Consider the following 56594-nt stretch of genomic DNA (forward strand, 5'->3'; position numbering starts at 1 on the left):
AGCCAATTTGAGAGCCACACCGAACCCTGATGGTGGGCAGCCGAACGAGAGAGCACCCCCACCGGGCACCTGGACCGGATCCTGGCCGGGACCCGATCGTGATACCAGTTTCTAACTAGCCGACGAGGTAGCGGGACACCACCTATCAGGACGAGCACACGGGCTTACAGCGCCTTGGTGAGCAGGTATTCGGTCGCCCCCGGCGGGTAGTCTCGAATCTCACCAGCGATGCGATAACCGCGGCGCAGGTAGAACTCGGGGGCCTGGAAGTCCCAGGTTTCGGTGCGCGAGTGCGCACAGCCGCGCTCCCGCCCGATACGCTCGGCCTCCGCGAGCAGGCGAGCTCCGTGGCCCTGCCCTCGGCGCCGCTCGTCCACCCACAGGAGTTCGATGCGCAACCACTCCGCCCACGTTGAGCCGGCAATGCCGCCCAAGACGGTACCCTCGGCGACAAGATACGCCTGCACCGGTTCCTCCCCCTGGTCCGGCAACTGCTGCATCCGTCGAATCACGGCATTGTGGGCACGGTTGAACTCGTCGAGTCGATCCTCGAGAAGGGCCACCCGCTCGTCACTCGCCGCTGTGTCCAACACCGCCTCGACCACGGCTCGCGAATCCTGCGTCATACCCTCATCATGATCACCGCTGGTTTCCGGCGCTACCAATTTTCCGCAGGTTGGTTGTGGTTGGCTGCGACGTCCATAGCGCCCGCGGCGCAGGTCGTTAAATCGTTTGACCGCCTCTCAACCGAGGGAGGAGGGGGCGAATGATGCCGCTTATCGCGCTGACTGAGCCGGCCAGCGCGGGGCAGCCAAAGATCAAGTGGTCGTGCCGATCCAGGGTTGGCGGAGTGGGGATTTATCTGGTTGTGTTGTGCGGATGCGTATCTCAGGGGGTTTCCGGAAGAATTCAGCCCGTTCGTTGCCGCGCTGGTTGGGTGCGGCCAAGCGGTGGATGTATCGAGATGGTCGGCCGAACAGGGTGATGCGAGTGCTCAACTGGGTCTCGGGCCTGCAGTACTCGGCTGGGTTTCTGTCGCCGCGCTATGCGATGACCTTGGAGGTGCGCGGTCGGCGCTCTGGTCGGCCGGTGACGGTGCCGATTGCGGTAGCTGAGCTCGACGGCCATCGGTATCTGGTGTCGATGCTCGGCCCGGAGGCCGATTGGGTTCGGAACGTCCGCGCGAGTGGGGGACGAGCTGTGTTGCACCGGTGTGGGAGTGAAATGGTGCGGTTGGAGGAGGTCGCGGCCGATGCCCGGGCTCCCATTCTGCGCCGCTATCTTGCCATCGCGCCTGGTGCCCGCCCGCACTTCCCGGTCGACCGCCACGCGCCGTTGGCCGAATTCGAAAAGATCACCGAGCGCTATCCGGTGTTCGAAGTCACCTCGGCGATCGAAAGCGGGTAGGAGGCAGTGTGATTCGCATGCTGATGAGAGTTTTCAGGGGCTTGCGGGGAGTTGTGCTCGCCGGGGTTGTGGTGGTCGTTCTCGTTGGCTGCTCCTCGCTGATGGTCGATTGGCGTGCCGAAGTCGACAAGCTCGATGCGGAGATTTCGGCTATGCCGGGGGTACAGCGCGTCGAGGTCTCCTATGCCGATGACTTCTTCAAGGGGGACAGCTTGTTTCGGCTCGATGTGCACCTGCCCGAGGCGACCGAGTCGCAGATCAGGGACGTGCTCGGTCGGCTGGGCGAGCGGATGGGCAGGTTCAAGGGGTTCAGGGAACAGGAGATCGGGTTCGTGGTGGGGGACAGGGCGAAAGTCGGTACCACCAAGAAGCTCGAGGTCGATTCGTTTCTCGAGGCGGTTCGCAACGTTCGCCGGTATTCGGTGGAGGTGCCCGAGGGGAGCATCTCTTGGGATGTGCGCCCTACGCCGGAAATTTCCGTCTCGGATACGCAGAACGGCGGGGCCGCATCGCTCGCTGCGATCCGAGCGATGATCGGCGACACGAGCGCGGCCGAGGTGTCGATCTCGACGGCCGGGTATGCGTCGTGGAGTATCGACCTACCATTGTCCGCCGAGCGGGAAGCGGAGTTTCGCCGTCGGCTGTCGGAAATCCCCTTGGCGATCGGGTCGGTCGAGATCGAAGGCGGTCACATCGTCGGGCTGTCGGTGCGCAACACGGTGGTGTCGACCTTCGAACCCGACCTCGTCTACGGCCAACTGGCCGACACGGTAAGGAAATTGGGCGTGACCACCGGCCAACCCCTGCGCTTGCGGTGGAGCTGGCTGTTCTATTACACCGACGGAAAACGTAACGAGGGCGCCGTGCACGTCGGCGGGTGTGATTATCACTCCCTCCTCACCGTCAGCGACGACACGCTCAGCGTCCCGGCCCTCGAGGTCCAGCGCAGGATGCGCGAGGAGTTCGACGCCTGCTAGAGCCTGCGGAGGAGTTCGGTCTTCTTACGCTGGAACTCGTCCTCGGAAAGCACGCCCGCGTCGCGTAGTTCGCCGAGGCTGCGGAGGGTGGCGAGGACGTTTTCGGCGCTGACCAATGGCTCCTCGGGGACGGCCGGTGCGGCGGGGAGAGGCTTCGGGGTGGGCTTGGTGGTGCGGAGTTCGGCCAGGGCGACGCGGACGGCGGCCGCGAAGGGCAGGGTGGTGTCGATGTCCTGGGACCATTCGCCGAAAACCATTGTGGCCGGTTTGGAGTCGCGCAGGCGCACCCGTAGGGAGCTGGTGCCCCAGTCGGAGAAGATCCAGTCGACGCCTTCCACGTCGGCCAGGTCGAAGGTCCGATCGCGCTTGCCGCTCTGGCCCCGGCTGAATGTGATCGCCTTGCCGTCGAAGGAGGCGTAGCCGCCTTCGCCCTCGAACGTCAGCGGGGGCGGTGGGCCGAATACGAGGTATTCGGGGGAAGGGCGGTCGGCGTCCGGGTTGAGGGCGATCCGGTCGCGCAGGTAACCGGCGTAGTACTCGGCCAGCTCCTGTTTGTCGCCGGTGACGACCAGGCGGTACGGCTCGGCCTTCTCCGGCAGCTGTCCGGCGGCGGCCTCGGTCAGCGGGCACGCCCCGGGGCGGACCTCGAGGCGCAGCACGCCCTCCTTGCGGCCGCCGGTGAATGTCACCCCGGCCAACGCCCGCTCCGGCACCACCAGCTCGCCGAGGCGACGAAGCAGCTTGTGCGCGGGGCGTTTCGGGAGATACCGAATCCGGATCGCATCGGCACCGAACGCCCATGTCCCGTTCGTTCCGGCCAGCTCCAGGTCCACGTGATCCCCTACCCGTACCAATGCCTTCCGGCCTTCCACGGTACCGGAGGAGGGGCAGGGGTGAGCCGTGGGATGGCGGTATTTACGGTCGAACATCTTCTGCCATGCCAATTCCGCACACCACCCTCGGTAATTCGTATTCCACCATTGGGTTGGTGAAAGTGCTTATGAAATGAGCTGTTTCGGGGGCTCCTTTGCTGAAGATGAAGTGGAGCAATGGGTGTAGTGTTAGTCTTTCGCGTGGTGGGTGGGAGTTATTCGGGAGTTCCACTGCCGCAGGGCTGTTGAGATTCCAGATTGAGTATTTCCAAAAATGACGACACTCATGAGAGAGGCTAACGATGGCGGATCCAACCCTGGCGAGCCGGAGGTTCGGGCGGAAGCTGCAGAGGTTTCGGGAGCGGGCGGGGATGTCGGAGTATGCGGTGGCCAAGGCGGTGGAGATGTCGCCGCAGACGTATGGGCGGCTCGAGGATGGGGTGAAGCAGAACGTTTCGAGTCTTCTCGTCAACGGGCTGTGCGACAAGCTCGGGGTGAGCGATGAGGAGAGGCAGCAACTGCTCGATCTTGCGGAGGAGGTTCGGCAGGAGCGGAACTCCGAAGGCCGTTCCTGGCGAGCGTTTGCCAACAGGCTTCGGCCAAGCAAGGACCGCTACTTCGATCTGGAGGAGAGTGCGCGAAAGATAACCACGGTGGAGTTCAACCTGGTTCCCGGGTTGCTGCAGACGATGGAGTATCGGCGGCAACTCGCTTGGGCCGAGTTTCCCAACCAGAAGTCCGAGGAAGTCGAAGGGCTCCTCACGTTCTTCCAACAGCGTCGCCGACGCCTGGAAGACCCGGAATTCGAGTTCGAGGCGCTCATCTCGGAAGCAGCTCTGCGACATCCGACCGGGGGGCCGGGCGTGATGGGGGACCAGTTGCGGTATCTCACCGAGTTGGACGACCGACCGAACGTGTCTATCAGAGTCTTGCCGTTCAGCACGAACCCCTTCGCCGCTGTCGTCGGCTCGTTCGTATGGCTGGACTTCCCGATGCTCACGAACTCGAAGTTGACCTCACCACCGGTTGTGTTCGTCGAGGGGTATGTGGGTGCTCTGTATCTGACGGCGGAAGACCAGATCGGTATGTATAGGGAGGCGCTTCGGAACATCCGGCGTGTAGCGTTGGGTGCGGATGCAACCAGGGATCTGATCCTGTCGATCGCAAGGGAGTACGCGCCGTGACCATTGACTTATCCGCGGCACGGTGGTTCAAGTCCAGCAGAAGTGCGGCCGGAAACAACTGCGTTGAGGTCGCCTTCCTTTCGCCGGACACGACATGGTTCAAATCCAGCCGAAGCGGTGCCGGGAGTGACTGTGTTGAGGTCGCCCACCTTCCCCGAGACACGGTCGCCGTCCGAGACTCCAAAAACCCCACAGGCCCAGTCCTGCTCTTCAACGCCGCCGAATGGGCCGCCTTCACCGCCAACCTCGCCGACGGCCGCTTCGACCACCCCTGACCCGACCTCAGGCCACGGGTAGATCCCCGGGATACCCGCAGTACCCCACCCGCACCGGAACCCGCTGTCTACCCAACGATTTGGCGAGCACCCTCGTCGGCCCCACCTCCACGACGCGGGTGCAGCCGAGCCGATCGACCAACGCCTCCAACACGTCGGTCCACCGGACAGGCGCGGTGAGTTGCTGCTCGGCCAGCCGTCGCCAGCGCCGGGGCGAATACACGCTGGCATCCACGTCGGCGACGATCCGCACGGTGGTGCGCCGGAATTCGGCCGCCGCCAAGGCCGTCCGCAGGGCAGGGACCGCCGCGGCCATGAGCGGGGTGTGGAACGCACCGCCAACGCGTAAGCGCACCACCTTCAGCCGAGCGGCCCGCGCCTGCTCCGCCACCGCGGCCACGCCGGGCTCGGTGCCGGACACCACCACCTGCCGCGGGCCGTTGAGATTGGCGACCCACACATGCCCGCCCTCCGCGCGCACGGCACCGGCCATCCGCTCGATGTCGGCGGCCTCCCCGCCCAGGATCGCCGCCATGGTCCCGTCGTGCCCGCGCGTGGCCGCCAGCATCGCGGCCCCGCGCGCGGCGACCAGTAGCGCACCCTCGCGCGGGGTCAGCGCCCCGGCCGCGACGAGTGCCGTGTACTCACCGAGGCTGTGCCCGGCGCAGGCGCGCACGCCGGTCACGATGCCGTTGGCGCACAGGTGATTCCACGCCATCAGCGACATGGTGAAGATGGAGATCTGCGCCAGATCGGTGCGCCGGAGGCGTTCGTCGCCGGTGTGCAGCAGTAGGTCGCCCACCGGGTAGCCGGTCCACTCCGATACCTCGTCGACTATGCGCCAGTGCGGCGAGCCGAGCCAGGGCGCACCCATGCCGGGCCGCTGCGCGCCCTGGCCGGGGAAGATCACCGCACAGTCCAGATCGGTCACATCGGCGAGGGTAACGGCCTGGTGGGGAACGGAATTCGGGAATCGCGAACAATCCACCAGCCGTTGAGTTCGAGTGGCCGTATGCACGATGGATTCGGTGCACGGGGACAATAGCCTGAAAAATATGGCCACTGCGGAAAGCGCTCCGGCGCTCCAGCCGAACCTCTCGTTCGAGCAGACGGTGCCGCGTTCGCTGGTGCACCGCAGCGCGATCAACGAGGTCTTTCTCACCGATTCCGCGGTTATCGGCAAGCGGCAGTGGGCGATCGCGGCCATGCTGCCGCGCAGCCATATGCTGTTCAACGACGGCGGCAATCCCGGCTATCTGGATCCGATCGCGGTGATGGAGGTGACCCGGCAGGTCACCGAATATGTCGCGCATGTGTACGCGCATGTGCCGGACGACAATTTCCTGGTATTCCGGGATATGCAGGTCGAATTCACCGACCCGGGGGCGCTGCGCACGGGTCCGGAACCCGCACGGCTGCTGGTGGTCGTCAATGCCCGCACCTCCGAGCGGATGCGCGAGCGGCCGGTCACCATCAGCGTGGACGGGCGCGAGTGCGGCCGAGCGGGTGGTCGCTGGCTGCCACTGCCGCTGCACTACTACCAGGCGGCGCGCGAGCGCGCGCGGGCCAAGAAGCTGGCGGTGGAACCGGTCCCCAGTGGATCGACGTGGCCCACAAGGCTTCTCGAACCGGAGCGGGCGGGACGGCGACTGTCGGCGAATATCCTGCTCGGCGATCCGAGCGTGCCCGGCCCCGATGCCGCGGCATTCACCCTCGCCCTGGATCAGTCGCATCCGGTGTTCTTCGATCACGCGGTCGATCACGTGCCGGGCATGCTGATGCTCGAGGCGGCCCGTCAGGGCGCACTGGCCGTGCTGGCCGAACATCGAGGCACGCGGCCGGACCGGGCGCTGATCGTGGCCTGCGATGTCGACTTCGGCAATTTCTGCGAACTCGATCTGCACACCCGCTGCCATGCCGCGATCACCGGGTCGCGGGAGGGGGACGGTGCGGTGCGGCATGCGGTGCGGGTGACCTTCGAGCAGGCCCGCGAAACCTTCGGCACGGTCACCCTCGAGGTGATCGACGAATCCGGCTCGCACTGAACAGGAGTCAGCGTGTCCAGCGAACCAGTGGCGGCGGTGGTCGGCGCGGGGATCTCCGGAATCGCGGCCGCGTTGCGGTTGCGGTCGGCCGGATACGCGGTACGGATCTTGGAGCGCGGTGATCGGCTCGGCGGACGCCTCGGCATGGCCGAACTGGACGGCCGCGACATCATGGTGGGCGGCAAGAACATCGGGCGCGGGTACACCCGCGTGCGCGCGCTGCTGGAGCGGTTGGGCGGGGTCGAATACGAGCCCTTCGGCATCAATACCTCTCGCGTTGTCGACGGCAGGCTGGTGCCGCTGGACAGTGATCGGCGCTCGCAGACCCTGCGTGCCATCGTGCGGATGTGCGATCTGCGGGATCTGCCGCGCCTGGACAGCATTGCGCGTCGGGTGCGGGCGGCGGATTCGGCGCGCTTCCTCGGTTCGGAGTTCGCGCGTTCACTCGCGGCCCGCTCCGACCGGGAGCCGCTGGCCAGCCATTTCGGGCCGCGCACCACCGCGAACTTCCTGCGGCCCATTACCGTTCGGATGAACGGGGCGGAGCCGGACGAGGTGTTCCTCGGCACCTTCCCGACCAATATGGGCATGCTGCTCGACCACTTCGATCAGACGAGAACCGGTCTGCGGCAAGTACTTTCGCGGGTCGAGGAGCAGGTGGAGGTTTGCTACGGCCAGGAGGTCGTCGGCATCGAGGCAAGGGCCGGGGGAGTGGTGCTGCACACGCGGGACGCGCAGGACGTCTCGGGCTACGACGCGGTCGCGATCTGCACTCCGGCCCATGCCGCGGCGGCGCTGCTGCGGGCGCTGTCGCCCGCGCTGGCCGAGCTGCTGCGGTCGGTGCGCTACTTCCCGGCCACGATCGCGGTGGCGCGCTACGCCCACGACGTCTTCGCCCGTGACGTGCGCGCCCTCGCCCTCGACGACGGGCCGTGCAGCAATGTGGGCAGTTACGGCAGGGACGCCAGAAACCTGGTGCGCTATACCTTCTCGGGCCGGCGCGGCAGGCTCACCGATCCCGACGCGGGCACGGTGGACACGCTGATCACTGAGACCGAGCGGGTGTTGGAGGCGCACCTGGGGATCGTCCGGTCGCCGAGAACCGCGGTGGCCGTGCGGCATTGGCCGCAGGCGTACTGTGCCTACCTGCCCCGGCACGACATGTTCCTCGATGCCGTCGCGGCCGCGACCGCCGCCGTGCCCGGGCTGGCCCTGGCGGGAGACTATCTGCTGGGCGCGTCGCTGGAGGCATGCTGCCGGTCGGGTGAGGCGGCGGCCGACGCGCTCGCCGTTCGTGCGGGTGCGCCACCGAATACACTGGAGCAGAAGGCATTCGGGTGAAGATCCTGATTGTCGGCGGGGGAATCTCCGGTCTCACGCTCGCCGCGCGGCTGCGGCAGCGGGGGCTGCGCCCGACCGTTGTCGACCATATCGGCGGCTACGGCGATCCGGGGCACGCGGTCACGCTGTGGCCGCGCGGCAGCCGGGTGCTGCACGGGCTGGGGCTGTGGAACGGGTTCATCCGGCGCAGCACGCCGCTGCGCCGCCATGTGCTGCACGATCACGAGGGCCGGGTGCTGCGCGTCCTCGATCTGGAACGCTGCGTGACGCCGCAGGTGCCGCGGGCCGCCGCACATGAGGATCTGCTGGAAATCCTCGAATCCGCCAACGGCGGCACGCCCATCGACCTGGACACTTCGATCGCCCATCTGGAGCCGCTCGGCCCGGTGGTCGGCGTCCGCTTCTCCGACGGGCGCGAGGCCGAATTCGACCTGGTCGTCGGGGCCGATGGAATGCGTTCGGCCACCCGCGAACTCGCGCAGCTGCGCGCCCACACCCGGCCGCTGGACTGGCGGATCTGGTGGTGGTGGGCGCCCTACGGCACCGTGCCGTACGACGAGCTGCACGAATACTGGGGAGTGCGGGTGCTGCTGTCGGCCTATCCGACTCGCGACCGGGTGTCCTGCGTCGCCGCCGTCGCGGGCAACTTCGAGGGGCCCGAACCGGACTTCCTCGGGCGGCTGCGCCCCGGCGACGGTCCGGTGCATTGCGGCGACATGATGGATATCACTGTGCCGCAATGGATTCGGGGGCGAGTGATCCTGATCGGTGACGCCGCCTCGGGGATGCCCGCCGCCACCGGAATCGGGGCGTCGGTGGCCATGGAATCGGCGTCGGTGCTCGACGACGAGCTGTACCGGGCCGAGCACGCCGATATCGATCGGGCGCTGGTGGCGTTCCTGCTGCGCCGCCGCGCCCCGGTGGAGGCCGCGCATCGACGGGCCCGAGCGCTGGTCGAACTCATGATGTGGGACTCCTGTGCGGCCCGGCAGGTGCGCAATATCGGCATTCGCTATGTGCCGCGGCCGTGGATTCGGCACTGCTTCGCCCGGTGGGACGACGTTCAGATCTGAGAGGGAGGTGCGCCGTGGAAGCGACCGAGCTGCCCGGCCTGTTTCGCTGCGAGGCCATGTCGAGAGCCGTTGCGGCACAGGCCATCATCGCCGAGACCAAACGGCTGCGCGGCGGCCCGGCCGACGAGGGCGTCTACACCGTGCACCAGCACATCGACTGTCCGCCCGAGGCGTTGTACGAGTATCTGCTCGATATTCGCAGCATCGAGGAATACACCTACAGCATGCGCGATTTCAGCCCGGTGGACGGCACGGGGCTGTATGTCGGCGAGGACGCCACCGATCCGCGCACCAAGATCTATCTGCGCATCACCGGCAATCCGGAGGTGCTGACCTTCGACTACGAATCGGCGGTCGATCAGAGCGGGGATCTGTGGATGGTGTTCTGCGGCCGGGTCCTGTCCGCGCAGCGGGTGCAGAACCGGCCCGGTGCGCTGCTGATGCTGACGACCTGGCGACACCCCAACTACGACCGCAACCCGTATCCCCGGCTGGCACCGCCCGGTCGCGCCTGGCCGGTGTCGGGCTGGCCGCTGTTCCACGCCTGCGACATTCTCGAGATCCGCAATCTGGCGCGAATCGTGGAGCACCGCACCAGATCGCGCGCGCTCGCGGCGGGGCGGTGACCGGGCATGGACAGCTACGCCGATACCGCCGAGTTCTACGACATCGCCGGGCGCTCGTACTGGAAACCGCGCGCCGCCACGCTGACCAAGGCGCTGTCGGGTGCGGCCGGGGGTCCGATCGTCGATATCGGCGCGGGCACCGGCCTGGTGGTGGAGCTGCTCGGCGCGGCGCTGCCCGCGGCCGAGTTCATCGCGGTCGAACCCTCGGCGGCCATGCGCGCGGCCCTGATCGGTCGATTGTTGAACCGGCCCGAGCTGGCGGCGCGGGTGACCGTCGTGCCCGAGACCATCGAGGCGGTCGCGCTGCCCGAGCGCCTGGGCGGCGCGGTGGCCTGCGGGGTGCTCGGCTATCTGGATCCCGAGCGGCGGCGCGAGCTGTGGCGCATGCTGGCGCGGCGGCTCGCGCCCGGGGCGCGCGCGGTGGTGGAGGCCATTCCATTTCCGCCGACGCGGGTGGTGCGGCCGATTCGGGTGGGGGCGGCGCGTTTCGGGGAGCGCACGCACGAGATCTGGCTCGGTTCCGAACCGGCCGCGACGCCCGGGCGGATCGAATTGACCACGCTGTGCCGCGTGCGGGCGGGGGACCGGGTGCTGCGCGAATGCGTCAGCAGGCAGGAGTGGTTCGCGGTCGATATGAACACCATTGTGACCGAGACCGCGGCGGCGGGTTTGTGCAGTCGGCGCACCGGATGGGATCTGGCGGCATTGTGGCCGGAGGGTGCGGCACGTCTCGATGCTCGAACGAGTTCGGCGGCCGAGTCCATCAACCGTTGAGTTCGGTTCGACCAAACAACCGATGACCCTCGGTTGCAAGGGATTTACCGTTTTATCCAGCGAAACGTTTTTCTCCTGCGAGGAGCGCCATGCCGAATCGGGCTGTGCCGGAAACAGAATCCACGCTGTGGCACGGATTCACGAATATGCGGGGATTTCGGCGGCGCGGTATCAGCATCGCCGGGGCCGACGGGGTCTGGGTCACCGATAACGACGGCAATCGATACCTCAATGCCTTCGCCGGACTGTGCAATCTGAGCCTGGGCGGGTCGCATCCGGAGATCGTGGCAGCCATCCGGGAACAGGCGGGCAAACTGCTGTATTTCCCGATCGAACGCGCCACCCACCACATCGCCGACGACTACGCCCGCAGGCTCACGGGGGTCACTCCCGAGGGTTTGAACATTGTCTTCTACGCCTCCACCGGATCGGAGGCGAACGAGACCGTCATCAAGATGATGCGCCAGTATCAGCGGCTGCGGCGCGGGCCCGACACCGCCAAACTCGGTGTGGTGGCCCTGGATCGGGCCTATCACGGCGTGACCTACGGGGCGCTCAGCGCGACCGGCTCGGCCTTCCGGCGGTTCCGGGAGCAGTTCGAACCGCTGCTGCCCGGATTTCATCACGCGCCCACCCCGTACGCCTACCGCTGCGCCTTCGACTGCGCGAACATGTGCACGCTGGCCTGCGCGGATGCGGTGGAGGCGGTGATCGAGCGGGTCGGCGCGGACCGGATCGCCGGGGTGCTGGTGGAACCCGCGCTCGGCGTCGGCGGGGCGATCGTGCCGACCGCGGCCTACCACCGGCGGCTGCGCGAGATCTGCGATCGGCACGACATTCTGCTGGCCTACGACGAGGTGATCACCGGATTCGGCCGACTGGGCGAATGGTTCGGGGCGGACTACTTCGGGGTGCGGCCGGACTTCATGGCGTTGTCGAAGGGCATCAACAGCGGCTATCTGCCGTTCGGCGCGGTGGTGGTGCGCGATGAGATCTACCGCGAATTTCTCACCGAGGTCGACGGATTCATCGCCACCGGCAGCACCACCAACGGAAATCCGCTGTGCTGCGCGGCCGCGCTGGCCACCCTCGACATCATGGAGCGTGACGGAATCGTCGACCACGCCCGCGAGATGGGCAAATACCTGTTCGACAAATTCGAGAACCTGCGCGAATATCCGATCGTCGGCGATATCCGCGGGGCGGGTCTGCTGATGGGTATCGAGCTGGTCCGCGACCGGCGCACCAAAGAGCCGATTCCGAAACAACAATGGCAGGTCATCGAGGACCGCATCGCCCTGGCCGGGCTCATCATGGGCAGTCAGGGCGCGGAGGGTCTGGGCGGAACGATCGGCATCGTCCCGCCCTTGACCATCACCAGAGACGAGATCGACGAGATCTATCGACGACTCGACGGAGTGCTCGCCCGCTATTCCCGGCTCACCGCGAAGAGCTGAATCCGAAGGAGAATGCTGTGGAGTCCATGTTGCGTTCGGACGAACTCACCGACATCGTGCGTCAGGCCATCGCACTGGCCCTGGCCGTCGATCTCGACGAGGTGACACCGGATAAGCTGCTCATCCCCGAACTCGGCGCAGAATCGATCGACTTCCTGGACATCACGTTCCGGCTCGAGCAATTCCTGCCGATCTCGATTCCCCGCGACGATCTCAACGAACAGGCCGAGGACGTCTTCGGTGCGGGCGCGGCGGTCGACACGCTGCGCAGGCTCACCCCGCTGGGCGCGTTCCTGGTGCGCGAACGCCTCTACGGCGTCGATCCGGCCAAGGTCGAGATCGGCATGCGGGTGGAGGACGTGTCCTCGCTGTGGACGGTGCGGACCTGGGTGGGGCTGTGCCAGCGACTGCTCGACACCGTGCCGCAGCAGTGCCCGGCGTGCGCGGGGCCGCGCACGTTCGTGCGCAACGACGAGGGCGAGTATCACGCCGCATGCGGTAACTGCCATGCCGAACTGGCCGCCGTGCCGGGTGACGAGCTGAATCAGCGGTGGTTCGAGGAGATACGCGATACCGACGAGGTCGCCGCACTGCTCGAGGCCAGCCGCAAACAGGCCGCGGAGGCGGAGGCGGCCACGACCCAGACCCCCGTCGCCGCGGAGTAGCCATGAGCGACCAGGCCCGCCCGCGACGGGTGGTGATCACCGCGGCCGAGATGGTCACCCCGCTCGGCTCCGATGCCGAGACGACCTTCCGCGGTTTCGTCGCGGGCCGCTCGGGCGTGCGCGGCACCACCCGATTCGACGCCTCCGGTCTCGGGTCGCGGGTGGCGGGGGAGGTCGACGACGAAATCCTCGCCGCCGCAGAGGCTTCCGAGTATCTGGACCACTCGCGGGCGCTGGTCGACGCCGCCGCGCGGGGCGTGCGGCTGGGACTGGCGGCCGGGACCGCGGCACTGGATCGGGTGGGTCTGTCCGGCACCGCGCCCGAGCGGTTCGGGGTCTGCGTCGGGACCTCCGGGCAGATGTACGACATCGATACCCTCGACGCGCTGACCCGGGTGCGCGACCGCGGCGGCTACACACGCGAATTCGTCGGCATGCTGGCCGGTCAGCGACACAGCGTGCGGAAGAACGCCGCGGCGGCGACGCTCGCGACGGTCTGCGGTGCGGGCGGGCCGACCATGACGGTGTCGGCGACCTGTGCCTCCGGGACGCAGGCGATCGGGGAGGCGACGCTGTGGATTCGGGAGGGCGACGCCGATGTGGTGCTCGCGGGCGGATGCGATTCGCTGCTGACCTTTCTGGGCATATCGTCGTTCGATCTGCTGACCGCGCTGGCCACTCGCTACAACGACGATCCGGCCGCGGCCAGTCGCCCATTCGACCGGCGGCGCTGCGGTTTCGTCATGGGCGAGGGCGCGGCGTTCGTGGTGCTCGAGGGGTTCGAGCACGCGCTGAGGCGGGGAGTCGAGCCGCTGGCGGAGGTGATCGGATACGGGGCCTCGTGCGACGCCTATCGGATCACCGACTCCCCGCCCGACGGTGACGGGGCCGTGCTGGCCATGTCGGCGGCGCTGACCGACGGGCGGCTGCGGGCCGAGGATGTGGACTACATCAGCGCCCACGGCACCTCCACGCTGATCAACGATCGGGCCGAGACCCGGGCCGTGCACAAGGTTTTCGGCGATCGGGCGGCGAATATCCCGATCAGCTCGCAGAAGTCGATGATGGGGCATTCGATCGGGGCGGCCGGGGCCATCGAATGTGTGACCTGTGTACACGTGCTGCGCACCGGGCTCATCCCGCCGACGATCAACCACGAGTATCCGGATCCGGACTGCGATCTGGACTATGTACCCAATCGGGCTCGGGCGCAGCGGGTTCGGGTGGCGATGAGCAATTCGTTCGGATTCGGCGGCCAGAACGCCAGCATCGTCGTGCGGCGCTGGGACGAGGGCGACCGCCATGGATGAGCGCGTCGTGGTGACCGGTATCGGGGCGCTGTCGGGGCTCGGCAACGATCCGCAGACCCAGTGGAAGGCGGTGCTGCGCGGGGATTCCGCGGTGGCGCGGCTGGTCCGGCTGAGCGAGCGCATCGAGGTGCCCGGGGCCGAACCACCGGTCGCCGGGGCGCGGGTGCACGGCGTGGATCCGCGCGACTGGGTGAGCGACCGCAAGGCCATTCGGGCGATGCGGCTGCACACCCATCTGGCCTTCGCCGCGACCGGTCAGGCGCTGACCTCGGCGAAGCTGCGGGCCGACGAGCTGGACGGGGACGCGATCGGCATCACGCTGGGTATTTCGATGATCGACTACGACATCGCCGATCTGGAGCTGGCCGCGCGCCGATCCACCGATGCGGCAACGGGTTTCGATATCGAGCGGTTCTGCCGCGCCGGGTGGCACGCGATCTCGCCGATGGTGTCGATCGTGATGCTCAACAACGCCACGCTGTGCCAGATCGCCATGCAGTACCGATTGCACGGTCCCAATGCCTCGTTCAGTCCGTTCGGTGAGGCGGGCGGGCAGGCGCTCGGGGAGGCACTGCGTATTCTGCGCGACGGCGACGCCCGGGTCATGCTCGCGGGTGGAGTCGGGCCGCGGCTGAATCTGTCCGCGCTGCAACGCATGCTGTATCTCGACATCGTGGCGGAGACGGCCGATCCGCCCGCGCGCTCGTGCCGCCCGTTCGACCGTGCGCGCACGGGCACCGTGCCGGGGGAGGCGGCGGCGATGCTGACCCTCGAGACGCTGTCGCATGCGCGGGTGCGCGGGGCGCCGATCCTCGCGGAGGTGCTGGGCCACGGCTCGGCCGTCGGCGCGGACGACCATGCGCCGAATCCCGCGCGGGCGACCATCGAACAGGCTCTCGGCGTCGCACTCGACGATGCGGGTATCGCCCCGGATCGGCTGGACTGCGTCTACGCCGACGCGCCGGGGCTGCCGTCGGGCGACGCCGTCGAGGCCGAGGCCATCGCCGCGGTGTTGGGGCCGCATCGGACGCCGGTCACCTCGCTCAAGGGTGCGACCGGGCATCCGCTGGCCGCGGCGCTGCCGCTGCACGCGGTGTTCGCCGTGCTCGGCGGCGGCGACCGGATGGTGCCGCCGGTGACGAATCTGACCGAGCCCGAGGACTTTTCGATCGATCTGGTGCGCGACGAGCCGCGCCGGTTGCCGCCGGGCAGCACCGTCGCCTGTCTCGCGGCCGGATTCCAGGGGCAGAGCGAATGTCTCCTGCTCGGCGCGTTCGACCCGGGGGAGGCGTGATGCGGTTCCTGCTCTACGACCGGGTGCTGGACGCGGTGAAGGGCCGATCCATCGTCGCGGTCAAACATGTGGCCCTGACCGAGGATCATCTGGCCGAGGGCTATGCCGGGCGACCGGCGCTGGCCGGTTCGCTGCTGATCGAGTCGATGGCGCAGGTGGCGGGCTGGCTGGTGCATCTGAGTACCGACTTTCGGGTATCGGCGTTCCTGTGCATCGTCGACGACGCCGAACTGATCGCCGAACTGCCACCGGGACGGTCGGTGCGGATCGAGGCGCACCTGCTGAGCCTGAGCAAGCGGTGGGCGCAGTTGCGCTGCGTCGCCGCGGATGAGGAGGGGCGGACGGTCGCACGGGTGGCTCGGCTCAACTATGTGCTGCGCGATATCGAGGATCCGGCCGAGATCGCCAATGAGGAGAACAGGTTTCGCTACTACTCGGGATGGCCGCTGGAACGCATCCGGGCGGTGCCGTCGTGAACCGGGTCGTGGTCACCGGACTGGGCGCGGTCACGCCGATCGGGCTGGGCCGCAAGCGTTTCTGGGAGAGCCTGGTCGCCGGTGTCTCGGGCGAGGGGCCGATCACGCTGTTCGACGCCGCCGCGCTGCCGACCCGAATCGCCGCGCAGGTGCCGGACTTCGAGGTCGGCGAGTACTGGGACGGACCGTTCCCGACCGACCTGCGCGAGGACCGGCAGCTGCGCTTCGCGCTGGCCGCGTGCGCGATGGCGCTGGGCGACAGCGGTCTGCGCTGCGGTGGCGCGGACGCGAGCCGCACCGGGTTCATCGTCGGCGCGGGGCTGGGCATCGTGCGCATGGACGATATCGCCAACCATCTCGACGCCCAGGGCCGCTTCCGTGTCCCGACGCCGCTGCGCGAACGCGAGGCCATCCACCCGGTGTCGCTCATTCGCGATCCGCAGGATCTGCTGGTCCGCCTGCTCACCGGTCACCTCGACATCACCGGCCCCACGGTGATCGTCACCTCGGCGTGCGCGGCGGGCGCGCATGCCATCGGCACCGCCTTCCGCATGCTGCGCCGCGGTGAGATCGACGTGGCGCTGTGCGGGGCAATGGATTCCATGATCAATCCGCTGGGCATGGCGGGGCTGGTCGCGCTTGGCGCGCCCTCGACCGACAACCTGCCCGGGCGGACCGGGCGGCCCTTCGATGCCACCCGCAGCGGTTTCGTGGTCGGCGAGGGGGCGGGCATGGTCGTGCTCGAGACCGAGGAGCATGCGCGCCGGCGCGGCGCGCACTGCTACGCCGAGGTCGCCGGATTCGGGCGCTCGCTGGACTCGCACCGGTTCACCGAACCGCATCCCGAGGGCGCGGGCGCGGCGCTGGCGATGCGCTCGGCCATGGCCGATGCCGGGGTCGAGCCCGAACAGGTCGGGTTGATCAATGCCCACGGCACCGCGACCGCGCTCAACGACCGGGTCGAGACCCTCGCCATCAAGACCGTCTTCGGCGCGGCCGCACCGCGATTGGCGATCACCGCCAACAAATCGATGACCGGACATCTGATCGCCGCCTGCGGGGCGGTCGAATTCATCGCGACGGTGCTGAGCGTGCGCACCGGCGTCGTGCCGCCGACGATCAACTATCGCCATCGCGACGCCGACTGCGATCTGGACTACGTGCCGGGGACCGCGCGAGAGCTGCCGGTGGAGGTGGCGCTCACCAATTCGTTCGGTCTCGGCGGGCAGAACGGCTGCCTGGTGGTGCGCCGGGCCGCGGACCCGATATCGGACTGACGCCCCGGAGGAGATATGCACGTGCTGTTCGTGAACCCGGACGTCCGGGACAAGAGCATCATCTACGGCAACCGCATGCTCAATCCGGTGCCGGTGAACCTCGCCTACCGGGCCGCGCTCACCGCGCCTGCGCACGAGGTCACGGTGATCGACGAGAACGCCACGCCCATCACGGATTTCGCGGCGTTCGAGCATATCGATCTGGTGGCGGTCACCTCGAAATTCTTCGGCGAGCGGCGCACGGCCGAGCTGGTGCACGGCTTCGCGGGGCTCGGCACGCCGGTGATCGTGGACGGATACTTTCCCAGCTACGACCCGCAGGCCGAGCGGATCGGGGCGGCGGCGGTGGTGCGTGGTGAGGTGGAGGGAGTGTGGCCGCGGATTCTCGACGACGCCGAGCAGGGGCGGTTGCGCCCGGCCTATCAGGGCGGCCCGGTCGATCTGGCGTCGCTGCCGCTGTACGGGCGCGAACATCTGCCGCCGCACGACTACGTCTTCCCCGTCGAGGCCACCCGCGGCTGCCCGTTCTCGTGCAATTTCTGTATCGAGACCCGGTATCACCACGAGGTCTTCCGCACCCGGCCGATCGAGCGGGTGATCGATCAGATCGCGAGGCGCACCAGTGATTTCGTGCAGTTCGCCGATATCAATATCGTCGGCAATCCGCGTTACGCGCAGCAGCTGTTCCGCGAGCTGGAACCGCTGGGGGTGCTGTGGGGCAGTCAGGCCACCATCACCCTCGCGGGGCGTCCGGCGCTGGTGGAGGCCGCGGGTCGGGCGGGGGCGATGCTGGTGTTCCTCGGGCTGGAATCGGTGCGGCCGGACAACCTCATCGCCTCCGACAAGGCGTGGAGCAGGCCCACCGACTACGCCACGCTCATCGCCCGGCTGCACGACGCCGGGATCGGAGTGATCGGCTCGTTCGTCTTCGGCTTCCCCGGCGATACGCCGGACGTGTTCGAACGGACGCTGGAGTTCGTGGTGGACAACGAGATCGAGATCTGCCACTTCAATCCGCTGGGCAGCGGGCCGGGGGTGCCGCTGCACGAGGAGCATCGGCGGGAAGGGCGCGTCATCGATCCTGGGCCGCGGGGGCCCTCACATTTCACGGCGTCGGTCGCGCCCGTGCACATGAGCGTCACCCAGCTGGTGGACGGACTGGAATACCTGTATACCCAGACGTATTCGCGTGCGGTGACCCATCAGCGGCTGCGCCGCTATCTGTCGAGCGCCCCGCTGCCCGGCCCGCGCTCGGCGGCGAAGAAGCAGGCCGTCATGGGGCTCAATTTGGCCTATCGGCAAGCGGTGGAACGGCATTGGGGCGCACGGGCGGTGCTGCCGTGACCACGCTGCTGGTGCCGCCGCTGGCGGCCGCGCCGACCATCACCACCGGCGTCGACATCGCCTCGGTGCAGCGGCTGCGGCAGCTGCTCGACACCCGGCCGCCGTTCGCGCTGGCGGTGTTCAGCCCGGACGAGATCGCCTACTGCCGTCGCTTCCGCGATCCCGCACCGCATTTCGCCGCGCGGTTCGGGGCAAAGGAGGCCACGCTCAAGGCGCTGAGCCTGGGGCTGGGGGTGCCTCCGGCCACCCGGCGGCTGCGCGATGTCGAGGTCTGCCGCACCGCCGGGCCGCCGCGGTTGCGGCTGCACAATCGCCTGGCCGCGGCCGCGCGGCGGCTCGGCGTCACCGGCGCGGCCGTAGCGCTCAGCCACGACGGGGATTACGCGATCGCCCAGGTGCTGCTGTCCTGGCGGGCGCCGGGGGAGGTGGCGTCGTGAGGCTTCCGGATACCGTGGCCGTGATCACCGGCGCGGCAGGGGTTTTCGGCACGGCGCTGGCCGAACGCTTCGCGGCGGAGGGGGCCGCGCTGATGCTGACCGACATCGACGAGGCGGGGCTGCGCACGGTCGCCAAGGCTGTCGATGCGGCCGAAACGGCCACGCATGCGGCCGATCTCACCGATCCGGCCGCGGTCGAGCGGCTGTTCGCGGCGGTGGACGAGACCTTCGGCCGGGTGGATGTGCTGATCAACAATGCGGGCGGTGCGGTGCGCTCGTCGCTGGCCTTCCACACCGATGCGGACTGGCATCGGATGCTGCGGGTGAATCTGGACTCGGTGTTCTACTGCTCGCGCCAGGCGGTGCGGCGCATGCTGCCGCGCCGCAGCGGCCGCATCGTCAATGTGTCCTCGGCGCTGGGCCTGACCGGCGGTGCGGAGGAGGTGGCGTATGCCACCGCCAAGGCGGGCGTGATCGGGTTCACCCGCAGCGTCGCCCAGGAGGTTGGCCGACGCGGGCTGTGCGTGAACGCGATCTGCCCGACGCTGGCCGACAGCGGCGTCAGCCGGGCGTATTTCGAGGGCTTCGACGTCGAGATCCGCACGGTGGCGACCTATCTCGCCCGACGCGCGGCCATGGCGCGGCCGATCGAGGCGAGCGATGTCGCCGATATCGCCCTGTTCCTCGGCTCACCGGACAGTGCGTACATCAACGGGCAGGCAATTCTGGTCGGCGGAGTGGGATAGGAGTCTTCGGTGCGATACCTCATGGTCGACGCGATCACCGAACTGGACGGCGGCGTCCGGGCGGCGGGGGTGAAGAACGCCGCGATGAGCGAGGACTACTTCGCCGACCACTTCCCACAGCAGCCGATCGTGCCGGGAGTGCTGGTGCTCGAGTCGATGGTGCAGCTGGCGCGGTGGCTGGTGATCGTCGGCAGTGAATTCACCACGACGGCCGTGCTGAGCGGCGTCGCGCAGGGCAAGTTCATCGACTTCGCGGTGCCGGGGGATCGGCTGAGCGTCGAGGTGGACAGCCGGGACGGGGTCGTGGTGCCCGCGGCGGGCATCGATCTGGAGTTCCGCGGTACCGCGCAGGCGCACGGACGCAAGATCGCCACCGCGACCTTCCGATGCCGGACGCATCCGCTGGCCGAATTCGACGATCCGGCCCGGGTGCGCAAGCAGTACGGCGTGCTGCGGCTCAACGGGGCGAAGGCGGGTGGGCAATGAGACGCCGGGTCGCGGTCGTGGGGGCCGGGGTGCTGTCGTGTCTGGGCGGTGATCATCGGCAGCAGTGGCGACGAATACTGGGCGGGCACACGGGGTTACGTCGGCGCGACAACGAATCGACGCCCGCGCTGGCCTATTTCGGGTCCGTCGACGACGCCGTCCATCCGGTCGCGACCGCCGATCGCAAACATCTCAAGCGCCTGACCCGCCCCTCGCGGCTGGGGGTCTTCGCGGCCGATCTCGCCGTCGCCGATGCCGGGCCGGTGGTGGCCGCGGCGGCGTCACAACGTCGCGGAATCTATGTCGGCTCCAATGAATCCGAGGACGAGAAGGACTATTTGGAGCGGTTCGCGCCCGTGCTCGCCACCGCGCGCCGGGCCGACGGGAGTATCGACTACACCCGCCTCGGGCAGGAGGCGCTGCGGCGGGCGCGGCCGGATTTCCTGCTGTCGGGGCTGCCGAACGCGGCGCTGTGCCAGATCACCATCCGGCACGAGATCTGCGGGGCCAACAGCACCCTGGTCGACGGGTCGGCGATGGGGCTGTGTGCGGTCGGCCGGGCGTTTCGCGCCGTGCGCGACGGCCGGGTGGACGTGGCGATTTGCGGTGGAACCGATGCGGGGGCCGATGAATTCACCAGGTTGGCGCTGCGGGAGTTCGGGCTGACCTCCGCGTGCGCCCACGGGGCGCGGTCGGTGCGGCCCTACGATCGCGACCGCGACGGATACGTCTGCGCCGAGGGCGCGGCCGCGCTGGTGCTCGCCGATCTGGATTTCGCCGTCGCCAACGACGCCCGAATGCTCGCGGAGGTGGTGGGGTTCGGGGCGGGCTGTGATCTCGGGCCGACCCTGGGGCCCGATCCTGATGGCAGCGGCGTGCGCGCGGCGCTGACCCGCGCGCTCGCCGATGCCCGGCTCGATCCCGAGCAGGTCGGATATGTGTACGGACATGGCGACGCCACGGTCGACGGGGACCGCTCGGAACTGTGCGGCATCGCGAATGTGTTCGGCCGACAACGGATTTCGCTGACCGCCACGAAGGCCGCCACCGGCCATCTGGGACCGGCCACCGATGTCGCCGAGGCGGCCTTCGCCTGTCTGAGCGTGCGGGAGGCGGTGATCGCGCCGACGCTGCATCTGACCCGGCCCGACGACTGCGTGGACACGGTCGAGGTGGTGGCCGCGCGCCCGCGCCGCCTCGATACCCGCTGTGCGGTCACGCTCAGCCGCAACGGCGACGGGCCGGAGGTCGCGGCGCTGGTGGTACGGGCGATATGACACGGAAGGTCTCGAGATGACGCAAGATCTGGCCGGGCGCACGGTACTGGTGACCGGCGGCTCCCGCGGTATCGGACGGGCGATCGCGCTGGAGTTCGCCGAGCGCGGCTCCGATGTGATCCTGACCTATTGGCGGCGGCGCTCGGCGGCCCGCGAGGTGGTGACCGAGATCGAGCGCAAGGGCCGGCGGGCGCTGGCGCTGCGGGTCGACGTGGGCGATACCGGCCAATTGCGGCGGCTGTTCGACGACGTCGAACAGCAGTGGGGCGCAATCGATTTCTACATCAACAATGCCGCCTCCGCGATCATGAAACCGCTGTTCGGGCTGGAGTCACCGCACTGGCGCTACATTCTGGACACCAATGTCACCGCCACGCTGTTCGGCTGCCGCGCGGCCTATCGGCTGATGCCCGACGGCCGCGGCGCGATCGTGCTGCTGTCGAGTATGGGTGGTCGCCGCTATCTGCCCAGCTATGGCGGGATGGGCGTATGCAAGGCCGCCATCGAGTCCATGGGGCGCTATCTGGCCGTGGAACTCGCGCCGGGGGTCAATGTGAACACCGTCTGCGGCGGGCTGGTGGAAACCGATTCGGTGCGCGCGCTCGCCGGGGGCCAGGACTGGATACGGCAGCTCGCCGAGGGCAGTCCGATGCGGCGCACCGGGCGGCCGGAGGATCTGGCCAAGGTGGTCGCCTTCTTGTGCACCGACGACGCCGCCTGGATCCGCGGCCAGACCATCGTGGCCGACGGCGGCGCATCCCTCGTCTCGTGAAGGAGAATCTCGTGACCGGCAGCCTCGACACCCAGGCCATCTACAGCCTGACTCACCGACAGATCGCGAACAACGAAGCGGCACAGGAGATGATGGCCTATCTGTGGCGCGACTGGGGCGGCTATGTGGGCCAGCTCAGCTGGGTCACGGCCGCGCAGCTGGCCGCGATGGCCGAGGCCGCGGGCCTCGCGCCCGGGCGCGCCGCGCTGGATCTGTGCTGCGGCACCGGCGGTATCACCCGCCATCTGGTCGCGACGACCGGCGCGACGATGACCGGGCTGGACTACTCCGAGCCCGCGATCGAGATCGCCCGCCGCGACGCCGCCGCGGTTCCGGCGATCCGCTTCGATCACGGCGACGCCCGCGAACTGCCCTACGGCACGGCCGAATTCGATGCCGTGATCAGTGTGGACAGCCTGGTCATCGTTCCCGATCGGCGGCAGGTACTCGCCGAATGCGCGCGGGTGCTCAAAGCCGGTGGACGGCTGGTGTTCTCCGATGAGGTGCTGACCGGGCCGGTGCCGCGCGATCCGGAAACCCAGCGGGCGCTGGCGGTGTACGGGCGACTGTTCCCGCTGACCGCGCCCGGATATCGCCGCCTGCTCGTACATCTCGGCTTCACCGAGATCGAGATCCACGACCGCACGCCGATGTTCGTCGCCATCAACCGCCGGTGGGCCGACTCGTACCGCCGCTTCGAGGAATCAGGGCGAAAGGTGCTGGGCGATCGACTGTTCGAGGACGGACTGGCCTTCTTCGACACCCTGCACGCCGAGGGTGCGGCCGGTCGGCTCGGGCAGGTGCTGGTCAGCGCCACGTGGACGGGTCATGACGGCGCACACTGAGCGCCGCACCGAGACGCTTGCCGCGCTGCGCGCGGTGTCGAAGACCTTCGGCAGCGACGCGGCCGCGGTGCACGCGCTGGACGAGGTGGATCTGAGCATTGCCGCGGGGGAGTTGGTGGTGGTGCTGGGGCCGTCGGGGTCGGGTAAGACCACGCTGCTGAATGTGCTGGGCGGCATCGAATCCGCCACCTCGGGCACGGTCACCGTCGCGGGGCACCCGCTCACCGACCCGAACGCCGGTTCGGTGACCGCGCTGCGCCGCGACATGCTCGGATTCGTCTACCAGTTCTTCAATCTCATTCCCACCCTGACCGCGCGCGAGAACATCGCGGTGCTGGCGGAACTGACCGGCGGGGAGGTTCGCGCGCGGGCCGATCGCGTGCTGGCGGCGGTGGGCCTGGCCGACTGCGGCGATCGGTTTCCCGGGCAGCTGTCCGGCGGCCAGCAGCAGCGGGTCGCCATCGCGCGGGCACTGGTCAACCGCCCGCGACTGCTGCTGTGCGACGAGCCCACCGGCGCGCTGGATCCCGGCACCGGCCGTGAGGTCCTGGCGCTGCTGCAGCGGGTGTGCCGCGATGGCGATCGGGCCGTCGTGATCGTCACCCACAATCAGGCCATCGCCGCGATCGCCGACCGGGTGCTGCGCATGCGGTCCGGCCGGATCGTGGCGGCGCGGCGGCAGGACGCGCCGCTGGACGCCGGTGAGGTCAGCTGGTGAATACCCTGCACCGCAAGCTGTTTCGCGATATCCGCACGCAGTGGGCGCAGTTCGCGGCGCTCACGGTCGTGGTGCTGCTGGGCGTGGCCCTGTTCACCGCCGCCTACGGCGCCTACCGGAATCTGACCGCCTCCTACGACCGGGTGTTCGCCACCCAGCGCTTCGCCGATCTGTGGGTGAGCGGTGGTGATGCGACCGCCTTCGCGGCCGCCGCGCGCACCGATCCGCAGGTCGCCGACGCGAGCGTGCGCCGCCAGGTCGAGCTGCCGCTGCGGGTGGGCGCGGACAAGCTGCGCGGGCGGGTGATCGGGCTGCCCGCCGACGGGCCGCCCGCCAGCAATGCGCCCACGCTGCTGTCCGGGCGTGCGCCGGCGGCGAACGAGGTGCTGGTGGAACATCACCTCGCCGACCACTTCCGGTTGCGGGCCGGTGATGTCGTCGCGATCCACGGCACCGACGGCTGGGTTTCCGCTTCCGTCGCGGGCGTGGTCTCCTCGGCCGAATATCTGTGGCCCGCCCGTGATCGCGCGGACCTGTTTCCGCTGCCGGACAACTTCGGGGTCGTCTTCGCGCCGGATCCGCTGGTGGCTGCGGTCGCGCCGGGCGGTCCCGAGCAGGCGCTGGTCCGATATACCGGCAGCGCCGGACCCGATACCGCCGCCCGACTGCACGCACTCGCGCAGCGGTACGGGGCCGAGCAGGTGGTCGATCGGGCCGAGCAACCCTCGAACTGGTTGCTGCGCTTGGATATCGACGCCTTCGGCGAACTCGCCTACCTGTTCCCGCTGCTGTTTCTCACCGTCGCGATGCTGGTGGCGTATGTGCTGTTGAATCGGCGGGTGCGGGCGGAGCGGCCGGTCATCGGCGTGCTGTTGGCCGGGGGACGCGGGCGGGGATCGGTGCTGGCGCACTACATTTCGTATGGGGCGCTGGCCGGAGGGCTGGGCGCGCTCGGCGGAATGGTGCTGGGGCAGGCGGCATCCGGGGCACTCACCAATCTGTATGTCGGGGCCATTGACCTGCCTCGGGAGGCCACCGTGGTCCAGGTCGTGCCGCTCACCCTGATCGGAGCGCCGATCCTGGGCATCGGCACCGGGGTGCTCGGCGCACTGGCCCCCGCGCTGCTCGCCTTCCGCACGCCGCCCGCGGCGGCCATGCGCGGGGTCACGCCCGCGCATCCGGGCCGAATCAGCCTGGCGGAGCGATTGATTCCGCCGCTGCGCCGACTGCCCGTGCGCTGGCTGCTGGTGTTGCGCAATGTCGGGCGGGCGCCACGGCGGACGTGGAGCACCGTGCTCGGCACGGTGCTCGCACTGCTGCTCGTGCTCACCTCGTGGACGCTGTTGGACACCATGACCGCGGCACTGCGCATTTCGTCGCGGGAGGTGCAGACCGCCGACGTCCGAGTCGATTTCACCGCACCCGTCGATCGGGCGCGGGTGGCGGAGCTGACCGGCGCGCCGGGGGTGCGGCGGGCCGAGCCGATGGTGCAGCTGCCGGTGACCCTGACCGCCGGGAGCCGCACGTATTCGACGGCGTTGATCGCGCTGACATCGGGGACCGAAATGCACGGGTTCCGCCCGCTTCCCGGCTCACCGGGTGCACTGTCGGGTGACGGTCTATTGGTCGGGAAGGGGATTCGCGCGCTGCTGGGGGTCGGCGCGGGCGATGTCGTGACCGTGAATACGCCCGGAGCGCAACCGGTCTCGGTGCCGATCGCGGGACTGCTCGACGAACCGATCGGAACCTTCGTCTACGCCTCCCTCGACCGGTTGGACGTCCTCGCGGGCGCGCCGGTCCCGGTCAATGCCGCGCTGCTGCGCCTGACACCGGGGGCCGATCCGCGCGTGGTCCGCGAAACCCTGTCGGAGCGAGCGGAAATCGCCGCGGTGGAGGATCTCACGAAGCTGGAGCGGCTGATCGACGAGTACGCCGACCTGTTCTACGTCTTCATCGGCGCGATGCTCGCGCTCGGCGGTGCGCTGGCCTTCGCGATCATCTTCACCACCATGTCGATCAATATCGTGGAACGCCGCCGCGAGGTCGCGGTGCTGCGCGCGGGCGGCATGTCGCACGCCGTGGTGGCGCGGCTGCTCACCGGCGAGAACCTGCTGGTGACGCTGCTCGGTGTCGGTCCGGGACTGGTGCTCGGGGTGCTCGGCGGGCGAGAGTTCCTGGCGCTCTATACCAATGACCAGATTCAGATCGACCTGGTGGTGCGCCCGGCCACCCTGATCGTCGCGGCCGCCGCGGTGCTGATCGTCGCCGTGGTATCCCTGCTGCCGGGGTTGCGCGCGGTGCGCGGACTCGACCTCGCCGCCGTGGTTCGGGAACGGTCCGATTGACGAGCCTGGAGGAGTGCCCATGAACCAGACTGCCTTCGTCACCGGCGGCAACCGCGGCATCGGGCTGGCCAGCGCCCGCGAGCTGGCCAAACAGGGCCGCCCGGTCGCGGTGACCACGCGCACCGGCCAGGCGCCCGAGGGGCTGTTCGGCATCCGCTGCGATGTCACCGATATCGAGCAGGTGGATGCGGCGTTCACGACGGTGGAACGGGAACTGGGTCCGGTGGGGGTGGTGGTCGCCAATGCCGGTATCACCCGGGATGTGTTGCTGGCGGCCATGTCCGAGGCGGAATTCGCCGAGGTGCTGGACACGAATTTGGTGGGCACGTTCCGGGTGATCAATCGCGCGGTGAAGTCGATGATCCGACGGCGGCACGGCCGGATCATCCTGGTGTCGTCGGTGACCGCGCTGCTCGGCTCGGCCGGGCAGACCAATTACGCGGCCTCCAAGGCCGGGATGGTCGGGCTGGCCCGCTCACTGGTGCGGGAACTGGGTGCGCGCGACATCACCGTCAATGTGGTCGCGCCCGGGGTCGTCGACACCCATATGACCGCGACGCTGACCGATCGTTGGCGCGCGGAGGTGACCAAGAAGATTCCGCTGGGCCGGGTCGCCGGTGTCGGCGAAATAGCAAGGGTGGTGGGCTTTCTGGCCAGTGACGACGCCGCCTACATCACCGGTGCGGTGATACCGGTCGACGGCGGGCTGGGCATGGGTCACTGACCCGCCGAGCGCACGGGCGCGGCGGCCGGGCGACGGCCGTGATTGGCCAGCAGTTCGATCAGTCCGGTCTCGTAGGCCACCGCGACCGCCTGTCCGCGCGTGGTGACGGCCAGCTTCTGCAGGACGTGGTGCACGTGGCTGCGCACAGTGGTGGCCGAGACCGAAAGCTGTTCGGCGATCTCGGCATTGGAGCGGCCGTGCGCCAGCAGCCGCAGCACCTCGGCCTCGCGGCGGGTGAGCGCCTCGGCGATGCGGGCGTCCAGGGTGCGCGGGATGCCGGGCATCGCGTAGGTGAGATCGCCGAGCACCTGCGGCGGCACGACCAGCCGGTTGCCGACGGCGATCACCCGAATGGCGCACAGCAATTCCAGCGGCGAACAGCCCGAGGACAACAGCCCGCGCACCCCGGCGCGCAGCAGTTCGACGGCGTGGGCGACATCCTCCTCGGTGACCACCATGATGACCTTCGACGCGGTGGCGATCTCGGCGAGCCGGTGCTTACCCTCCACCGAACCGACGACCAGCACCAGATCGGGGGCGTGCATGCGGACGGCGGTGATCAGGCTGTGGCCACCGGCGACATCGCTGACCACATCGATATCGGGTTCGGCATCGAATCGGGCGCACAGGCCGGTCCGCATGAGCGCGCTGTCGGCGCAGATCACCAGTCTTATCGTCACCGCACCGTTCGACGCCATATCCGATCCATCGAGTTTCGGCTCGAGCATGTGGATTCGGAAGTTGCGGAGTGCCAACGCATCTCACGTATCCCCGTCCACAGTGTGATCAAGCGTATCATGATCCTTTGCGCGAATTCGTAATTTCGAGAAGAAGAGTTTTTCCTAGTTAGACCTCCTATTCGTTACGGAGACATACGATTCCGCCGATCGCCGTAGCTCTCGCGCAGTCGCATCGCCGCGGTTGCCAGTTCGCGTTCTAAGGTGCCCAGCAGTGAGCGCAACGCGGTGCGGTCCACGGCCCAGCGCGGCAGTCGCTCCAGAAATTCGCCGACCCTCGACAATGCGTCGATCAGTTCGTCGGAATGTCCGCCTGCGGTGCACGGCGCGATTCGCATTTGGAGAGTAATTGCTCCGCAATGTTGTGCCACCAGTCGAGCCACCGCGGCCTCGGCGTAATTGCGCACCGACGGTCGGGGATCGGATCCGATCGCCTTCGGCGAGAACACCAGCCGCCCCAGCAGCCCGGCCCGCCGATATCCGGAGAACACCGGTGAGCGCGCCGCGCGGGCCAGCATGGTCTCGAGGGCGTCGGCGACGGCCGCGGCGCCCGCCCGGTCACCCTCGGCGGCCTCGATCGCCGCGACGGCCAGGGCGGCGGAGATGTCGTTGCGATAGTGCCCGCGCAGCCAGCGGTGCATCTCGGGGGCGGATCGGCGCAGCCGCGCGTCGATCTCGGCCGAGATCAGGGCCGCGCCGATCGGTAGCAGACCGTCGGCCAGGGCCTTGGACACCGCCACCAGATCGGGGCGCAGACCTCGTCCGGCGCTGGTGAGGAAGTGGTCGAGGTCGCAGCGCCAGAAGCCGGTGAAGACCTCGTCGACGCCGACGAGATAGCCGGATTCGGCACGGCCACGGTCGATTTCGCGCAGGACGGCGTCGGGGATGACGGTGCAGTCGTAGGCCTGGACCAGTTCCAGCCAGACCAGGGCGATATCGGGGCGGCGCAGTGTCCGGCGCAGGGCGTCGATATCGCCGGGATCGACCTCGACGACCTCGACCGGATAGGGGTGGAAGGCGTGGCGGTCGCGGTCGCGGAAGAACGAGCTGGTGCGGCTCAGGGCCAGTGACAGCGGTCCCTTGCCGGAGTAGTTGCCGCCGCAGGTGACCACGACGCCGCGGCCCGGGCGGCAGCACAGGGCCGCCAGTATCGCGTGGTCGACCGCGCTCTGCCCGCTCACGGCCGGTAACAGCACCGGCAGGCCGGTCAGGCGCGCGAGGGTGCGTTCGAGTCGTTCGGTCTCCCCGCCGGTGGTGCCCGCGGAGGTGATGGTAGCGATCGTCTGGGCGTTGTGGCCGCGGAAGGCGGGGCCCGCGCCGGAGGCCAGATCGATGTACTCGCGGGCGCCCAGCCGGTAGGTCACGCCGTCGGCGTGGTCGAAGGTCAGGTTGATACCGGCGATATCGATGGCGCGGGTCTGCCAGGTGTTGCCGTGCATGCGCAGTCGGGCGCTGCGGGCGAAGGCGTTGCGGCGCATACGCGCTGCCGCCGCCCACTCGTGCCGGTCGAGCGGTCGTCGCCGGATCAGCGTGCGGCACAGCAGGTGCATGGCCAGGCCGTTGGCGCCGAAGGTGGAGATGTGGGCGATGCTGTCGAGCGGGTTGTTCCACAGCGCGAAGGCTCGGCGGGTGAACGAGACGGCGCCGCAAGGCATTTCGCCGTCGACGCAGACTTCGCCGAGGAAGGCGATATCGGCACCGGGTGCGGGAAGTGCGTCCAGCGCGCGTTCGTCGCACAGCACGCCCCAGGCCACCGGGCGGTCGCGGTCGGCGATTCGGGCGAGCGCGCCGTGCACCAGCGCGCTCTCCGAGGAAGTCAGATCGTCGCCGATCACGACGTAGCCGTTCCACGAAACATGCACGCGCCGGGCGAACTCCGCCGGGTCGGCCAGGATTTCCAGGCCGTCGTCCACGATCTCGGACAGGCCGGGTACCGCGTGGCCGAAGGCGAGGCGCACGGTGTCGGTGCGGTCCAGCACCAGGATGCGGCAGCGGCCGCCGGTGCCGGTGCGGTTGTGGCGATTGCGCAGGTACTTCACCACGGTGCCGAGGGCCTCCACGCCGGAATTCACGAAGACCGAATGCCAACCCCCCGAGGTGTTGCCGCCACTGAGCACGCGGTGCAGCAGAAATGCCGCGACCGCGCCGTCGGGCGGCACATAACTGCTGGCAAGCACCATATTCGGCAGCGTGGCCGCCACCCGCTCGGCCAGCAGTGCGCGCACCTGCTCGCCGCCTCGGAAGACGGCGCGCCCGAGTTGCGAATCGTCCGCGGCGACTTCGGTGGACATGGCCGTTACTCCTCGTCTCGGGTGGGGTTCCAGCGGGTGATCTCGTCGATCATCAGGCGCTCGGGGACCGCGCGCAGCAGCAGGGTGCGGGTGGCCGTGCCGATTCGGGTGCGCGGCATCATGAGCACGACCAGCCAGCGGGAGCGGTTTTGTACCGCGTCGACGCGACGGCGGCGACGGCGCGCATAGCGGCGCAGGGCTTCCGGTAGCGCGTCGGTATCGGTGGTGGTCAGCTCCTCGGCCAGGACCTGGGCTGATTCCATGGCCATGGACGCGCCGACCCCGGCGGTGGGCAGGAAGGCCGCGCCCGCGTCGCCGATGAGCACCACTCGGCCGAAGACCCAGCGCCGCATGCGCAGATCGTCCAGATCGAAGCTGTCCACCCGGGCGGCCTCGTCGAGGGTGTCGATCAGCCACGCCGATGGTCCGGCCAGTCCGGCCAGCCGCTCGCGCAGCCGGGGCGGGTCGTGTGCGCCGTCGGTGCGCAGGGCCGCGGCGCAGCCGACGGCCCCGAGGGTCGGGTTGTAGCCGAAAAATCGTCCAGTGCCCCAGAATTCGTGGACCTCGTCGGCGGGCAGGCCGGTGTCGTGCACCCACCAGGTCCACAGCCGCACGCCGGTGCGGCGCAGCGGGACCTCGCCGGCGACCAGGTCTCGCACCCGGGAGCGGATGCCGTCGGCGCCGACGACGACGTCGAATTCGCCGTATTCGCCGTCGTCGAAGCGGACGCGCACGGCGCGCCCGTTCTGTTCGATGGATTCGATCGTGCGACCCATCCGCACCTCGGTGCCCTCGCGCAGCAGCTCGATGAGTTCGGCGCGGCGGAGGGTGCGGGGGGTATCGCGACCCAGCCGGGCGCCGAAATCGAATCGGCGCAGCGTCTTTCCGTCGCCGCCGTGGGTCACATAATGATTCACCGGTACCGTCGCGGCCTCGAATCGCGCACCCAAATCCAGCTGTTCGAGTACACGGCGGCCCATCGGCCACAGGCCGATGACGTATCCGACGTCGCCGTAACGCGGCGTTTTCTCGATCACCGTGGGGTGAATGCCGCGCTGTCGCAATGCCGCCGCCAGCGACAGGCCCGCGATTCCCGCACCGACGACGAGGATTCGTGGGCTACGCGGCATTACCACACCTCCGAGGCGGCACTGTGCACAACAATTGCCGAGGTGACTCGTGCATCCGGCCGGGCCATTTCGCCAATTTCGCCGACCGGTGGATATGCCGCCCTCGAAATCGCGCGGCCACCATCAGATTAGGGCCGCCGTCGACCCGGCTACACCATTCATGCGATGAACCGGGCTCAACACCCGGCGCAGCCGAGGCCGCCGTCCCCCCATTTCGTTGAGTCTAAACTCGGGGCGTGGCGGACAGGGCAGCGTCGGCGGTGGCCGGCGGGCGGCAGGCGCGGTGGGAACCGCACAACGCCGAGCGGCGCGCGCGGATCGTCGAGGCGGCGATCGAATTGGTGGAGCAGAGCCCGCCGGGAGCGGTGATCTCCGCCCAGCTGATCGCCGAGCGGGCCGGGCTGGCGAAATCGGTGCTGTATCGGCAGTTCTCGGGTCGCGACGAGCTGGATCGGCGGGTGCGGTCGGAGATCGCGGCGCGGTTCGTCGATGCGTTGGACAGCGCGCTGGATATCGCGGACGGCTCGATCGCGCAGATCATCGCCCGGACCGTCGGTGTGGTGGTCGACTGGATCGGGGATCATCCGCGCCTGCACGAATTCCTGCGCGGCGGCCCGGCGGCCGACGATCCGGTGCCGCGCGACGCCCTGGCCGGGCTGTTGGCCGCCGTCGCCGACCGGGCCGCGCGGCTGGTCACCGGATTGGCCGGGGTGGTCGGGGTGGCCGATCCACCGGTGATCGACACCATGACCTTCGCGATCGTGTCGATGACCGAGGCCACGGTCACCCGCTGGGCCCGCGATCCGGCTCCGGCGCTGTCGCGCGAACAGCTCGTCGCCGAGGTGGCGAGCTATGCCTGGAGCATCCTGGACGGGGTGGCCCGGGCGCACGGGATCGTGCTCGATCCCGAGCAGCCGCTGCTGCCGCTGCTCGACGAACTCGCCGCGCTCGAGCCGGATCAGGCGGCGCGCCGGGCGGGTTCGCCGCGATAGCGCGCGGCCGGTCCGTCGATGCCGAGCGCGCGCCACAGCAGCCGCGCGGGTCGACGCCGGAGCCCGAGATCGTCGGCCAGCTTGCGCACGTCGTCGAAGTAGCCGGACAGGATGCGCCGGGAATGCGGTGCGCCCCAGAACGCCTCGCGGATCACCTCGCGCGGAATGTCGAACTGCCGGGCGAACGAGCGGGGCGGGGTCATGATCTCCCCGGCCAGCCAGCGCATCGCCAGCGGAAAGGCGATGGCGCACACCACCTTCCCGGGCACGCCCAGCCGCTCGATGTGGGCGGTGAGGTATTCGTGGGCGAAGGAGATGTGCCGGGCCTCCTCGGCGATGTGAATCTCCATGGTGCGCAATACCGTCGGGGGTATATTGCCGCCCGCCCGGATGAGCGCCTTCTGGTAGTGGTCGATCGGCTCCTCGCCGCCCAGGATGCCGATGAACAGGATGACGTGCGCATAACCTCCGGCCACCCCGATGAACGGCGACAGCATCCGGAACACCGGCCGCATGCCCGGCACATCCACCCCGATGCGGTTCACCAACTCCTGGAACATCTGGATGTGGTTGCACTCCTCGGTCATCTCGTGCAGGCAGTAGCGGAACTCGGGAGATCCGTTGGGCAGCTTCATGATGTACTGCATCAGGCCGCGGATGAGCACGCTTTCGAACGCGGCCCCGACCTTGATCGCATTCGCCAGGCGCCACCTGCCGATCTCGATCTGGCGCGGCAGCGGCTGTTCCCGATACCAGCGCGTCGCGCCGAGCGGATCGACCTCCGGATCGAGGACCCAGCGCGGATCGTCCGGATCGATCGCGAATTCCGGTGCGTCCCAGTCGATGTCGAGATACGGATCGAAATTGCGGTGCACCGAGCCCTCGGACAGGGTCAGCAGGGCCGCGCGGTAGGCGGGGCCGAACGGATCGGTGCGGTGGGTGTCGGACAACGTCATCGGTGCCTCCTCCAACAGGTCTACCCAGAATATCTGGGACCCGCGGTCTCAGACAATGCTCGGCCACCAGATGCGCGGACCCACGAGTGCGAACAGGGCCGGGATGACGATCGTGCGGACCAGGAAGGTGTCGATGAGGATGCCCAGGCCGACCACGATGCCGATCTGGGTGAGGGTGATCAGCGGCAGCACGCCGAGCACCGCGAAGACCGCGGCGAGCACCACGCCCGCACTGGTGATCACCACGCCGGTGGCCGAGACCGCGCGCACGATGCCGCCGGTGGTGCCATTGCCGGAGGTCTCCTCGCGGGCGCGGGTGACGAGGAAGATGGTGTAGTCGATGCCGAGGGCGACCAGGAACAGGAAGGCGAACAGCGGCACATTGTCGTCGAGTCCGGGATAGCCGAAGACGCTGTGACTCAACCAGCTTCCCGCACCCAGCGCCGCCAGCGCACCGGCGGCGGTCACCGCGACCAGCAGCAGGGCGGCCGGTATCGCGCGCAGCAGGGCGAGCAGGACGATCACCACCACCGCCAGGATCACCGGTATCGCGGTGCGCAGATCGTGCTGGGCGGCGTCGCGGGCATCGAGCGCCTCGGCATCGCCGCCGCCGACCAGCGCGTCGGCCCCGAAGACGGCCGACAGCGCGGTGCGGATCGAGCGGATCGTCGAAAAGGCTTCCGGCGAGGCGGGTTTGCCGGAGATCACCACCGACCAGCGCTGGAGTCCGTGCGCGGGCGCACCGAGGGGGCGGGCGCCGACCACACCCCGTTCGCGGCTGGCGTCGAGTGCGCGCTGGACCGGATCGGCCGCGTCGGCGCGCGCGACGATCACCGTCGGATTCGACGCTCCCGACGGGAAATGCCGCGCCAGGGCGTCGAATCCCTCCACCGACTCGGCCCGCACCCGGAACTTCTCGGTCTGCGACAACCCGATCGACGTGCCGAGCAGGCCCGCCGCGCACACGCCGAGAAAGGCCAGGGCGCAACCGATGACGAGCACCGGACGTCGCACCACGCGTTCGGCCACCGCATGCCACGCGCCGGTCTCGGTGGTGTCCCGGCCGTCGGCGGCCGGGACGAACGGCCAGAAGATCCGCCGCCCGCACAGCGCCAGCGCCGGTGGCAGGCCCAGCAGGACGAATACGGCCGCGACGACCAGTCCGGCCGCCGCCAGCGCGCCGAGGCTGCGGGTGCTCGGGGTGTCGGCCGCGAGCAGGGTCGACAGCGCGATCACGACCGTGGCATTGCTGGCCAGGATGGTCGGTCCGGCTCGGCGCGTCGCATGCCACAGCGCGCGGCGGTGATCGTCGTGGCGATGCAGTTCGTCGCGGTAGCGGGAGATCAGCAGCAGTGCGTAGTTGGTGCCCGCGCCGAAGACCAGCACGCTGGTGATGCCGGAGGTGGAACCGTCGAAGGTCAGGCCGGTGGCTCGGGACAGTCCGGTCGCGACGCCGGTGGCCGCCCGATCCGCCGCGCCGATCACCAGCAGCGGAACCAGCCACAGCACGGGGGAGCGGTAGGTGAGCACCAGCAGGATCGCCACCACCAGGGCGGTCACCGCGAGCAGGGTGATATTGGCGCCGGAGAACGAATTCGCGATATCGGCGCCGAAGGCCGGTCCGCCGGTCACCCGCAGCGAAAGGTCGTGCGGCAGGCCGTCGTTGGCGGCCGTGCGGATCCGATCGATCCGGTCGGTGAGTTGGAAACCGCTCAGCGCCGCGTCCACCGGCACGCGGCCGAGTGCGGCGCGTTCGTCGTCGGAGACAAGGGGCTCTGGGCCGCGAGCGTCCGCGGCGCGGGTGTCGGTGGCGGGGGCGTCGGCGGTGCGAGCGTTCGCGGCGCGGGCCACGGCCGCGGTCGTCGCGGCCCGGTCCGCCGCGGTGAGTTCGCCGCCGTCGCGGCGGGTCACCACCACGATCGCGGCGGCGGTGTCCGCGCCCGGGAACCGCGCGAGAGCCGCACCGGCGCGGGCGGATTCGGCATCGGTCGGCAGCGATATCGGTCCGCTGGCCTCGGACTCGTTGCCGCTGGCGAGGCCGATCAGCGCGGCGGCCAGCGCGGTCAGCAGGACGAGGAACGACCATGATCGGCGGGCGGTGACCCCCGTGGCGTAGCGATCCCAGAAGCGCACGGTCCGACTATTTCAGATACTTAAATAACCGACAAGTGCATCGGAAGTGCATCGAAGAATCGGGTAGGCTGTGGCCGATGCGATGTGTGGTGTTGGGGGCGACCGGATACATCGGCGGCCGTCTGGTCCCGGAGCTGCTACGCGCCGGGCACGACGTTCGCGTCATGGCCCGTACCCCGGGCAAGCTGGCCGAGGCGCAGTGGCGCGATGAGGTCGAGATCGTGCGCGGCGACATCACCGTGCCCGAGGATGTGCACGCCGCCCTCGACGGTCAGGAAATCGTCTACTACCTGGTGCATTCGCTGACTCGCTCGGATTTCGACGCCGTCGACCGCGCGGCCGCCGAACTGGTCGCGCACGCGGCCGCCGCGGCCGGGGTGCGGCGGATCGTGTATCTGGGCGGTATCGCGCCCGCGGGGCAACGGCTCTCGCGTCATCTGGCCTCGCGTGCGGAGGTGGGGCGCATTCTGGCGGGCGGTCCGGTTCCGGCCGTGGTCCTGCAGGCGGCGGTGATCATCGGTTCGGGCTCGGCCAGTTTCGAGATGCTGCGCTATCTGACCGAACGGCTGCCGGTGATGGTGACCCCGCGCTGGGTGCGCAATCGCATCCAGCCGATCGCGGTGCGCGATGTGCTCTACTACCTGACCCGCGCCGCCGAGGCGCCCGGCGAGTTCGCCGGAATCTTCGACATCGGCGGCCCGGACGTGCTGACCTACGAGCGAATGATGCGCGAGTACGCGGCGGTGGCCGAGCTGCCGCGGCGGGTGATCGTGCGGGTGCCGGTGCTCACGCCGTGGCTGTCGGCGCAGTGGGTGAATCTGGTGACGCCGGTGCCGCGGGCGATCGCGGTGCCGCTGATGGAATCACTGGTCAACGATGTGGTGTGCGGCGACCACGAGATCGCCCGGCATATTCCGGATCCGCCCGAGGGTCGCACGCCGTATCGGCGCGCGGTCGAGCTGGCGCTGCAGCGGATTCGGGATTTCGACGTGCCGACCCGCTGGTCGGACGCGGCCACACCGGACGCGCCGTCGGATCCGCTGCCCACCGATCCGGATTGGGCGGGCGGCACGCTGTATCAGGACGTGCGGACGCGGCACACCGCGGCGGATCCGGCGACGCTGTGGTCGGTGGTCGAGGCCATCGGCGGCGAACACGGCTGGTACTCCTTCCCGCTGGCGTGGTCGCTGCGGGGCTGGATCGATCGGGTCGTCGGCGGGGTCGGGCTGCGGCGCGGGCGGCGCGATCCGAATCGGCTGCGCGCGGGCGAGGCGCTGGACTGGTGGCGGGTCGAGCAGATCGAGCGGCCGCATCTGCTGCGGCTGCGCGCCGAGATGCGGGTGCCGGGGCGGGCCTGGCTGGAACTGTCGGTCGAACCGGACGGCACCGGTTCGGTGTATCGGCAACGCGCGCTGTTCGATCCGCACGGGCTTGCCGGACATCTGTACTGGAAGGCCGTCGCGCCCTTCCACGCGATCGTGTTCGGCGGGATGGCCCGCAATATCACCGGGGCCGCGGAGCAGGCCGCGAGCCGATCAGCCCCGCGTAGTGCGAACGCATCGCCTCGATGACGGTGCGCAGTACGCGGTGGGCGGCGTCGAGGTCGGCGGCGGGCAGGTCGGCGAGCGCGGCGCGGTTGCGCTCGCCGAGCGGGCCGAAGAACTCCCGCGCCAGCGCCATGCCGTGCTCGTCGTAGTGCAGTAGCACCCGGCGGCGGTCGGTGGGGTCGATCTCGCGGCGCAGGTGGCCGGAGTCGATCATGCGCTCCACCAGATAGGTCACCGCCGCCTGGGACATGCCCATCTGGGTGCTCAGCTGCCCGGCCGTCAGCGGTCGGCCCTCGGTTTCGGCGTGGGCGACGTGCATGAGGGCGCGGAAATCGTTGGCGCGCAGCTCGTTCGCCCGGGCGAAGACGTGACCGATCTGCTCGGAGACGGCGGTGAGCGCGCGAATGTCGTTGGCGATCAGCGTCTCGAGTTCCGCGCGGTCTCCGGCGCGCGAGGGCTGTTGGCGTTCAGTCACCCAACGATCTTCTCGCATGCCCTTGCTGCATCGGTCACGCATCGAAGATGTGCGATGAAACATCTACGGGCACTTACCGGTTGCCGCGTCGCGGGTGCCGTCCACCGCCGCCTGTCGCTGATCCGGGGTGAGGACCGCCCAGTCGGGTTTGCTCGGGAGCTCGGCAATGGTCTGCTCGACCGCGCGGTCCACGCCCGGCTGACCCTGCTCGGCGCGGATCTTGTCCAGGCGGTCCAGCAGATCCTCACACGAGACCCGGCGGATCTGTCCGGGCGAACTCGCCGAGGGCGCCCGGACCGGCGCGCTCGACGGCGCGGGCGTGGGCGTGCCGTAGGTCGGGGCATCGCTGGAGGGCGCGGGACCGTTGTTGGTGCCGACATAGTCACACGAGGCGCACAGCAGCGCGGCGATCACGGCGGACGCGGCGAATCCGGTGCGGTACACGGCGTTCAGGGCTTCCCGCGCGCCGGAGTCTGCTCCGCGACGCCATGCCGCAGCGGGGTGTTGTCCGCGCGGGTGTGCTCTGGATCGGCCGCCGAACCGCCCACGACGCCGCGCACCGGCGGCGCCTGCGCCGGATCACCGCCGGACGGCTGTGCGCCCGCTTCCAGCTGAGCGATGCGCGCCGAGAGGATTTCGACGATCCGGGGTCGATGTGCGGTGGCCCGCTCGTGGTCGATGAGTCGGCGCACCTGATCGAGCTCGAGCGCCCGCACCCGGTGTTCGATATCCCCGGCGGTGAGCTGGTCGTAGTCGGGCAGGGGGAGGATCTTCTCATCGCTGCTCATGCCTGCCGCCTACCCGGCAGTGCCCGCCGCGAAACCGCGCCGTTCGTGCCCGCGGCGACGGCCCGCCCCGATAAGTGAGGGCGTAACCACGGCGAACGCGGGATCGATTTGTCCTCATGGACAACTCGAAAGGAAATCCGATGAAACGAATCGTTGGCACGATCGCCGCGGCGGCGGCGGTGACGCTGTCGGCGGCCGCGTGTCAGGGTGGCGTGACGACGCCTGCGACCGGGGGGTCGTCGGCGGGGACGTCGAGCCCGGCCGCGGCCCCGACCGGCGGCGCCACCACCGGCTCGGGCTCCTCGCCCGTCACATATCAACCGCCCGCGACGAGCCCGGCCCGTGCCGACCCCGCGACCAGCGGTCACGGCCTCTGCGTCGATGCGAATTCGGGTGTGGTCGAGGCCGCGATCAAATCCCTCGGCCCGGGTGTGGGCGGCGAGGGATACGTCTTCTCGGCCGCCACCGACGCGCCGATCGGATCGTGCCCGGCGCTGCTGTGGGTGCTGGTCGACACGCCGAACGCCACCGCGAGTTCGCCCTGGCACGTGCTGTTCTTCAACCACGACCGCTACCTGGGGACCGCGACGCGCAACCACACCTCCTACACCCGTATCGTCGGCTCGTCCGATCGCAGCGTGCAGGTGCAGTACCGGTGGCTGCAGGATCAGGACGCGAACTGCTGCCCCTCCGGCGGCCCGGTCGTGATCACCTTCACCCTCGGGGCCGACGGCCAGACCATCACGCCGGACCGGCCGATCCCGCCGGAGGTGGCTCGCTGACACCGGCGACACGCGGTGGGGGATGCGGATCGGCGATACGCTGAGGGCACGAAATCCACGGCCCGTCCAGGCAGGGAGGGTGGGCATGTCGGCGTATCCCGATCCGCGTGATCCGCGTGTGCAGGAGGATATTCAGGAGGCGGTGCAGCGGGCGCGTGATTCGGCGCTCGGCTCGCATATGTCCGAACAGGATCTGTTCAATGCCGCGTCGGGATATCTCGGGGTGGAGCAGGCGAGTGCGCCGGGTATCGACGTCGAGATCCGGCGCGAGGTGCGCCGCCAGTCGGGTACCGATTGGACCGTCGAGGATCGGCGGGGCAGTCACGCGGAGTCGCGGTCGGATCCGGAACCGGAATATCGCGGCTCCGCTCCGGCCGCCGATCCGGTTCTCGATGTGACGGTTGATCATTGGTGTACCGATGCCGAGATCGAGGCGATGCAGAACTACGCCCCCTTCGACGGGAATCTGGCCCGCGACCGTTACGATCCGACCTGTCCGTCGGAGTTCTATCGGGGCTATCTGACCGCGCTGGTCGCACTGCTGCAGTCGGTCGGACCCGGTGATTCGATGGACCGCTATCGGTCGGTGGTGACCCGTATCGACGATGTGCTGAAAACCTGGTCCGGGCACAATGATCAGCGCTCCGGTGCGGCCTTCGCCATGACCAACGCCTGGCAGTACTCCACCGCCGGGGTGGCCGTGCCGCAGATCGTCGCCTTCGTGCGGGGCGAGATCGCCTGTCTGGCAGAGTGTTTCCGCACCGCGCGCTGGCACGGACAGTGAGCGACCCCGCCCGGCGGGGCCGGGCGGGGTCTGTAGGTGGCGGGCGGGGCCTGTAGGTGACGGGCCGGGCCCTATGGGTGGTGTGCGGGGCCTGTCGATATGGCGGACTCAGCCGAGGGTGAAATCGTCGGCGTAGTAGTCGCCCTGCGAATACCAGCCGTGCACCCAGATCGTGACGCTCGTGGTGGAGGCGCCGGTGGTGAACTTGGTGGACAGCTGCTGGTACTTGCCGCCGGTGGACTGGGTCCAGGTGGAGGTGTCGGTGGTGCCCGAACCGGTGACGCCGAGGTAGACGTAGTTGCCGTTCAGCCAGGCGCCCAGGGTGTAGGTACGGTTGGGCTGGACGGTGACCTTCGCCGAGCATTTGGCGTTGTCGCTGCTGCTCGGCTTGCCCGCCAGGGCGTTCTTACCGCCGTGCACCGGGGTGGTGACGATCGAGCCCAGGTTGCCCGTGCAGGTCCAGGGGGACAGCTGACCGGATTCGAAGTCCGCGTTGGCGATTCCCGTGCCGGGCGGGGTCGTGGTGGTCGTGGTCGGCGGGGTTGTCGTCGTGGTGGTGGTGGTCGGTGGGGTCGTTGTCGTCGTCGTTGTAGTCGTGGTTGTCGTGGTGGTTGTGGTCGTGGTGGTCGTCGGCGGGGTGGTGGTCGTCGTCGGGGTGCCGCAGCTGCTCGGTGAGCTGTTGATCGCGTCGACGAAGACGTTGAACAGCTTGGTGGCCGGATCGTTTTCGAGCGAGTAGATCATGCCGCCGCCGAGGCCCTTGCAGTGCAGATAGTCGGCCTTGGCCCTGATCGACTGCGGGGAATCGCCGCCCCACCAATTGTTTCCGTCGTAGAAGTAGGCCGCTTGGGCGGTCCGGTCGAAGAAGGTCTTGGACGGATCGTCGACCACGCCGGACAGTTCCTTGTACATCCGGATGCCGGGAACATTGCCCGACATCGGCGCACCCGGCGCCGGTCCGGTGGCGGGCTGGAACAGGCCGTTCTCCTTACCCGCGGGCACGCCGGTCCAGCCGCGGTAGTAGAACGGGAATCCGACGGTCAGCTTCTGCGGCGGGAAACCGCCCGCGATGCCGTAGGAGCTGTCGCCCTTGGTCCAGGCCGTGATCGCCGCGTCGATATTGTATTTTCCGTTGCCCGGGGGTACCGGATTCATCGGATCGTCGGGGCGGCTGTAGATCGGGTCCTGGAAGTTGGTGGGCCCCTTGGCATCCCACGCACCGTGCATGTCGTAGGTCATGACGTTGACCAGATCCATGTACTTGCCGAGTTTGTCGGTCTCGTAGTGGCGGATCTTGTCCTGCCCGGCCGCGACGGCCGCGGCCAGCGAGTAGCGCTTGTTGTCGGCCGCGCCCTGCGCGTCCAGCTGGGCGCGGAACTCCGCGGCCAGCAGCGTCAGATTCGCCTTGTCGTTGGGCGAGGCGTGGTTGCCGAGATGGCCGCCGCCACCGGGATACTCCCAGTCCAGGTCGATGCCGTCGAAGACGCCCTTGCCGGTGCCCGGGCCGCCGTAGCCGTTCTGCTTGGGCAGGTTGCCCTTGATGAACATGTCGATGCACGACGACACGAACTTCTTGCGGGCGGAGTCGCTGGCGGCGACGTCGGAGAAGTACTTCGAGTAGGTCCAGCCGCCGATCGACACCAGCACCTTCAGATTCGGATGCTTGGCCTTGAGCTGTTTGATCTGCTTGAAGTTGCCGACGATGGGGTCGTCCCAGGCGTCGGCGGTGCCGTCCACGCTGTCGGCGGCGCTGAACGTCTTGCCGTAGTCGGCGTACGAATCACCCGCGCCGTCACCGGCATTCGGATTGTTCTCGTTCGGATCGGCCGCCTTGTTCGCCATGAAGCAGGTCAGATCGGTGGGGTGAATGTTCTCGAAGGCGTACATGATGTAGTCGAGTTTGGCGGCGGCGCCGGAGCGGTCGACGTGTTTCAGGTAGTAGGCGTTCTGATAGATCGACCACTGGTTGAAATACGCGATCTTGACGCCGCCGGAGTTCGCGGCCGGTGCTGCGGTGGGCGCGGGGGTCGCGGTGCTCGGGGACGTGACCACCGCGAAGGCGCCGATCAGCAGGCTTGCCGCCGCTGCGGCGAGTCCTGACCATCTGGCTGTGCGCATGATTCCTCCTCGCGAAACTTGCGCATCAGGAAATGCCGTCGCTGACCCGTGGGCATTCAACGACAAGCTGGAAAGAGTTGTGCGAGTGAAGATTCCGGCCGGCGTCCGCAGACTGCCGCCGAGATTCCGGAAGCCGATTCCATGGTCCCACCACGGAAGGCGCCATGGGGCGCGATGGGGGAAATGTGAAAAGCTTTCGGTGCCAGATGCTTTGCGGGACGGGGCGGGGTGCCGGTAGCGCAAGGTGGCCGGAAAACGTTCTGCGCCTAGAAAATTCGATCTTCCGTATCCACGCTGGGAAGGGCGATGTCGACCATCTCCGCGGCTTATCACATCGGTGTCGTGGTCAACCACCCGGAGAAGGCGATGTCGGAGCTGCACGACATGCTGGGGCTGGAGTGGCTGCCGGTGGTGCTCAGCGGCGATGTCGATCCGTGGGTGTTCGATCCCAGCACCAGCGAGGGGTGTCGAACGGAGCCGGTCGAAATGGTCCGGGGGGTGCCGGCTTTGGGGTTCTATCTCGGCTTTCCCGATGCGCCGCGGTCGGATCGGTAGGCCGCGGCGCATCGGGGTCGGGTCGGGTCAGCGGGGTGGCGGAACCGGCGTGGTGGTCGTCGGTGTGGCGGGACGCACCGGCGGCTGCTGTTTGGTCGGCGGCGGGGCCTGGGTGGCCGGGGCCGGTTTGGTGGTCGGTGGGGCGGGTGGGGCCGAGCGCGGCGGTGGGGCCTGATTCGATTGCTGCGTGGGCGGTTTCGTGGTGGCGGGCGGGGGTGTTTCCTGCGGCTTGCCGGTGTTCGTCCGCGGGGGTGGGGGCGGGGCGGTGGTCGTGGTGGGGGCCGGTTTCGGTGTGGTGGGTGAAACGGCCTGGGAGGCGGGTTGTTTCGTGGTGGTGGGCGGGTTTGCCGGGGTGGTGCGCGGTGGCGCGGGCGGGGCGACCGAGGCGGCCGGGGGCTTGGCCGGGGTGGTCGTCGTCGCGTCGGGCGCGGGGGCCGCGGGCGCGGGCGGCGGGGGAGCCGCGGGCGCGGGCGGTGGAGTGGTGGGCTTCGTGGTGGGAGCCTGCGTCGTCGTGGTGGGCGGCACCGTTGTCGTCGTGGTGGGTGGCACTGTCGTGGTCGTGGGTGGCACCGTCGTCGTGGTCGTGGGTGGCACCGTCGTCGTGGTCGTGGGTGGCACCGTCGTCGTGGTCGTGGGTGGCACCGTCGTCGTGGTGGGTGGCACCGTCGTCGTGGTCGGCGGCACGGTGGTCGGTCGCACCGTCGTGGTCGGCGGCACGGTTGTCGTGGTGGGCGCGATGGTGGTGGGCGTGGGGACGACCGTCGTCGAAGGCGTTGTGGTCCTGGGCAGCTGCGGCAGGTTGGTGGGCAGCGGCGGGACGGTGGGCAGGGCCGGATCGCCCGGGCCGATGCAGATCGGTGCGCGCTGGGCCTGGGGGTCGGTCGACTCGGTAACCGTCGGCAGGGTCGGCAGCGACAGCGGCGGGCACGGATTCGTCTTCGGCGGTGTGCAGAAGATGCCGCACAGGAACGGCTTCAGATCGCCCACCTTGACCCACACCTGCAGCGTGAGGCCGAAACCGGGTTGATTGGTGGTCGTCGAATCGGTGGTCGCCGGATCGGACGTGGTCGGGTCGGTCGTGGTCTGCGGATCCGTGGTGGCTTCCGGATCGGTGGTGGCGGCCGGATCCGCGGGCGGCTCGGTTCCGTCGCCGAGGGTCTGCGAGGCCAGCACGGTCTCGCCCGCGTCCATACTCGAACCCGCGCCCTCGGCGGTGCCCTCGGGCGGCAGCGGGTCGGGGACGCTGCCGACGGGCGCGGGCGCGCCGCCGTTCTTGTAGGCATTGGCCCAGCTGAGCACCTCGCTGGCGTAGGAGGTGGAGTTGTTGTAGCGCAGGATCGCCCGCAGCTCCTGCTTCGGATCGCGCAGGTCGGTGTTGTCCGAGCACAGGTACTTGCCCGCGGTGATGGTCGCGTCGAAGACGTTGTTCGGATCGGCGTTGCCGTCGGCATTGCCGTCGGTGGCGTAGATCGACCAGGTCGCGGGCAGGAACTGCATGGGCCCGACGGCCCGCACGAAACCGCCGTCGGCGGCCCGGATGATCTGGTTACCGGGCAGGTGGCCGTCGAGCGCGGGGCCGAAGATCACCCCGATCGTGGTGCCGTGGGGATCGACGCGGCCGTTGCCCGCGTGATTGGATTCGATCTTGCCGATGCCTGCCAGCAGATACCACGGCAGCCCGCAGTCGGGCAGCGCGGTCTGCAGCGCCAGTTCGGCATTGCGGTAGGCGGCCAGGACGGCCTCCGGAATGCCGAGTGCCGCGCCGCCGGGCAGCAGCACATCCTTCAGCTGCACCGAGCCGTCCGCCGCGCGGTCCGCCTGGGGCGCGAGTTCGCGCAGCTTGCGCGCGGTCTGCGGCGCGGCGGGTACGAGCGCGGCCGCCGGGTCGGGCTCGGACTCGGCGACGGGCACGATATCGGCCGTGGTCCGGGTCGGCGACGTCGCGGTCCGAGCAGTGGAACCCGAGGCCGTCAAACCGGCCACCACCAGTGCCGTCACGATGAGCGGGCCGGGTAATCGCATGGCACACCAATCCCCTCGCGGCCGCGCGGCTTCCATCTGCCTGGCGGACCGCCACAGCCGCCACAGCGTTGTAGCGGAAAATATTGCAAGACAAGGTATTCGGGCCGAATCGCGGACAAGTTTATCGGAAAACATTGCATGCACACCGCGTTCGCGAGAACGGATGGGGCCGAACGGGCCAAATGTGGGTTTCGGAATAGGGGTTTGCGCGGTGGGGGGTCCGAGTCGGGTTGTCTCGCAAGAGGTCTCGTCCTGCGGTTTACGGGCACGGCGGCGGCCGCGATCACCGTACCGATCGGCAAAGGTCCCGGTGAGCGGGATCGCCCGCGCGGTGGAAATAGCCCGGGTCGCCGGGCCGGGGTGACGTTTGATTCAATAGCGAAAGGCTATTTCCGCAGTGATCATGAATTCGGCCAGGTCAGCACAATCGAGAGGAGTATCGAGATGGCCACAGCCGGATACACACAGGGCGGGGTCGGTCGCGGTTCGATGGTCCGGACCGCCGCGACCGTGGTCGGGGCGCTGTTCCTGCTGGTCGGGATCCTCGGCTTCATTCCGGGCATCACCACCGACTACGACGATCTGTCGTGGGCGGGTCACCACTCGGGTGCGATGCTGTTCGGCATTTTCCAGGTCTCGGCGCTGCACAACATCGTGCATCTGATCTTCGGCGTCGCCGGGCTGGCCATGGGCCGCACCAGCGGCGGGGCCCGCACCTTCCTGCTGGGCGGCGGCGTCGTCTATCTGGCGCTGTGGCTGTACGGGCTGCTCATCGACCGGGACAGCGACGCCAACTTCGTCCCGGTGAACACCGCCGACAACTGGCTGCACCTGGGGCTGGGTGCGGCGATGCTGATCCTGGGCCTGGTGCTGCCCGCGCCGGGGTCCGGGCTGCTGTCCGGCTCACCACAGCCGGGCCGCCCCGAGGCGGGGCACGCGCACTAGCCGGTCCGCCGCCGCCCGCGCCGCACTGCCGCGGCGCGGGCGGTGCCGTGTCAGAGGGTGACCACCGAACGTAGCACCTCGCCGCGATGCATCTTGGCGAATGCCTGCTCCACCTCGTCCAGCGAAATCGTCTCGGTGACAAAGGCATCCAGATCCAGGCGGCCCTGGCGGTACAGGTCGATCAGGGTGGGGAAGTCGCGGGCGGGCAGGCAGTCGCCGTACCAGGAGGACTTCAGCGCGCCGCCGTGGGAGAAGAAGTCCAGCAGCGGCATCTCCAGGCGCATCTCCGGGGTGGGCACGCCGACCAGAACGACCGTTCCGGCGAGGTCGCGGGCGTAGAACGCCTGCTTCCAGGTCTCCGGGCGGCCCACCGCGTCGATGACGACATCCGCGCCGAAGCCGCCGGTCAGTTCCTGGATCAGCGGCACCGGATCACCGGCGGCGGCGTCGATGGTGTGGGTCGCGCCGAAACCCTTGGCCCACTCCAGCTTTCGGGGGTCGATGTCGACGGCGATGATGGTGGTGGCCCCGGCCAGCCGGGCCCCGGCCACGGCCGCGCTGCCGACTCCGCCGCAGCCGATCACCGCCACGCTGTCCCCGCGCCCGACCGCGCCGGTATTGAGTGCGGCGCCGAGTCCGGCCATGATGCCGCAGCCGAGCAGTCCGGCCGCGGCCGGGGAGGCAGCCGGATCGACCTTGGTGCACTGCCCGGCGTGGACGAGGGTCTTCTCGGCGAAGGCGCCGATGCCCAGGGCGGGGGTCAGGGCGGTGCCGTCGGTGAGGGTCATCGGCTGGGCGGCGTTGCAGGTCGAGAAGCAGTACCAGGGCTTGCCCTTGCGGCAGGCGCGGCAGCTCCCGCAGACGGCGCGCCAGTTCAGCACCACGAAATCGCCCGATTCGATCTCGGTCACGCCCTCGCCGACCGCCTCCACCACGCCCGCGGCCTCGTGGCCGAGCAGGAAGGGGTATTCGTCGTTGATGCCGCCCTCGCGATAGTGCAGGTCGGTGTGGCACACCCCGCACGCCTGCACCCGCACCACCGCCTCGCCCGGTCCCGGATCCGGCACGACGATCTCGGTCACCTCGACCGGTTTCCGCTTCGACCGTGCGATCACACCCCGAACCGTCTGTGCCATCGGATCATCCTCTCTGTGCGTGACAACGCCTCCACCGTCGCACAGGCGGCGTGCCCGCGGCGAAGGAGGCCGGAAATTATTGGCGCGGACGTGGTTCCGGCGCGGGGAGCCGGGTACCGCGGAAGGGACCGTGAAGGGAGTCCCGATGCATGCTGTCGATCATTACGTCGGAATGGCCAGATCCCAGGTGTCGGATCTGGTGGAGAAGCTGGTCGGTTCGGCCGCGAGCAGCGCCGGGCAGACCATGACCATCGCCCGGCCGCGCGCGGAGGTCGAGCAGTTCTGGCGGGAACCGGAGAATCTGTCGCGGGTGCTGGGCGATCTCGCCGAGGTCCGCTCGGGCCCGTCGGGCAGTTACGTGTGGACGCTGCGGCCCGCGGACGGTGAGGCGGTCAGCTGGAACACCGAACTCGTGCGGGACGACAACGGCCTGCGCTTCATCGGTGCGCGGGCGGGGGATGCGGAGCCGATGGAGGTCCGGCTCGAATTCGCCGACGCGCCCGCCGATCTCGGCACCGAGGTGCGCCTCGAGGCACACACCCCGCTGCCGGACCTGCTGACCGGCGCGGCCGCGTTCACCGCGCTCTATCGGGCCCGGGCGCTGCTGCAGACCGGGGAGATCCCCACCCTCGCGCACAATCCGAGTGCGCGCCGCTCACCCGCCTCGACCTAGGAGAATCATGCGTGCGCTGTGCTGGAACGGGGTCAACGAACTGGCGGTGGAAACCGTCGACGATCCCACACTGATCAATCCGCACGATGTCATCGTGCGGGTACGGCTGAGCACCACCTGTGGCTCGGATCTGCATTTCATCGACGGCTATCTGCCCGGTATGCGCGAGGGCGACGTCATCGGGCACGAATTCCTGGGGGAGATAGTCGACGTGGGCAGCGAGGTCACCCGGCGCACGGCCGGGGAGCGGGTGGTGGTGCCCTCGTTCATCGGCTGCTCCTCGTGCTGGTATTGCGACCACGAGCTGTATTCGCTGTGCGACACCACCAATCCCAATGCCGCCCTGCAGCAGCCGGTCCTGGGCTATCCGACCGGGGGCATCTACGGTTACACCCACCCGTTCGGCGGGTACCAGGGTTCGCACGCCCAGTACATCCGGGTGCCGTTCGGGGATGTGAACTGTTTCGCCGTGCCCGACGGCGTTGCCGACGAGCAGGCGCTGTTCCTGTCCGATGCGGTGCCGACCGGGCTGATGGGCGCGGACTTCTGCGATATCTCCCCCGGCGACACCATCGCGGTGTTCGGCAGTGGCGGCGTCGGCCTGATGGCCGGGCACAGCGCGCGGCTGCTGGGCGCGGATCGAGTGATCATGGTGGATCGGTATCCGGAGCGATTGGCCTTGGCGCGCAAGCAGTTCGGTGCCGAGACCATCGACTACACCGCGGTGGACAGTGTGCACGAGGCGCTGCGGGACATGACCGGCGGACGCGGGCCGGACGCCTGTATCGATGCCGTCGGCATGGAGGGGCACGGCACCGGTTTGCAGCAGCTCTACGATCGCGCCAAACAACTGCTGCGCCTGGAGACCGATCGGGCCGCCGCGCTGCGCCAGGCGATTCTGGCCTGCCGCAAGGGTGGAGTGGTTTCGGTGCTCGGAATCTACGGCGTCACCGACAAATTCCCGATGGGTGTGGTGACCAACAAGAGTCTGACCATCCGCACCGCCCAGCAGCACGGGCAGCGGTACATGGCGCGCATGTTCGACTACATTCAGCAGGGCGATCTGGATCCGTCGTATCTCATCACCCACGATCTGCCGCTCGAGGATGCCGTGCGCGGCTACGACATCTTCAAGAACAAGAGCGAGGGCTGTGTTCGAGTGGTGTTCCGGCCCTGAGGATCCGGGCGGTGAAATCGTCCAGTGGGTAGAACAGTTCGATGGCCAGTTCGGCGAGCGTCACGTCGGCGGGGGCGCCGAAGGTGGCCATCGTGCTGAACATCGACAGCTCGCCGAGCGGGGTGCGGATGCGCAGCGGCACCTCGAACGGTCCCGGTCGCGCGGGCTCGGGGTCCGGGTCGGGGGCGAGTTCGGGATAGCGGGAGACCTCCTCGTGGAGAGCGCGCAGCCGGGGGTCGCCGGTGCCGTTGGCCTGGCGGAGGAGCCGCTCCAGGAACAGGTTTCGCACCTGGCGGCCGTTGACCATGTGCGGGGCGAGGCCGTCGGGATGCAGCACCATGCGGTAGACGTTCGGGCGCGGGGTCAGCAGATGTTCGGGGATGCCGTTCGTCAGCACGGACATCGCACGGTTGCCGGTCAGCACGTCCCAGTACCGGTCCACCACCACCGCCGGGTACGGCTCGTGTGCGTCGAGCATGGTGCGCAGCGCCGAACGGACGGAGGACAATTCGGCATCGTCGAGGTTGCTCTCCCGATACTCCGGCGCGAAGCCGCCCGCGAGCAATAGCGTATTGCGTTCGCGCAGCGGCACATCCAGGGCGTCGCACAGCCGCAGCACCATCGTGCGGCTGGGCCGCGAGCGCCCGGTCTCCAGATAGGACAGATGTCGGGCGGAGATGTCCGCGGCCAGCGCCAGATCGAGCTGGCTGAGGCGGCGACGCTGCCGCCATTCTCGCAACAGGCCGCCGACCGGCGAGGGCACGGTGGAGGTCATCCGGGCAGCATAGCGACGGCCGGGTAGGCCATGACCTCGGAGGTAATTGAGTCGCCGCGGCGGCCCTGGCAGCGTCGAGGGCACCATCCGGTTTCGAAGGACAGGAGACGACGATGACGACGATCGCGGCCACCCCCGGGCTCACCCTGCGCACCGCGTTGCGGGCGGACGGCTGGAGCACCGGCGTTTTCGGGGTCGTACTGCTGGCCGCCGCGCCGCTGCTGCGCGAGCCGCTGGGGTTGCCCACCGCCTGGTCGGTGCCGTTCGGGGTGGCGATGCTCGGCGGTGCGCTGGCGCTGCTGCTGATCGCGGGCTATCCCGAGATTCCGGCGCGGGCCGGGCAGGCGGTGGTGGCGGTGAACCTGGCCTCCGGAATCGCCATGGTGGTGCTGGCGTTCACCGACCTGATCCCGCTGACCGGCCTGGGTGTGGTGTTCCTGCTGGCCGGGGCGGCGGTGGTGGTGGCCTTCGGGGAGCTCGAGTATGTCGCGCTGCGCCGGGCTACGCGCTGACGCTGGCCTGGATGAGTGCGTGTTCGCCGCTGGTGCGCCACGGCGTGCCGGTGGCGTCGAGCGCGCGCACCTGGTCGTCGGTGAGGCCCACGGCCACATCGGATTTCAGGGTGCGCAGGGCGAGGACGGGGGTGGGGAAGTAGTCGACCAGATCGGCGAAGGGGGTGGTCGGCGGCCAGTGGCGGTCGCCGACCAGACGGCGGTAGTTGAGATCGCCCTTGACCACCGTGATCGCCGCGCCCGCGAATTCCGTTGCCAGGTCGGCGGGCATCTCGTGGAAAGGCAAGGGGGCGCAGAAGAATTCGTGATCGCGCACGACCAGCCGGTCCTCGCGCACGGCCGCCCACAGCCGCTGCCCGACCGCGCGGGCCGCGGTGGTGTCCGCGGTACGCAGCACGCGCAGGGCCGCCAGGACATCGGTCATGGTGGCGTCGGAGACGTAGTAGGGCCGGGGTTTGACGTGCAGGGTGACGCGGGCGACCGCCGCCGTGGTGAGCAGGTGGTCGATCAGGATCAGATCGGGCAGCAGTTCGCGCCCGGCGTTGTCGGCGATCACGCATACCAGCGGGTCGGTCGTGCGGCTCAGCCGCGACCACAGCGCGTCGCCGTCGTCGACCAGCAGCCGGGTGGCGCGCGCATTCGCGCCCGCGGTGAGCTGGAAGCTCAGATCGGCCTGATTGCCCCACAGCGCGGACAGCAGCAGCGCCGAACGTCGCTTGTCCAGGGGGATATCGACCAGTCCGTCCAGGGCGGCGAGTTCGTCGGCGACCGCCGGGCCCGCCAGTTCGGCGGCCTTGGTCGGGGCGAACGGGTCGATGCCGCGCCACGGGCCCGGCCCGAAATAGCCGACCGCCTCGAGCAGGCGGCGATAGAAATAGCTCTCCGCCCACAGGAACGGGACCTCCGCCCAGGGCCTGCCCCACAGCCCCGCACCCCAGGCCGACCAGTGCGCGGCGCCCTCGGCCGTGGTGACCAGCGGTTCCAGTACGCCAGCGGTGCTCTCGGCCAGCAACTCCCGCAGTGCGGCCGCCGCGGCGGCGTTGTACGGGTGCGCGGCGAGGACCTGCTCGATCAGCTTCGGATGCCGGTCGTGGAAGACACCGCGGGCGAACGAGCCGGGGGCGCCGGCGAGGATCGGCGGGGCGACGGTCATATCACGATCATGTCGCACGGCGGCGCCGGTATCGCGAGCGGTGCGCAGTTCGTTTGCGGCCGTGACTGTCTCGTTGCCATTTTCTAAGGAACTCCACGGCCGACTTCGGTGCGCGACGCGGCGGTTCACGGTTGACTGGAAGGGTGCTGATGGGCAGCACCTGACCAGTCGAGGAGGTCGGGTCGTGCACAATGCAGTGACCACCGCCATCACCCGTCGCGAGCTGATCCGGCTCGCCGGAATCGAAGCCGACTCGGTGAGCCGCCGGGGCGGCCGATCGATCAATGCCGATGCCGTGGCCACCCGCACCGACCCGAGCACCGGCCGCACCGCCTTCGTGGTGGCCGACGGCATCGGCGACCATCTACTCGCCGCGCGCGCCGCCCGCTGCGCCGCCGCGGTGGCCGCGGCCGTGGGCACCAGCCGGGGCGCGGTGCCCGCGATCCTGGCCGCCCAGGACGAATTGCACCGGCAATTTCCCGAGCCCGCCGCCGATACGGTGCTGGCGATCGCGGTCGTCCCCACCGCCGATCAACCCGACGCCCCCGCCGAGATCGCCTGGGTGGGTGACTGCCGCGCCTATCGCTGGAACGGCCGTGTCCTGCATCAGATCACCACCGACCACACCGTCGCCGAACTCCTGCGCGCCCACGGCCGCGAGCCGTTGCCGCGCATGAGCCACCTCGTCACCACCTCGGTCCGCACCGTGACCGCCGACGCCATCGGCCGCGCCGGCACCGGTTCCAGCCACGGCCGTTTCCTGCTGTGCACCGACGGCATTCACAAGATGCTCGACATCATGGTCGTGAAAGAGCTGCTGGCCGCCGGGATTTCGCCGGGCCGGACGGCGGAGGCGCTGGTGGACACGGCGCTGCGAGTCGGCGGCACCGACAACACCACCGCGCTGGTGGTCGACCGCGCCTGATTCGGTTCCGGCTCACGGTCGCCGCGATCAGGCTGCGGCGCATTCGGAACAGGGCCGCGTGGTGGGCAGGGGGTTCGGCCGCGTCTGGTTCAGCCTCGGCCGAGCGTCGCCGTGATCAAGGTGCGTCGTATCCGCCAGGGCACGGCGGTGAACAGGGCCGTCATGGCGGCGGCGGTGGCGGGTAGGTCGGTGGTGGCGCTCAGATAGGCGCGCTGGTGGTGTGGGGGCAGCGCGAAGAAGGCGTCGAAGAAGGCGGGCAGGTCGGTGGGCGGCAGGGCGAGCAGCGAGCGCAGGCCCGCCGTGCGGAGGCGATGGACGAGCCGGGTGCGGACCGGATGCGGTGGGGCGCCGGTGGCGTAGGCGTCGGCGGCCGACAGCGATGCGGTGAGGCTGTAACCCGTTGCGGGATGCAGCATCGCGCCCGCCGCGCCGAAGCGGTGGGCAGTGGGTCGGCCGCCCTCGAGGGGGAAGCGGACGTGTTCGGTGGGTTCGTCGCCGTGCAGATCGATTCCGCGCGAGCGCAGTCGGTGCAGCAGGCGGGTGCGCAGGGTCGGGAGGGGCAGGGCGGGGCGGCCCGCCAGACAGGTTTCTTCCAGGAGGAAACGGTTGGGGCCCAGGGGAATCGCGTAGAGGAACGACGGGGGTTCGCCGGGGGCCGCGCCGTTGTCCGGTCGCCAGTCCATGAACAGCGGCTCGGACCAGCGGTCGGCGGGGACGATCACGCCGAAGGCGGTCTGTTCGGCGCGGGCGGGGGAGCGGGTGAGGCCGCGGGCATCGATCACCCGATCCGCGGTCAGCACCTCGCCGGCGGAAAGACGTACCCGCCATGGGCCTTTCGTGCCGGTCGGTTCGGTGCCGAGGGATTCGACCCGATCGGCGATCACCCGGGCCCCACCGAGATCCAGCGCACCCCGCAGCGCCGCCGTGTCGAAGACGACGTAGCGCCGATCGATCTCGAAACGCCGCGTCCCCCAGGCGATCGGCCGGTCCACCGTCGCCGCCACCACCGCGGGATCCAGCCATCCGGGCAGTTCGTCGGCCCAGCCGCCGTAGGTGGCGGTCCAGCGGCGGCCCGGATGCGGGTCGACGGCCGTCACCGAGAGTCCGTGTGCCAGTGCGCGATGCGCGAGAGCGCGCCCGGCGGGGCCGAGACCGCATACCATGAGATCGGTGGTCACACCGGAATTGGATCAGATGACCGTCGGCGTTTGGCGTCGGGATCGGCGCGTCGGGTAGGGTCGGCGTCCATGCCCGGGGGGACGACCGCGGAGGGCGCTGGGTCGCCCGGGCGCGGAAGGTTGCGGTCATGACATATCCCCCTGGTTCCGGCCCGTACGGTTACGGTCCGCAGCACCAGCCACCCGGCTGGGGCCAGCCTGGATATCAGCCGCCGCAGCCGGGTTGGGATCCGAACCAGGGCTATCCGGGCGGTGGCTATCCGCCGCCTCCGCCGCCCAAGAGCAATACCGGCCTCATCATCGGCATCGTCGTGGCGACGATCGCGGTCCTGGTGGTCGGGGCGGGCGCGCTCGTGCTGATCGATCGGAACAAGCGGGGCGAGGACAACCGCGCCACCGGCACCACCACGCCGGAACTGGTCACCGCGACCGAAACCGCCACCCCGCGCGGCACCGCCACCGCGCAACCGGTGGCCACCAAGTTCAGCTACCGAGAACAGGCCAAGGACTGGAATTTCCGGCTCGGCGATGTCGCGCTGCACGCCGACTGGGTCGACGGCCGCGACGCTTCCAACTGCGGTGATATCGAGGTCGGCGGCAAACTCACCGCGCTGGGCTGTCAGTACGTGGCCGAGATGGTCTACCGCTCCGAGCGCGGCGGCCTGATGCTGACCCAGTACGTGCTGGGTATGGCCGACGCCGACAAGGCCGCGGCCGCGGTCGGCCGATACACCGACGAGGATCTGCAGCCGCGGCCCGGCAGCTATATCGAGGACTTCACGATCGGCAAGTGGAAGGACGACAGCGAGAAGCAGTTCCTCGTCATCATCCTGGTCACCACGACCGCGGCCGTCGACGAGGAGACCGCGAGCAAATACCTGCGCTATCTGCATCAGGACATGCTCGGCGCGCTGGCCTTCCGCTAGATCCCGCCGGTGGACAGCAGGCCGCCGTCCACCCGGACCACCTCGCCGGTGATCCAGGACGCGGCGTCGGAGACCAGATATCCGACCAGTCCGGCCACATCCTCCGGCGATCCCAGGCGCTTCATCGGGTAGGCCGCCGCGGCCGCGTCCTCGTCGGCCGAGAACAGCGCGTCGGCGAAGCGGGTCTTCACCACGCCCGGCGCGACCGCGTTGACCCGAATCTTGGGGCCGAGCTGCCAGGCCAGTTCCTCGGTGAGCCGGATGAGCGCGGCCTTGGACGCGCCGTAGGCGGCGATCACACCCGTGGACCGCAGGCCCGCGACGCTGGCGACGTTCACGATCGCCCCGCCGTGCTCGCCCATCCACGCCCGGTACGCCTGCTGCACATAGCCGAGGGCGGCCACGACGTTGACGTCGAAGATCTTGCGTACCGCGTCCAGATCGGCGTCCACCAGCGCGCCGTAGACCGGGTTGATGCCGGTGTTGTTGATCAGGATGTCCAGCGAGCCGAATTCGGCGACCACGGCGCCGACCTGTTCGGCGCGGGCCGCCTCGTCTCCCGAATTGCCCGCCACCGCAACAATTTTGCCCGGATGGCCGAGTGCGCGCAGTTCGGCGGCGGTGGCCTCGAGCGGTTCGGGCTTGCGCGCGGTGATGACGACGTTGGCCCCGCGGGCGAGCAACTCTGCCGCGATCGCCCGGCCGATGCCCCGGCTCGCGCCCGATACCAGGGCGCTCTTGCCCAATAGATCTTCGGTCATGGGATCGCACGTTACCCGCCGCGTGGTCCACGTTACGGCCGGGTTTTGTTCGCATGGGTAAAATCGGTGGTTCTTGCGTGCGCCCGCGTTGCACACTCGAGCCCAGCCGCCGCCACACTTTGAGGAGACGTTTGTGATCACCGCGACCGACCTGGAGGTCCGGGCCGGAATCCGCACCCTGCTGACCGCGCCGGGCCCGGCGCTGCGGGTGCAGGCCGGCGACCGGATCGGACTGGTCGGGCGCAACGGCGCCGGTAAGACGACCACGCTGCGCATTCTCGCCGGTGAGGGTGAACCCTACGCCGGAAAGGTCGTTCGTTCGGGTGAAATCGGTTATCTGCCACAGGATCCGCGCGAGGGCAATCTCGATGTGCTGGCCCGCGACCGGGTGCTGTCCGCGCGCGGGCTCGACGCGCTCATCCGCGATATGGAAAAGCAGCAGGCGCTGATGGCCGAGGTCGCCGACGACAACGAGCGCGAGAAGGCGGTGCGCAAATACGGTCGGCTCGAGGAGCGGTTCGCGGCGCTCGGCGGCTATGTCGCCGAGAGCGAGGCCGCCCGCATCTGTCACAGCCTCGGACTGCCGGACCGGGTACTGGGCCAGCCGCTGCGCACCTTGTCGGGTGGTCAGCGCCGCCGCATCGAACTGGCCCGCATCCTGTTCTCCGCCTCCGACGGCAGCGGCGGCAAGTCCGACACCACGCTGCTGCTCGACGAGCCGACCAACCACCTCGATGCCGACTCCATCACCTGGCTGCGGGGCTTCCTGCAGGGCCACGACGGCGGCCTGATCGTGATCAGCCACGATGTCGAACTGCTCGAGGCCGTGGTGAACCGGGTGTGGTTCCTCGACGCCGTGCGCGGCGAGGCCGACGTCTACAACATGGGCTGGAAGAAGTACCTCGACGCCCGCGCCACCGACGAGCAGCGCCGCCGCCGCGAACGCGCCAATGCCGAGAAGAAGGCCTCCGCGCTCAAGGCCCAGGCCGCCAAGCTCGGCGCCAAGGCCACCAAGGCCGTCGCGGCACAGAACATGGTCAAGCGCGCCGAGCGGATGCTGGCCGAGGTGGACGAGATCCGGGTGGCCGACAAGGTGGCGCGGATCAAGTTCCCCGAGCCCGCGCCCTGCGGCAAGACGCCGCTGATGGCGGAAAACCTGACCAAGATGTACGGCTCGCTGGAGATCTTCACCGGCGTCGATTTGGCCATCGATCGTGGCAGCCGGGTGGTCGTGCTGGGTCTCAACGGCGCGGGTAAGACGACGCTGCTGCGGCTGCTGGCCGGGGTGGAGACGCCGACGGCCGGGCAGTTGGTGCCGGGCCACGGCCTGAAGGTCGGCTACTTCGCGCAGGAGCACGACACCCTGGACGATCGAGCCACGGTGTGGGAGAACATCCGCCACGCCGCGCCGGATGCGGGCGAGCAGGATCTGCGCGGGCTGCTGGGCGCGTTCATGTTCTCCGGCCCGCAGTTGGAACAGCCCGCGGGGACGCTGTCCGGTGGTGAGAAGACCCGCCTGGCGCTGGCGGGGCTGGTGTCCTCGGCGGCCAATGTGCTGCTGCTCGACGAGCCGACCAACAACCTCGATCCGGTCTCCCGCGAGCAGGTGCTCGACGCGCTGCGCAGCTATGCCGGTGCGGTCGTACTGGTGACCCACGATCCCGGCGCGGCCGAGGCGCTGAATCCGGAGCGGGTGATCATGCTGCCCGACGGCACCGAGGACCACTGGTCGCAGGACTATCTGGAACTGATTCAGCTGGCCTGAAAACGGCGAAGGCGTTGCCGACGCCATTGTCGACAACGCCTGGGCCGCAACAGGACTCAGCCCACTGCGGTCTCGGTGGAGTCTCCGGAATCGGTGGCGTCGGAGGAATCGGCGGAGTCGGCGGAGTCCGCCGAGTCGGAGGTGTCCTCCTCCGGTTCGGGTGCGGCGTGGCGGGGCTTGGGCGTGACCGTGTCCGACGGCGGGGTGAACCCGGCGATCAGCGAGGTTCCGGCCTTGCTCACCTGAGCGCTGCCGGTGCCCAGGGCCGCGCTGCCGGAGCCGAGCGCCTTGGCCAGCTGCGCCAGCGGTTTGCCGAGCTCGACGCCTTCGCCGCTGCCGGAACCGAGCACATCGGCCACCGGCGCGACCGAGGCGCTGCCGGTGCCCAGGGCCGCACTACCGGAGCCGAGCGCCTGCGCCAGCGCGCCGCCCGCATTGGCCCCGGCCCCGAGCACCTGGGCGATGCTGGTCAGCACCTGGCCGAGGTCGGGGGCGGCGGGAGCGGCGCTCGGGCCGCTCTTCCTGGCGACGGCCTCGGCCTCGACCCGCCGGTGCTTACCGCCGCGGTGGCCGCTGCTCGGCTTCTCCGACTTCACGGTGCTCTTGGTGTC

At 69.2% G+C, this 56594-nt stretch carries 56 protein-coding genes (1 of these 56 running past the window's edge); 37 read left to right on the forward strand and 19 right to left on the reverse strand.

Annotated features, from left to right (window positions below; genetic code table 11):
• Positions 1-164: 164 nt before the first annotated feature.
• Positions 165-626, reverse strand: coding sequence for a GNAT family N-acetyltransferase (locus NDR87_RS14870; protein WP_251913867.1), 462 nt, complete (start codon positions 624-626; stop codon positions 165-167).
• A 196-nt stretch (positions 627-822) separates the two neighbouring features.
• On the opposite strand from NDR87_RS14870, the gene NDR87_RS14875 reads away from it, so the two are divergent.
• Complete coding sequence (locus tag NDR87_RS14875; RefSeq protein ID WP_251913866.1) at positions 823-1407, forward strand: nitroreductase/quinone reductase family protein; 585 nt, start codon at positions 823-825, stop codon at positions 1405-1407.
• An 8-nt stretch (positions 1408-1415) separates the two neighbouring features.
• Positions 1416-2384, forward strand: coding sequence for a hypothetical protein (locus NDR87_RS14880; RefSeq protein WP_251913865.1), 969 nt, complete (start codon positions 1416-1418; stop codon positions 2382-2384).
• Here the strand turns inward: NDR87_RS14880 and NDR87_RS14885 are convergent.
• Positions 2381-3217: a DUF4429 domain-containing protein gene (locus NDR87_RS14885; RefSeq protein ID WP_251913864.1), complete on the reverse strand. Its 837-nt coding sequence runs from the start codon at positions 3215-3217 to the stop codon at positions 2381-2383. The two genes, NDR87_RS14880 and NDR87_RS14885, sit on opposite strands and share 4 nt — an antisense overlap.
• A gap of 341 nt (positions 3218-3558) precedes the next feature.
• On the opposite strand from NDR87_RS14885, the gene NDR87_RS14890 reads away from it, so the two are divergent.
• Together NDR87_RS14890 and NDR87_RS37740 are read left to right on the forward strand one after the other, a co-directional pair.
• A complete protein-coding gene (locus tag NDR87_RS14890; protein WP_251913863.1) occupies positions 3559-4440 on the forward strand; it encodes a helix-turn-helix transcriptional regulator in 882 nt (293 codons plus the stop codon).
• Positions 4437-4715: a DUF397 domain-containing protein gene (locus NDR87_RS37740; RefSeq protein ID WP_308212092.1), complete on the forward strand. Its 279-nt coding sequence runs from the start codon at positions 4437-4439 to the stop codon at positions 4713-4715. The genes NDR87_RS14890 and NDR87_RS37740 overlap by 4 nt, the downstream gene beginning before the upstream one ends.
• A 7-nt stretch (positions 4716-4722) precedes the next feature.
• On the opposite strand, the gene NDR87_RS14905 is transcribed toward NDR87_RS37740, so the two are convergent.
• Positions 4723-5646, reverse strand: coding sequence for an ACP S-malonyltransferase (locus NDR87_RS14905; RefSeq protein WP_251913862.1), 924 nt, complete (start codon positions 5644-5646; stop codon positions 4723-4725).
• Positions 5647-5770: 124 nt separating this feature from the next.
• Here NDR87_RS14905 and NDR87_RS14910 point away from each other — a divergent pair, with 124 nt between their 5' ends.
• The 21 genes from NDR87_RS14910 (at position 5771) to fabG (ending at position 26747) form a co-directional block, all read left to right on the forward strand.
• Complete coding sequence (locus tag NDR87_RS14910) at positions 5771-6760, forward strand: AfsA-related hotdog domain-containing protein (RefSeq protein WP_251913861.1); 990 nt, start codon at positions 5771-5773, stop codon at positions 6758-6760.
• Between the two features lie 12 nt (positions 6761-6772).
• A complete protein-coding gene (locus tag NDR87_RS14915) occupies positions 6773-8101 on the forward strand; it encodes an FAD-dependent oxidoreductase (RefSeq protein ID WP_251913860.1) in 1329 nt (442 codons plus the stop codon).
• Positions 8098-9174: an NAD(P)/FAD-dependent oxidoreductase gene (locus tag NDR87_RS14920; RefSeq protein WP_251913859.1), complete on the forward strand. Its 1077-nt coding sequence runs from the start codon at positions 8098-8100 to the stop codon at positions 9172-9174. The genes NDR87_RS14915 and NDR87_RS14920 overlap by 4 nt, the downstream gene beginning before the upstream one ends.
• A 14-nt stretch (positions 9175-9188) precedes the next feature.
• Positions 9189-9800 (forward strand): SRPBCC family protein, encoded by a 612-nt coding sequence (locus NDR87_RS14925; protein ID WP_251913858.1) that lies wholly within the window; start codon positions 9189-9191, stop codon positions 9798-9800.
• A 6-nt stretch (positions 9801-9806) separates the two neighbouring features.
• On the forward strand, positions 9807-10574 hold the full coding sequence (locus NDR87_RS14930) for a trans-aconitate 2-methyltransferase (protein WP_251913857.1): 768 nt from the start codon (positions 9807-9809) through the stop codon (positions 10572-10574).
• A gap of 89 nt (positions 10575-10663) precedes the next feature.
• Positions 10664-12031, forward strand: a complete 1368-nt coding sequence (locus NDR87_RS14935; RefSeq protein ID WP_251913856.1) for an aspartate aminotransferase family protein — start codon at positions 10664-10666, stop codon at positions 12029-12031.
• 26 nt (positions 12032-12057) lie between these two features.
• Positions 12058-12696 carry an acyl carrier protein gene (locus NDR87_RS14940; protein ID WP_251913892.1) on the forward strand — a complete coding sequence of 213 codons (639 nt, stop codon included), beginning with the start codon at positions 12058-12060 and terminating at the stop codon, positions 12694-12696.
• 2 nt (positions 12697-12698) lie between these two features.
• A complete protein-coding gene (locus NDR87_RS14945) occupies positions 12699-14006 on the forward strand; it encodes a beta-ketoacyl synthase (RefSeq protein ID WP_251913855.1) in 1308 nt (435 codons plus the stop codon).
• Positions 13999-15300 (forward strand): beta-ketoacyl synthase, encoded by a 1302-nt coding sequence (locus tag NDR87_RS14950; protein ID WP_251913854.1) that lies wholly within the window; start codon positions 13999-14001, stop codon positions 15298-15300. The genes NDR87_RS14945 and NDR87_RS14950 overlap by 8 nt, the downstream gene beginning before the upstream one ends.
• Positions 15300-15776, forward strand: a complete 477-nt coding sequence (locus NDR87_RS14955; RefSeq protein ID WP_251913853.1) for a hypothetical protein — start codon at positions 15300-15302, stop codon at positions 15774-15776. The genes NDR87_RS14950 and NDR87_RS14955 overlap by 1 nt, the downstream gene beginning before the upstream one ends.
• On the forward strand, positions 15773-17053 hold the full coding sequence (locus NDR87_RS14960; RefSeq protein ID WP_251913852.1) for a beta-ketoacyl-[acyl-carrier-protein] synthase family protein: 1281 nt from the start codon (positions 15773-15775) through the stop codon (positions 17051-17053). The genes NDR87_RS14955 and NDR87_RS14960 overlap by 4 nt, the downstream gene beginning before the upstream one ends.
• Positions 17054-17074: 21 nt before the next feature.
• Complete coding sequence (locus tag NDR87_RS14965) at positions 17075-18397, forward strand: radical SAM protein (RefSeq protein WP_251913851.1); 1323 nt, start codon at positions 17075-17077, stop codon at positions 18395-18397.
• Positions 18394-18834 (forward strand): holo-ACP synthase, encoded by a 441-nt coding sequence (locus NDR87_RS14970; protein ID WP_251913850.1) that lies wholly within the window; start codon positions 18394-18396, stop codon positions 18832-18834. Before NDR87_RS14965 ends, NDR87_RS14970 begins: the two co-directional genes overlap by 4 nt.
• Positions 18831-19580, forward strand: coding sequence for an SDR family NAD(P)-dependent oxidoreductase (locus NDR87_RS14975; protein WP_251913849.1), 750 nt, complete (start codon positions 18831-18833; stop codon positions 19578-19580). The genes NDR87_RS14970 and NDR87_RS14975 overlap by 4 nt, the downstream gene beginning before the upstream one ends.
• 9 nt (positions 19581-19589) lie before the next feature.
• Positions 19590-20066: a hypothetical protein gene (locus NDR87_RS14980; RefSeq protein WP_251913848.1), complete on the forward strand. Its 477-nt coding sequence runs from the start codon at positions 19590-19592 to the stop codon at positions 20064-20066.
• Positions 20063-21343 (forward strand): beta-ketoacyl synthase, encoded by a 1281-nt coding sequence (locus NDR87_RS14985; protein WP_251913847.1) that lies wholly within the window; start codon positions 20063-20065, stop codon positions 21341-21343. Before NDR87_RS14980 ends, NDR87_RS14985 begins: the two co-directional genes overlap by 4 nt.
• A gap of 16 nt (positions 21344-21359) precedes the next feature.
• Positions 21360-22115 carry an SDR family oxidoreductase gene (locus NDR87_RS14990; RefSeq protein ID WP_251913846.1) on the forward strand — a complete coding sequence of 252 codons (756 nt, stop codon included), beginning with the start codon at positions 21360-21362 and terminating at the stop codon, positions 22113-22115.
• 11 nt (positions 22116-22126) lie between these two features.
• Positions 22127-22960 carry a methyltransferase domain-containing protein gene (locus NDR87_RS14995; protein ID WP_251913845.1) on the forward strand — a complete coding sequence of 278 codons (834 nt, stop codon included), beginning with the start codon at positions 22127-22129 and terminating at the stop codon, positions 22958-22960.
• On the forward strand, positions 22944-23678 hold the full coding sequence (locus NDR87_RS15000; protein ID WP_251913844.1) for an ABC transporter ATP-binding protein: 735 nt from the start codon (positions 22944-22946) through the stop codon (positions 23676-23678). The genes NDR87_RS14995 and NDR87_RS15000 overlap by 17 nt, the downstream gene beginning before the upstream one ends.
• Positions 23675-26023 (forward strand): FtsX-like permease family protein, encoded by a 2349-nt coding sequence (locus NDR87_RS15005; RefSeq protein ID WP_251913843.1) that lies wholly within the window; start codon positions 23675-23677, stop codon positions 26021-26023. The genes NDR87_RS15000 and NDR87_RS15005 overlap by 4 nt, the downstream gene beginning before the upstream one ends.
• Positions 26024-26042: 19 nt before the next feature.
• Positions 26043-26747 carry a 3-oxoacyl-ACP reductase FabG gene (fabG, locus tag NDR87_RS15010; RefSeq protein WP_251913842.1) on the forward strand — a complete coding sequence of 235 codons (705 nt, stop codon included), beginning with the start codon at positions 26043-26045 and terminating at the stop codon, positions 26745-26747.
• On the opposite strand, the gene NDR87_RS15015 is transcribed toward fabG, so the two are convergent.
• From NDR87_RS15015 to NDR87_RS15025, 3 genes are all read right to left on the reverse strand, one after another.
• The gene (locus NDR87_RS15015; RefSeq protein WP_251913841.1) at positions 26741-27445 is read right to left on the reverse strand and encodes a LuxR C-terminal-related transcriptional regulator; all 705 of its coding nucleotides are present in this window, start codon (positions 27443-27445) and stop codon (positions 26741-26743) included. The two genes, fabG and NDR87_RS15015, sit on opposite strands and share 7 nt — an antisense overlap.
• 164 nt (positions 27446-27609) lie before the next feature.
• Positions 27610-29775, reverse strand: a complete 2166-nt coding sequence (locus NDR87_RS15020; RefSeq protein WP_251913840.1) for an aminotransferase class III-fold pyridoxal phosphate-dependent enzyme — start codon at positions 29773-29775, stop codon at positions 27610-27612.
• A 5-nt stretch (positions 29776-29780) separates the two neighbouring features.
• Complete coding sequence (locus NDR87_RS15025) at positions 29781-30905, reverse strand: NAD(P)/FAD-dependent oxidoreductase (RefSeq protein WP_251913839.1); 1125 nt, start codon at positions 30903-30905, stop codon at positions 29781-29783.
• 236 nt (positions 30906-31141) lie between these two features.
• On the opposite strand from NDR87_RS15025, the gene NDR87_RS15030 reads away from it, so the two are divergent.
• Positions 31142-31897: a TetR/AcrR family transcriptional regulator gene (locus NDR87_RS15030; RefSeq protein ID WP_251913838.1), complete on the forward strand. Its 756-nt coding sequence runs from the start codon at positions 31142-31144 to the stop codon at positions 31895-31897.
• Here the strand turns inward: NDR87_RS15030 and NDR87_RS15035 are convergent.
• Positions 31864-32853 carry a diiron oxygenase gene (locus tag NDR87_RS15035; protein WP_251913837.1) on the reverse strand — a complete coding sequence of 330 codons (990 nt, stop codon included), beginning with the start codon at positions 32851-32853 and terminating at the stop codon, positions 31864-31866. The two genes, NDR87_RS15030 and NDR87_RS15035, sit on opposite strands and share 34 nt — an antisense overlap.
• A gap of 48 nt (positions 32854-32901) precedes the next feature.
• A complete protein-coding gene (locus NDR87_RS15040; protein WP_251913836.1) occupies positions 32902-34986 on the reverse strand; it encodes an MMPL family transporter in 2085 nt (694 codons plus the stop codon).
• Between the two features lie 77 nt (positions 34987-35063).
• On the opposite strand from NDR87_RS15040, the gene NDR87_RS15045 reads away from it, so the two are divergent.
• A complete protein-coding gene (locus NDR87_RS15045) occupies positions 35064-36557 on the forward strand; it encodes an SDR family oxidoreductase (protein WP_251913835.1) in 1494 nt (497 codons plus the stop codon).
• Here the strand turns inward: NDR87_RS15045 and NDR87_RS15050 are convergent.
• The 3 genes from NDR87_RS15050 to NDR87_RS15060 are packed head-to-tail and all read right to left on the reverse strand — an operon-like array spanning position 36490 to position 37796.
• On the reverse strand, positions 36490-37026 hold the full coding sequence (locus NDR87_RS15050; protein ID WP_372494193.1) for a MarR family winged helix-turn-helix transcriptional regulator: 537 nt from the start codon (positions 37024-37026) through the stop codon (positions 36490-36492). The two genes, NDR87_RS15045 and NDR87_RS15050, sit on opposite strands and share 68 nt — an antisense overlap.
• 45 nt (positions 37027-37071) lie before the next feature.
• Positions 37072-37452, reverse strand: coding sequence for a hypothetical protein (locus tag NDR87_RS15055; protein ID WP_251913833.1), 381 nt, complete (start codon positions 37450-37452; stop codon positions 37072-37074).
• Between the two features lie 5 nt (positions 37453-37457).
• Complete coding sequence (locus NDR87_RS15060; RefSeq protein ID WP_251913832.1) at positions 37458-37796, reverse strand: hypothetical protein; 339 nt, start codon at positions 37794-37796, stop codon at positions 37458-37460.
• A 140-nt stretch (positions 37797-37936) separates the two neighbouring features.
• Here NDR87_RS15060 and NDR87_RS15065 point away from each other — a divergent pair, with 140 nt between their 5' ends.
• Both NDR87_RS15065 and NDR87_RS15070 read left to right on the forward strand, forming a co-directional pair.
• Positions 37937-38578 (forward strand): LppP/LprE family lipoprotein, encoded by a 642-nt coding sequence (locus NDR87_RS15065; RefSeq protein WP_251913831.1) that lies wholly within the window; start codon positions 37937-37939, stop codon positions 38576-38578.
• An 85-nt stretch (positions 38579-38663) separates the two neighbouring features.
• Positions 38664-39362: a hypothetical protein gene (locus NDR87_RS15070; RefSeq protein ID WP_251913830.1), complete on the forward strand. Its 699-nt coding sequence runs from the start codon at positions 38664-38666 to the stop codon at positions 39360-39362.
• 108 nt (positions 39363-39470) lie between these two features.
• Here the strand turns inward: NDR87_RS15070 and NDR87_RS15075 are convergent, their stop codons facing one another.
• Complete coding sequence (locus NDR87_RS15075; protein WP_251913829.1) at positions 39471-41480, reverse strand: glycosyl hydrolase family 18 protein; 2010 nt, start codon at positions 41478-41480, stop codon at positions 39471-39473.
• 306 nt (positions 41481-41786) lie between these two features.
• Here NDR87_RS15075 and NDR87_RS15080 point away from each other — a divergent pair, with 306 nt between their 5' ends.
• Positions 41787-42035 (forward strand): hypothetical protein, encoded by a 249-nt coding sequence (locus NDR87_RS15080; RefSeq protein WP_251913828.1) that lies wholly within the window; start codon positions 41787-41789, stop codon positions 42033-42035.
• Positions 42036-42062: 27 nt separating this feature from the next.
• Here NDR87_RS15080 and NDR87_RS15085 read toward each other — a convergent pair whose 3' ends face one another.
• Positions 42063-44057, reverse strand: a complete 1995-nt coding sequence (locus NDR87_RS15085) for a lytic transglycosylase domain-containing protein (protein WP_251913827.1) — start codon at positions 44055-44057, stop codon at positions 42063-42065.
• A gap of 444 nt (positions 44058-44501) precedes the next feature.
• Between NDR87_RS15085 and NDR87_RS15090 the strand changes: the two genes are divergently transcribed.
• Positions 44502-45002, forward strand: coding sequence for a DUF4383 domain-containing protein (locus tag NDR87_RS15090; protein ID WP_251913826.1), 501 nt, complete (start codon positions 44502-44504; stop codon positions 45000-45002).
• A 50-nt stretch (positions 45003-45052) separates the two neighbouring features.
• On the opposite strand, the gene NDR87_RS15095 is transcribed toward NDR87_RS15090, so the two are convergent.
• Positions 45053-46138, reverse strand: coding sequence for an S-(hydroxymethyl)mycothiol dehydrogenase (locus NDR87_RS15095; protein WP_251913825.1), 1086 nt, complete (start codon positions 46136-46138; stop codon positions 45053-45055).
• A gap of 145 nt (positions 46139-46283) precedes the next feature.
• On the opposite strand from NDR87_RS15095, the gene NDR87_RS15100 reads away from it, so the two are divergent.
• Together NDR87_RS15100 and NDR87_RS15105 are read left to right on the forward strand one after the other, a co-directional pair.
• On the forward strand, positions 46284-46811 hold the full coding sequence (locus NDR87_RS15100; protein WP_251913824.1) for a hypothetical protein: 528 nt from the start codon (positions 46284-46286) through the stop codon (positions 46809-46811).
• Positions 46812-46818: 7 nt separating this feature from the next.
• Positions 46819-47988, forward strand: a complete 1170-nt coding sequence (locus NDR87_RS15105) for a zinc-dependent alcohol dehydrogenase (protein WP_251913823.1) — start codon at positions 46819-46821, stop codon at positions 47986-47988.
• Here NDR87_RS15105 and NDR87_RS15110 read toward each other — a convergent pair.
• Positions 47942-48763 (reverse strand): helix-turn-helix domain-containing protein, encoded by an 822-nt coding sequence (locus NDR87_RS15110; protein WP_251913822.1) that lies wholly within the window; start codon positions 48761-48763, stop codon positions 47942-47944. The two genes, NDR87_RS15105 and NDR87_RS15110, sit on opposite strands and share 47 nt — an antisense overlap.
• Before the next feature lie 113 nt (positions 48764-48876).
• Between NDR87_RS15110 and NDR87_RS15115 the strand changes: the two genes are divergently transcribed.
• Positions 48877-49275, forward strand: coding sequence for a hypothetical protein (locus tag NDR87_RS15115; protein WP_251913821.1), 399 nt, complete (start codon positions 48877-48879; stop codon positions 49273-49275).
• Here the strand turns inward: NDR87_RS15115 and NDR87_RS15120 are convergent.
• Entirely contained in the window at positions 49265-50428 is a 1164-nt protein-coding gene (locus tag NDR87_RS15120) for a damage-control phosphatase ARMT1 family protein (protein ID WP_251913820.1), read from the reverse strand. The genes NDR87_RS15115 and NDR87_RS15120 overlap by 11 nt on opposite strands.
• Before the next feature lie 184 nt (positions 50429-50612).
• Here NDR87_RS15120 and NDR87_RS15125 point away from each other — a divergent pair, with 184 nt between their 5' ends.
• Entirely contained in the window at positions 50613-51353 is a 741-nt protein-coding gene (locus tag NDR87_RS15125; RefSeq protein WP_251913819.1) for a protein phosphatase 2C domain-containing protein, read from the forward strand.
• A gap of 89 nt (positions 51354-51442) precedes the next feature.
• On the opposite strand, the gene NDR87_RS15130 is transcribed toward NDR87_RS15125, so the two are convergent.
• A complete protein-coding gene (locus NDR87_RS15130; protein ID WP_251913891.1) occupies positions 51443-52516 on the reverse strand; it encodes a lycopene cyclase family protein in 1074 nt (357 codons plus the stop codon).
• A gap of 143 nt (positions 52517-52659) precedes the next feature.
• On the opposite strand from NDR87_RS15130, the gene NDR87_RS15135 reads away from it, so the two are divergent.
• The gene (locus NDR87_RS15135) at positions 52660-53457 is read left to right on the forward strand and encodes a hypothetical protein (protein ID WP_251913818.1); all 798 of its coding nucleotides are present in this window, start codon (positions 52660-52662) and stop codon (positions 53455-53457) included.
• Here the strand turns inward: NDR87_RS15135 and NDR87_RS15140 are convergent.
• Positions 53454-54218, reverse strand: a complete 765-nt coding sequence (locus NDR87_RS15140; RefSeq protein ID WP_251913817.1) for an SDR family oxidoreductase — start codon at positions 54216-54218, stop codon at positions 53454-53456. The genes NDR87_RS15135 and NDR87_RS15140 overlap by 4 nt on opposite strands.
• 133 nt (positions 54219-54351) lie before the next feature.
• Here NDR87_RS15140 and NDR87_RS15145 point away from each other — a divergent pair, with 133 nt between their 5' ends.
• Positions 54352-55983 carry an ABC-F family ATP-binding cassette domain-containing protein gene (locus tag NDR87_RS15145; RefSeq protein WP_251913816.1) on the forward strand — a complete coding sequence of 544 codons (1632 nt, stop codon included), beginning with the start codon at positions 54352-54354 and terminating at the stop codon, positions 55981-55983.
• A 56-nt stretch (positions 55984-56039) separates the two neighbouring features.
• Here NDR87_RS15145 and NDR87_RS15150 read toward each other — a convergent pair whose 3' ends face one another.
• On the reverse strand, positions 56040-56594 hold the 3' portion of the coding sequence (locus NDR87_RS15150; protein ID WP_251913815.1) for a hypothetical protein. Its footprint extends 363 nt past the window's final position; only the last 555 of its 918 coding nucleotides appear in the window; the start codon falls outside the window, past its right edge; the stop codon is at positions 56040-56042.

It is taken from the genome of Nocardia sp. CDC159, assembly GCF_023740735.1.
Lineage (GTDB): Bacteria > Actinomycetota > Actinomycetes > Mycobacteriales > Mycobacteriaceae > Nocardia > Nocardia pulmonis.

Bases quoted from the DNA above. Each gene is read 5' to 3' on its own strand.
- NDR87_RS14870 (WP_251913867.1), bottom strand. From the start codon at position 626: ATGACGCAGGATTCGCGAGCCGTGGTCGAGGCGGTGTTGGACACAGCG.
- NDR87_RS14890 (WP_251913863.1), top strand. From the start codon at position 3,559: ATGGCGGATCCAACCCTGGCGAGCCGGAGGTTCGGGCGGAAGCTGCAG.
- NDR87_RS14910 (WP_251913861.1), top strand. From the start codon at position 5,771: ATGGCCACTGCGGAAAGCGCTCCGGCGCTCCAGCCGAACCTCTCGTTC.
- NDR87_RS14930 (WP_251913857.1), top strand. From the start codon at position 9,807: ATGGACAGCTACGCCGATACCGCCGAGTTCTACGACATCGCCGGGCGC.
- NDR87_RS14935 (WP_251913856.1), top strand. From the start codon at position 10,664: ATGCCGAATCGGGCTGTGCCGGAAACAGAATCCACGCTGTGGCACGGA.
- NDR87_RS14940 (WP_251913892.1), top strand. From the start codon at position 12,058: ATGTTGCGTTCGGACGAACTCACCGACATCGTGCGTCAGGCCATCGCA.
- NDR87_RS14945 (WP_251913855.1), top strand. From the start codon at position 12,699: ATGAGCGACCAGGCCCGCCCGCGACGGGTGGTGATCACCGCGGCCGAG.
- NDR87_RS14950 (WP_251913854.1), top strand. From the start codon at position 13,999: ATGGATGAGCGCGTCGTGGTGACCGGTATCGGGGCGCTGTCGGGGCTC.
- NDR87_RS14955 (WP_251913853.1), top strand. From the start codon at position 15,300: ATGCGGTTCCTGCTCTACGACCGGGTGCTGGACGCGGTGAAGGGCCGA.
- NDR87_RS14985 (WP_251913847.1), top strand. From the start codon at position 20,063: ATGAGACGCCGGGTCGCGGTCGTGGGGGCCGGGGTGCTGTCGTGTCTG.
- NDR87_RS14990 (WP_251913846.1), top strand. From the start codon at position 21,360: ATGACGCAAGATCTGGCCGGGCGCACGGTACTGGTGACCGGCGGCTCC.
- NDR87_RS15000 (WP_251913844.1), top strand. From the start codon at position 22,944: ATGACGGCGCACACTGAGCGCCGCACCGAGACGCTTGCCGCGCTGCGC.
- fabG (WP_251913842.1), top strand. From the start codon at position 26,043: ATGAACCAGACTGCCTTCGTCACCGGCGGCAACCGCGGCATCGGGCTG.
- NDR87_RS15015 (WP_251913841.1), bottom strand. From the start codon at position 27,445: ATGGCGTCGAACGGTGCGGTGACGATAAGACTGGTGATCTGCGCCGAC.
- NDR87_RS15020 (WP_251913840.1), bottom strand. From the start codon at position 29,775: ATGTCCACCGAAGTCGCCGCGGACGATTCGCAACTCGGGCGCGCCGTC.
- NDR87_RS15025 (WP_251913839.1), bottom strand. From the start codon at position 30,905: ATGCCGCGTAGCCCACGAATCCTCGTCGTCGGTGCGGGAATCGCGGGC.
- NDR87_RS15035 (WP_251913837.1), bottom strand. From the start codon at position 32,853: ATGACGTTGTCCGACACCCACCGCACCGATCCGTTCGGCCCCGCCTAC.
- NDR87_RS15045 (WP_251913835.1), top strand. From the start codon at position 35,064: ATGCGATGTGTGGTGTTGGGGGCGACCGGATACATCGGCGGCCGTCTG.
- NDR87_RS15050 (WP_372494193.1), bottom strand. From the start codon at position 37,026: ATGCGAGAAGATCGTTGGGTGACTGAACGCCAACAGCCCTCGCGCGCC.
- NDR87_RS15060 (WP_251913832.1), bottom strand. From the start codon at position 37,796: ATGAGCAGCGATGAGAAGATCCTCCCCCTGCCCGACTACGACCAGCTC.
- NDR87_RS15065 (WP_251913831.1), top strand. From the start codon at position 37,937: ATGAAACGAATCGTTGGCACGATCGCCGCGGCGGCGGCGGTGACGCTG.
- NDR87_RS15070 (WP_251913830.1), top strand. From the start codon at position 38,664: ATGTCGGCGTATCCCGATCCGCGTGATCCGCGTGTGCAGGAGGATATT.
- NDR87_RS15075 (WP_251913829.1), bottom strand. From the start codon at position 41,480: ATGCGCACAGCCAGATGGTCAGGACTCGCCGCAGCGGCGGCAAGCCTG.
- NDR87_RS15080 (WP_251913828.1), top strand. From the start codon at position 41,787: ATGTCGACCATCTCCGCGGCTTATCACATCGGTGTCGTGGTCAACCAC.
- NDR87_RS15085 (WP_251913827.1), bottom strand. From the start codon at position 44,057: ATGCGATTACCCGGCCCGCTCATCGTGACGGCACTGGTGGTGGCCGGT.
- NDR87_RS15090 (WP_251913826.1), top strand. From the start codon at position 44,502: ATGGCCACAGCCGGATACACACAGGGCGGGGTCGGTCGCGGTTCGATG.
- NDR87_RS15095 (WP_251913825.1), bottom strand. From the start codon at position 46,138: ATGGCACAGACGGTTCGGGGTGTGATCGCACGGTCGAAGCGGAAACCG.
- NDR87_RS15100 (WP_251913824.1), top strand. From the start codon at position 46,284: ATGCATGCTGTCGATCATTACGTCGGAATGGCCAGATCCCAGGTGTCG.
- NDR87_RS15105 (WP_251913823.1), top strand. From the start codon at position 46,819: ATGCGTGCGCTGTGCTGGAACGGGGTCAACGAACTGGCGGTGGAAACC.
- NDR87_RS15110 (WP_251913822.1), bottom strand. From the start codon at position 48,763: ATGACCTCCACCGTGCCCTCGCCGGTCGGCGGCCTGTTGCGAGAATGG.
- NDR87_RS15115 (WP_251913821.1), top strand. From the start codon at position 48,877: ATGACGACGATCGCGGCCACCCCCGGGCTCACCCTGCGCACCGCGTTG.
- NDR87_RS15120 (WP_251913820.1), bottom strand. From the start codon at position 50,428: ATGACCGTCGCCCCGCCGATCCTCGCCGGCGCCCCCGGCTCGTTCGCC.
- NDR87_RS15130 (WP_251913891.1), bottom strand. From the start codon at position 52,516: ATGGTATGCGGTCTCGGCCCCGCCGGGCGCGCTCTCGCGCATCGCGCA.
- NDR87_RS15135 (WP_251913818.1), top strand. From the start codon at position 52,660: ATGACATATCCCCCTGGTTCCGGCCCGTACGGTTACGGTCCGCAGCAC.
- NDR87_RS15140 (WP_251913817.1), bottom strand. From the start codon at position 54,218: ATGACCGAAGATCTATTGGGCAAGAGCGCCCTGGTATCGGGCGCGAGC.